Source organism: Nocardia aegles, from assembly GCF_052545135.1.
Genome location: NZ_JBQWRI010000004.1, coordinates 395,349 through 453,019 on the forward strand (window position 1 = coordinate 395,349; position 57,671 = coordinate 453,019).

Consider the following 57,671-nt stretch of genomic DNA (forward strand, 5'->3'; position numbering starts at 1 on the left):
CGCTGGACGTGTTCGCCGTGCGCTGGGTGGCGCTCTGCTCCCCAGCGGCCCCGTGCGCCGCGTCGTCGGCCGGTTGCCCGGTTCCGGCCGACCGGCCACCGGAGACGCCCGCGGTGCCCGGTACGTCGTCGGTCCTGTTGTCCGTGGGTTCGCGCTCGTTCATGGCTGTCTCCTGTGCTGGGCCTCGCGGTGCGGAGCGGGTGTCTCGGATGCCGTCGCGGCCCGGATACCCTGCGGATCGGCGGACAAACCGGACCTCGTCGGCCGCCACTCCAGCTCGAATCTCAGGCGTCCAGCATGGACTCGTCCCATTCGCGGTCCAGATCGGGGTCGGCGGCCGACATCACCTCGTCCAACCGCAGCCCCACCTCGCCGATGTTCGGCTCGGTCATCATGTTCAGGTGATCGCCGGGCACGTCGATCATCGTGAACCGGCGCGCCGCGTACTGTTTCCAGCCGTTGTCGGCGCTGTCGAACATGCTGCCCACGGTCTTGTGCGCCAGGTCGACGCCCGGCGGCAGGCCCTCGATGGCGTGCAACAGCGTGATGTCGCGCTCGTACGGCTCGAGCTCGTAGTCCAGCATGGCCGAGTAGTTGGCGAAGAACACCTCGTAGAGACGCCGGATCGTCTGTGGCGAACTGTCGTCGGGCAGGATGCCCGATCGCACCGACTCCGCCAGCATCGCCGCGAACAGGTCCTCGGAATTGTGCACGTCGGGCTCGAAATCGACCAGGGCGGAATTGCTTCCCCGCGCGTACCACAGCAGCTCGAGGAAGAACCACCGGATGAGCTTCTCCTCCGGAATCGGAGTGCGGGTCTGCGCGCGCAGCGCCATCGTGTCCAGCAGCGTCACACTGGCGACCTCGTGCTCGGGTAGCCGGCGGGCCATCTCCAAGGCCACGTAGCCGCCGAACGACCATCCCGCCAAGTGATACGGCCCCGTCGGATGCACCCTCCGCACCGCTTGCAGATACGACTCCGTCATCGCGGGAATGCTCTTCTCCGGGGCGCTGCCGGTATCCGCGCCCGCCGCCTGCAATCCGTATACCGGGCGATCCGGATCCAGATAACGCGCCAGGGCCAAGTAGCACAGCACGTTTCCGCCGATCGGGTGCACCAGGAACAACGGCGGCTTGCCGCCGCCGACGCTGATCGGCACCAGCGGATCGAACGTGCGCCGCACCTGACCCGACCGCACCAGCGTGGCGATCCCGGCGGCGGTGGGCGCGCCGATGAACGCGTCCAGCGGCACCTCGACGCCCCAGCGGCGCGACAGCGCCATCACCACGCGCATCGCCCCGATGGACGTACCGCCCGCAGCGAAGAAGTCGTCGTCCACGCCGATCGCCCGCAGTCCCGCGTACTCGGCCAGCAGTTCGACCGCCGACCGCTCGTACTCATCGGCGGGTTCCCGCCGTGGCGACACCGATTCGGTGGCATCCTCCCCGTAGGCGCGCAGCGTCGCGTCGTCGCGCTTGCCGCTGGGCGTGCGGGGCAGTTCGTCGAGCCAGGCGAACCTGGACGGAACCATGTGCGCGGGGAGCATCGAGCGCAGGTCGTGTCGCAACGCGGCGAGGTCGGTCTGCTCGGGCGCGCCGACCAGGAACGCGATCAGCGAGCCGTCGATGCCGCCGAAACCGCGGGCCACCACGGCGGCCTCGGTGATGCCGGGGAACTTCTCGACCAAGCTCAGGATGCACAACTCGACTTCGGCCGGCTCCACCCGGAACCCGCGAATCTTCACCTGACTGTCGCTGCGGCCCAGGCAGACGAGGTCGCCGGAGAACAGCCGGACACCGAGGTCGCCGGTGCGGTACCGGATTCCGCCCGCGTGCGTGGCGACGAACCGCTGGGCGGTCAGCGCGGGCCTGCCCTCGTAGCCGCGGGCGATGCTGCGGCCGCCGAGATAGATCTCGCCGATCACGCCGTCCGGCACCGGCCGCAGTGCGCTGTCGAGCAGTTCGACGGTGTCACCGTCGACGGCGCGGCCGATGGGCGGCAGCGCGGGGAACTCGTCGGCCGGACCCGTCAGCGTGAACTTCGTCGCGACGTGGGATTCGGTGGGACCGTATTGATTCTCCAGCACCAGGCCGGGAACCACCTTGCACAGGGCGCGGATCTCGTCGGTGATGCGCAGCTGCTCGCCGGAGGAGATCAGCACCTTCAGTTCGGTCGGGAACATCCGGTGGTTCACAGCCGCCTCGGCGAACGCCTGCAAGGCGACGTACGGCAGGAAGAGCCGTTCGATGCCCTCCTCCACCACCGTGTTCAGCAGTTGCTCGACGTTCGATCGCAGATCGGCCGAACTCACCCGCAGCGTGGACCCGGCCGCGAGGGTGGTGAAGATCTCCTGGAACGACACATCGAAACTCAACGGCGCCAACTGCAGGGTGCTGCGCAGGCCGGTGCCGGTGGCCGCGCGGTTCTGCCAATCCACCAGGGAGGTCAGGCCGCGGTGCGGCATCGCGACACCCTTGGGCTCACCGGTCGACCCGGAGGTGAACAGCACGTAGGCCACCGCGTCGGGCGAGACGTGGTCGGGCAGCGTGACTTCCGCGTCGGGCGCGGAGTCGTCGAAGAGTGTGGCGGTGTCCAGCACCAAGTCGGCGTCGTCGACGATGTCGCGATAGGCGGCGTCGGCGATCACGCGGTGCGGGCGGGCGCGGTCGATCATCAGATTGAGCCTGGCTCGCGGATAACTGACATCCAGCGGAACACACGCGGCCCCGATCCTGGTCAGGGCGAGCACCAGCAGCACCAGTTGCGGGCGACGGCCCATCAGGATGCCGACCCGGTCGCCCGGCGACACCCCGAGTCCGACCAGGCGCCGGGCCAACCGGTCGGAGCGTTCGATCAGCTGGTCGTAGGTGACGGATTCGTCGTCGCCGGCCAGGGCGATGCGGGCGGGGTCGAGCGCGGCCGCTTCGGCCACCAGCGTGCCCACGTCGCGTGCGGTCGCGGGGCCGACACCACGGTCGATCGCCGCGTCGGGATCGGCGACGATACCGGCCAGCATGCGCAACTGCGTGAGCGCCACGGTCTCGCACTGCTCGGCGGTCAGGGTGTGGTCGCCGTCCACCCGCAACCACATCCGGCCGTCGCGCGGGTCCGTGGCGGCGGTGACCAGCAGTTGGAAGTTGGTCTCCTCGCGGGTGTCGAAGTCCAGCAGGCGCACGCCGTCCAGCATGAGCATGGGCTGGAAGACGTGGTAGTTGACGAAGTTGAACGCCGTCTCGAAAACCGGCCCGCCATCGGCGAGGATCGACCGCAGCGGGTAGCGGCGGAACGGGTAGGCCTCGCGTTCGCGACGCGCCAGCTGCTGCACCGCCGCGCGCCAGGTGGTCGCGGTGCCGTCCAATCGGATCGGCAGCGTATTGAGGAACAGCCCCGCCACTCGTTCGGCGCCGGCCCGGTCCGGGCGACCGTGGCTCACCACGCCGGTGGTGACGTCCGGGCGGCCGGTCAGCGCCCGCAACGCCAGGCAGTGCGCGGCCAGATACACCGATTTCTCCGGCACCTGGTGCCGCGTGGCGAACGCGGAGACCCGTTCGGCCAGTCTGCGCGGCACCAGCGCCCGCGCTCGCGGCACACCCGCCACCACCGGCTGGTGCGCCCCGAGCGCGGTGAGCGCGGTGGGTTCGGCGCCTTTCAGGGTGGTCAGCCAATACTCGCGGGCCGCGGCGTCGCGCGCCGCGCCCTGCTCGGCCCGCGCGTACTCCGCGAGCACGGTGGCCGGATGCGCCGTGGCCTCGACCTGGTCGCGGGTCATGCCGATGTGGTTCAGGTAATCCAGCAGCAGTTCCAGCACCGACGTGGCGACACTCCAGCCGTCCAGGATGGCGTGGTGGAAGCTCAGCACCAAGTCCACCGTGCCCACCGGCTCCCGCGGACCGGGGCGGACGAAGACCCGGATGGCGAACAGCGGAGCGACCGAGATGTCGTAGTGGGCGTGAGCGCGTTCCTGGAGATAGCTCTCGATCAGCTCCTCGACGTCCGCCTCGTCCAGATCGCCGAGGTCGACGATCTGGAATTCGTAGCTGGGCGCGGCGTGCACGATCTGCAGCGGAACCGAATACCTGCTCAGGTCGAACGACGAGCGCAGCGCGGGTTGCCGCCGCACCAGCCGGTCCACCGCCTCCCTGAATTGCGGGGCGGCCCACGGTACTTCGAGCCGGTAGCGGAACACGTCCTTGTAGGTGACCGAGTCGGCGCGCTCGATGCTGTGATACAGCATGCCCAGTTGCAGGGCCGTGGCCGGAAACGCGTCCTCGGCCTGCTGTAGTGCGGCGCGGTCGATCAGCGGCACCGTCTCCAGGGGCGCGGCGACGCGGCCGCGCTCGTCGTGGCGGTCGTCGCGCACGACGCGGGCCAGCTCGGCGATGGTCGGCGCCTGGTAGAAGGCGTCCACGTCGAAGTAGAGCCCGGCGCGTTCGGCGGCGGTGCGCACCGACAGCGCGAGGATGGAATCGCCGCCGTGGGTGAAGAAGTTGTCGTGCACGCCGATCGACTCGACGCCCAGTACACTGCGCCAGACCTGCGCGAGCCCGATCTCGATATCGGTGCGCGGCTCGGCGCCCGCGGCCGGATCGGCGCCGTCGCCGAGAACGAGTTGCTCGGCCAGGGCGCGCCGGTCCAGTTTCCCGTTGCGGGTCAGCGGGATCCGGTCCACCCGGAGCAGCCGGGACGGCACCATGTAGCGGGGCAGCCTGCCCGCGAGCTGCTCGGCGATCTCCTCCCCGGAGACATCGGCGCCGACGAAGTAGCCGACCAGTTGCACGCCGTGCGCCTCCGAGACCTCGTCCACCACGGCCGCCGCGCGCACCCCGGCGCAGCCGAGCAGGGCGTTCTGCACCTCGCCGAGGGTGATGCGGTTGCCGCGGATCTTCACCTGATCGTCGAAGCGGCCCAGGTATTCGAGGTTGCCGTCCGGCAGCCAGCGCACCAAGTCACCGGTGCGGTACCGGCGGCGCCCCGGCACTGCGCGATCATCGACGAACGCCGCGGCGGTCAGCTCGGGCCTGCCGCGATAGCCGCGGGCCACGCCGACACCCGCGATGTTCAGCTCGCCCGGCACGCCGACCGGCACCCGGCGGCCGATGTGATCGAGCACGAGCAGGTCGATGTTGTCGATGGGGCGGCCGATCGGCACCACATCGAGCGGCTCGTCCGCGGGGCAGTCGAAGTAGGAGACGTCGACGGTGGCTTCGGTCGGGCCGTAGAGATTCACCAGCTGCGGCGCTGCGGCTCCGGCGGCGGTGAAGGCGGCGTGGAACCGGCGCACCAGCGCCGGGGGTAGCGCCTCGCCGCTGGCGAAGACCCGCCGCACGCTGCCGATCCGTGCGACCGCCGCCGGGTCGGCCGCGAGTTCGTCGACGAACGCGGCCAGCATGGAGGGCACGAAGTGCAGCACGGTCACGCCGTGCGCGGCGATCGCGTCGGCGATGCGGCGCGGATCGCGCTCCCCGCCCGGCTCCAGCAGCGCCAGCCGGGCGCCGGTGATCGCCCACCAGAACAGTTCCCACACCGACACGTCGAAGGTGACCGGCGTCTTCTGCAAGATCACGTCCGACTCGTGCAGGGGGTAGCGCCGTTGCATCCAGGTCAGGCGGTTCACCACCGACCGGTGCTCGATCATCACCCCCTTCGGCACGCCCGTGGACCCGGAGGTGTAGATGAGGTAGCCGAGATCGGCTGGATGCGAGACGCTTTCCACCCCGCGCGCCGGGTCGGTGTCGGCCACCGTGAGCCTCGTGACGTCCAACCTGTCGAAGACCGCGCCATGTTCCGGCCCCGCCACCACGAAGCGCGCCCCGCAGTCGGCGAGCACGGTCTCGATCCGAGCGGCCGGGAAGTCGGGATCGAGTGGCACATAGGCGCAACCCGCCCGCAACACGCCGAAGATCGCGACGAGCATCTCCGTCGAGCGGGGCAGTACCACCGGGACGCACTCGTTGCCGGTCGCGCCGAGTGCCTGCAACCGGGCGGCGAACCCCTCGGCCAGCGTCAACAATTCGGCGTAGCGCAGTGGCTGCTCCCCGGACCCGGCGACCGGTTCGAGCGCGATCCGGTCCGGATGCCGCGCGGCCACGTCGGCGACCAGCCGGTCGATCGTCGTGTACGGGAAGTCCGCCCGCGGACCGGATTCGAACGCGGCGACGGCCGCCTGGTCCCGCCTCGACATCAACGGCAAGGCCGAAATCGGCGCCTCGGGCCGGTCCAGCGCCGCCACCACCAGCGCGCCGACGCCACGCACGACCGATTCGAGCGGGAAGTTCTCGTCGAAGACGTCCTTGTCGTAGTAGAGCTGGAGGTTCAGCGAGCCGTCGCGCGCGTGCTCGACGCCGAGGATGTTCAGCGCCTCGAGCACGGTGCCCGGATTGACGATGTCGAGGGTGCCGAGGATCTTGTCGAGGTGATCCGACGGCGGCATCTTGATATAGGAGTACGCCACGTCGAACAGCGGCGGCGCCGTCGGATCGCTGTTGAGGGCGCGCGCCAGGTCGCCGTACGGAAAACGTTCGTACCGCTTGAGTTCCCGGATCTGCGCGGCCACCTCCGTGGCGACCGCCGACAGCGGCTGGGCGGGATCGACCCGGATGCGCAGGGGGACCACGTTCGTCCGGTGCCCGGCGGTGCGGAAGGTCTCCGCGCTGTGCCGGTTGAGCATCGGGACGCCGATCACCACCTCCTCGGAGCGGTGAATGGTGGTCAGGTAGGCGGCCAGCGCCGAAACGGTGAACGCGAAGACGGAGAAGCCGGTGGCTCGGATGCGGTCCAGGAAGGCGGGTTCCACCACCACGCGTCGACGCCCCCGGTTGACGTCAGGGGTGCTCGAACGCCCGGAGAACAGCGCCGGAACCACTCCCTCGAAGCGGCGCACCAGCGCGTCCCGATCCGCCGCCCACTGTGGCGAGGACAGATACTCGTCGTGTTCGGCGGCGATCTTGCGATAGGTCGCCGCGCTGCGGTCGGTCTGCTCGGTGACCGGGTCCGGCTCGGCGAGCTGCTCGAGCGAGAGGTCGGTGCGGCTGTAGTTGTCCACCAGCGCGCTCCACAGCGCGTTCACGCCCCAGCCGTCGATCATCGCGTGGTGCATCGCGACGTAGAGATGGAAGTGGTCCGGTCCGTCGACCAGCGCGGCGATCCGGAACGGCTGCCGTGGCGGGGACGGCGTCACGTTGGCCCGGTTCACCCAGTCGCGGCGCGCCGCGGCCGGGTCCGACGCCCAGCTGAGATCGACGAACTCGACCTCGGGCAGCTCGTCGGACACCCACTGCCAGAACCGGCCCTCGGAGAACTCGAACCGCAGGCGCAGCGCCTCGTCGGCGAGCAACGCCCGGCGCACCACGGCCCGCAACCGATCCATGTCGAACGGCTCGCCCATGAACGCGCAATAGGCGTTTCGGGTGACCGGCACCGGGGCATACCGGTAGGCGACCGACAACACATCACGCTGGTACGCGCTGACCGGCCAGGCTTCGGGCGGTCTCTCGGAAGTAGCACTCGGTTCGAATGTCACAGTCACTCCTATCGCGACAGTCGCGGCACCGGCCGTGCGCGGATCTATCCAAGCCCACCCTGATCGCTGACACGCAAAGCTGCTACCACACTTATCCAGTTATCGATATCGCGAATCACGGCATCGGCACTTCCGATGCCGCGACTCCGCTGTTGTTATCGCGGTGTATGCGGGCCGGTCAGCAGGCCGACAGCAGCGCGCGCACGCTTTCGTCGGCCAGACGATCGGCTCGGTCGCGCGATACCGCGGGCTCGACGTAGCCGATGTTGAGAGACAGCTCGTTGTGCGTCGCGTTGGCGGTGGCCATGATGAAGCCGCTGACGGACATACCGGAGACGAACTGCGCGCCTTCCAGCTGCCAGGAGCCGATTTTGTCCGGGAAGGGGTAGTCACCCAGGTAGGTCATACAGAGATGACCCGGGCCGCGGGTGTCCATGAGTTTCACCGTGGACGCACTGGCGGCCACCGACTTCGGCGCGGCCACCTTCAGCAGGTTCAACGCGGACAGGTGATCGCGCCGGTCCAACCGCGCGCCGTACTCGCGCTCGATCTCGGCGGCGATCTCCCACAGCGAGGCCCACGGCGCGTACTTCGCCGGCGTGGCGATCATGCCCTGATAGGTGCCGACCTCGGTGTCGCTCGCGGCGCCGTCGAGATGGTCACGGAAGTTGACCGAGCTGCCGACGGTGTACCAGGCGGCCTTCTCGGTGCCCGCCTCCCTGGCCGCGGCGATCAGCAGCGCGGCGGAGAGGGCCGCCTGCAGGCCGACGCCGTGGCGAGTGCAGCCCGCGGTGAGCGCGTCCAACCGGTCGCCGTCGAGGCTGCGGTGCACCACCCGGCTGCGCCGCTGCGCGGGTGGCGCCAGCGTGGTCGGCTCCAGCCTGCGCGGCTTGCGCAACTGCGACTTCTGGTCGCGCAGGAGCGAACCGGCGGTGCGCAGCGCACCGCCCGCGCCGTGGAAGCGCGCGGGGAAAAGTTCCTCCGGGCCCGGTCGGACCGGCGCGGGCGAGAATTCGCCCCCTTCCCCGGCGGCCACCTGGAGCACCTGCTTGGCGACCGACAGCGCGCTCTCACCGTCGGCGATGGCGTAGTGCAGCGTGACGATCAGCTCGTTGGTGCCGTCGGTCTCCTTGATCAGCACCGCCCTGGCCAGCGGGCCGGTGCGCCAGTCGAACGGCTCGCGCAGCTCCACCTCGTCGGCCTCGGTCAACCAGTTGGTGCTGTCCTCGGATTCGATCACCCGCAGCGGAATCGGGGCCTGCACCGGCACGAAACGCGGTGCGGTGCCATCCGGTTCAGCGGCGACGGCGACCCGCAGAAGCGGATGCCTGCGCTGCACCTCGTCCAGGCCCGCGCGGATCTGCTCGACCCCCACGTGGCCCCGGATCCGCACCCGCGACAGGATGTGCAGCGGCGCCAGCTGATCGGCGATCCAGTGCCAGCGCTCGACCGGCGAGAGCGGGCGCGGCAGCCGCGCGGTCGGCCCGTCCGGCGCCGGGAAGGACATCGGCTTGCCGAGCTCACGCAGGAAGAATTCGGTGGGCGCGTGCCGGAAGTAGGTGTCGCGCACGCGCACCAGGCGCGGGTCGGTGGTCTGCTCGATCTTGGCCAGCGACGCCGATCCGTTGACGAACATGGCGGTGCGGTCGGCGCGCAACTTCTCGTAACGACGCAGGCCCGCGACCGGATCCAGGGAGTTGCGCAGCACACTGGCCAGCACCACCGCGTCCTCGATCGCGGAGTTGGCGCCCTGGCCGAGGCTGGGCAGCATCGGGTGCGCCGCGTCGCCGAGCAGCGTCACCCGGCCGCGGCCCCATCCGGCCAGCGGGGGGCGGTCCTGCGCGGGCACGGCCAGGATCGCCGCGTCGTCGGTCTGCTCGATGCAGGCGCGCACCTCCGGCGCCCAGTCGGCGTACAAGCGCAGCAGGTCTTCCTTGCCGCCCTGCCAGTTCGCGGCCTCGTCGGCGGGCAGCGTCTTGGTGCCCCACCAGTACACCCGGCCGTGACCGATGTCGTGGATGCCGAAACGCATTCCGGTGCCCCAGAAGTGCGCCGACAACCCGCGCGCGACATTGGGGTGCTCGAACGGGATGCAGGCCAGCCAGCAGACGAAATTGCCGGGACGCGGCTCGGTGCGGCCGTGCAGCTGGGCGCGCACCACCGAGTGGATGCCGTCGGCGCCGACGAGCAGATCACCCTCGGCGACCCGGCCGTCGGCGAACTCGACGCGCACGTGCTCACCGTCGTCGACGAACCGGGTGGCTTGCGCGCCGACGAAAGTCGGTGTGTCGCCGATCGCGCTCAGCAGCACGTCGTGCAGGTCGGTGCGGTGCAGCGCCACGGCGGGAGCGCCGAGCTGGGCGTCGAGCCGATGCACCGGGAGCACCCGGATCGGGCTGCCGTCGGGGTTGCAGAAACGAAAGGTCTCGACTCGGCCGCCGCGTTCGAGCAGCTGCTCGTCGATGCCGAGGTCCAGGGCGCGCAGTGCGTTGATGCCGTTGGCCTGCACCGAAAGTCCGAAACCCTGGGCCCGCAGTTCCGGGCCCGCTTCGTACAGTTCGACGCCGAAGCCCGCATGCCGCAGGGCGGCCGCCGCGGTGAGTCCTCCGATCCCCGCCCCGAGAACGACAACCTTGATCGGACTGCTCATCGAACCTGCACTCTCATCGAACCACTCGACGGCACAGCTACTTCCCGCCGCTTCGCGGCCCGTGGGCCACACTGCCCCCGCGGAACCGTCCCGCTGAGCAGCACTGACCGAGGCCACTGCGTCGACCCCGGCCAGGCGGACAGCTGGACGCCTGTGCCTGACCGTCCGGAAGCCTACCGCTACTCGCCGCACCAGGCCGAGTTGAAGTGAGATTCACCGCATCGCGCGATTGTGAAACGCAAATGTGTTGCAATGATGCATAATTCGCCCGCCGCGCACCGCGTTCGCCCTCGATTCCGGCTCCTCGTCCGCCTCAGAGGTAGGAGGTGTCGTTCACCAGACGCACCGAAGAGCCGCCGTCGAGATAGAACTCTGCTATCGACAGCGACGCCAGATCCAGATGCAATCGATACAGCAGCGCGGGGCCGGCATCGAGGGCCAGCCGCAGCAGCGTCTTGATCGGGGTCACATGACTGACCACGACCACATTGGCGCCGGGATACCGCTCGAGCAGGTCACGCAGAGCCGCGTCCACCCGCGCGCGGACCTCCTCGAAATTCTCCCCACCGGGTGCCGCGACGGTGGGATCACCGATCCAGCGGGCGTGCAGGTCCGGGTCGCGCTGCGCGGCCTCCGCGAAGGTCAGCCCCTCCCACGCGCCGAAGTCGGTCTCGATCAACCCCTCGTGGAGCTCGACCGGCACCCCCAGCGCGGCGGCGGCCGCCTCGGCGGTTTCCCTGGCCCGGCCGAGCGGAGAACTGACCACAGCGGCGATGCCGCCTTTGGCGGCCAGCATCTTCGCGGCCCGTGCGGCCTGCTCGCGGCCCAGCGGTGTGAGCGGCGGGTTGCCGCGACCGGAATAGCGGCGTTGCAGCGACAACTCGGTTTGACCGTGGCGAAGTAGCAGCAAACGCGTGGGCCGACCGGTGGCACGCGTCCAGCCGGGGCCGTGCTGCGCCGGCTTCGATTGTTCGGCGTTCGCGTCCCTGACCTCGTCGATCCAACTCGGCAGATCGCGCTCGGTGGCCGCGAGGGCCGGATCGGCGGCCTCGGTCGACCGGGTGTCCGCCGCCGGGACACCGCCCTCGCCGCCGTCGGCTCCGGCATCCATGGCTTCGTTCGCGAGCCGGTCGGCATGTGAGTTCTGCGCGCGCGGGATCCAGCCGTAGCTCACCCGGGCGAACCCGGCCGCGATCCTGCGAGCCTGGTCGGCGAGCGGAATCAAGGCCGCGTGCTTGATCTTCCAGCGACCGGACATCTGTTCGACGACCAGCTTGGAATCCATGCGCACCACGACCGACTCGGCGCCCAGTTCCGCGGCCGCCGCCAACCCCGCGATCAATCCGCGATATTCGGCGACGTTGTTGGTGGCGATGCCGAGGAATTCCCAGCGCTCGGCGAGCACCCGGACGTGATCGGCGTCGTAGACGACCGCGCCGTACCCGGCCGGCCCGGGATTGCCCCGCGAACCGCCGTCGGCTTCGACGATCACCTCCGGGAAACTCATCGCACTTCCCGGGCAACCGGTCGCGGCGAGCTCACAGCCCCGATTCCTTGGTCCGGACCAGCACCGCGCCACACTCCGGGCAGCGCACCACCACGTCGGGGGCGGTCTTGGCGATACGGGCGATCTCGCCGCGATCGAGTTCGATGCGGCACGCGCCGCAGCGGCGCGCCTGCAACAGGGCGGCGCCGACGCCGTGCTGTTCCCGCTGACGGTCGTAGACGGCCAGCAGTTCGCCGGGCAGCTTCGCGACCACGCCCGCGCGATCGTTCTCGCAGCGGGTCTGTGCCACGTCCAGGTCCGCGAGCGCCTCGTCGCGCTGTCGCCTGGCGGCGGCGAGTTCGTCGTCGGTCTTGCTCAACCGCGCGCCCGCGTGCTCGTGATCGGCGGCCGAGGCCTCACGCCGCTCCATCACCTCGAGCAGCTCGTCCTCCAGCACGGAGCGGCGGCGCTCCAGACTGCCCAGCTCGTGCTGGATCTCCGAAAGCTGTTTGGCGTTCACCGTTCCCGCGGTGAGCAGACCTTTGTCGCGCTCCTCGCGCTTGCGCACCGCCTCGACCTCGCCCTCCAGCTTGCGAATGTCGCGATCGAGGTCGTCGAGCACGATCTCGACGGCCACCGCGGCATCGGAGTGCGCGTTGCGCTCGGCCTCCAGCCGCGTCACCTCCTGCTGCTCGGGCAGCACCGTGCGCCGGTGCGCGATCCGGGTCAGCTCGGCGTCGACGGCGGCGAGCCGCAGCAACTCGGCCTGGATCGGGGGTTCGACATTCAACGCGGACAAACTCCTGACGGGTGGACGGGACTGGTGTTCAACCGTACCCCGCCGGATCGGCGGACCGGCGTCAGCCGCCGACGGTGCGGGTTTTGATGGCGTCGCGGGAGATGTAGACGTCGTATTCGCCGGGCACCGCGATCACCGCGTTGCCGTATGCGGAGCGCACGAAGGGGTGGGTCCACCACCGGCCCTCGCGCATGTCGGCGAAGAAGTCGCGGTCGCCGTCGTTGAGGAAGATCTGGTTCTGCTGGGTCGCGACGCCGTCGAGGCGCTGGCCGTACAGGCGGCTGATCCGATAGCCGGAGTGGAAGCCCAGCGCGTTGACCCACGGCTGCAACTCGACGATGCCCGCTTGCAGCACCCACATATCGCCTTCGACCCGGTGGGTGAGGCGCTGTTCGGAGTGGTGGTCGTCGCCGTACAGGGTGAGGTCGACGTCGAGCAGGTGTTGCTGTCCCGCCACCGGCTTGGCCACCACGTGCGCCGCTTTGATCTCGCCGGTCAATCCGAGATAGGTCTGCAGCAGGGTCGCGATCCACAGCAGCACGGCGGCGACCAGCAGCAGCGCGAGCCCGCCCGTTCCGCGCACGAGCAGCGGCCGCATCCCCACCCGGCGGACTGCGATCAGACCGGAGATGATCAGCGCCACACCGACGACCAGCAGCAGGATCAGCCCGATCTGCACGAGCCCGACATCCACCGGGAAGTTCATGCGGTAGTTGTACCCCGCGCGAACTACTCGATTCACCCGAAACGCCCGATCCGTTCCGGCGCGCAACGGACACGCCCCGACACGCCGTCGCCAGTGTGTCGCCGGGACAACGACTTCGGACGCTCAGCCGGGCGCGCGTACCGTCCACGGGTCGGTACGCAACGTGGAAACCCTGGTCTCCACGCCGGGCAGGGTGGTTCGCACGACCGCTTCCGCCTGCGCGCACCAAGGGAATTCGGTCGCCCAGTGCGCGGCGTCGACCACGGCGGGACCGCCTTTGCGCAGGTGTTCGTCGACCGGGTGGTGGCGCAGGTCGGAGGTGAGATACACATCGACGCCCAGCCCGGTGGCCCTGCTCAGGTAGGAGTCGCCCGCGCCACCGCACACCGCGACCATATAGACGGTGCGGTCCGGGTCGCCCGCGGCGCGCACGCCCCACACGGTGGGCGGGAGGGCGCGGGCCACCCGATCGGCGAAGGCGCGCAACGATTCCGGTTGCGGCAGGGTGCCGACCCGGCCGATGCCGAGCGAGGAGGGCAGCTGGGCGCGTTCGCCGATGTGGTATGCCGGGTCGTCGCCGGGATGCGCGGCCCGCAGCGCGGCGAGCACGGCCGAGCGCGCGGCGGACGGGGCGGCCACTTCGACCAGGTCCTCCTCGACGTACCGCAGTTCGGTCAGCGAGCCACGATCCGGGGCTGCTGCTGCGATCGGACGGAATTGTCCTGTCGCGGGCACTCGCAGCGCACGGTCGCAGCAGTGCCCACTCGCGCCCGCACCGGCGGCGAAAAGCGCGGCGAGCACCGCGTCGGTGTGCGTGCGCGGCACCTGGATCACCCAGTTATCCACGGCCGCTTCCGGTTTCGCGTCCAGTGGGCCGGTCACCGTGAGACCGATGGCCGCGGCGAGCGCATCGGAGACGCCGGGATCCGCGGAGTCGGCGTTCGTATGCGCGGTGAACAGTGCGCAGCCGGACCGGATCAGCCGGTGCAGCAGCGCGCCTTTCGGCGTGCTCGCCGCGACGGTGTCGACCCCGCGCAGCAGCAGCGGGTGGTGCACCACCAGCGCTTGCGCGCGCCAGTCGATCGCCTCCTCGACGACCGCGGCGGTCGCGTCGACCGCGAACAGCACCCGGGTCAGCTCTTCGGCCGGGTCACCGCAGACCAGGCCGACCGAGTCCCACGGCTCGGCCAGCGCGGGCGGGTAGGCCGCGTCGAGCGCCCCGATGAGATCCGCGAGCGTGGTCATCGTCCACCTTCCTTCGCTTCGGTCCTGCACTGTGCATTACTGGGTTCGCTGCCGGACGTGCCGGCACGGCTTCGCGCGCTCGCCTGATCGCGGTCGTCGCCTGGCGCTCACCGGAGATCCGCCGAGCGGATAGCGGCGACCAACCGATCCACCTCCGCCGTACCACGGACCGCGACGCGCAGGTGGTCCGGGCCCAGGCCGGGGAACGTGTCCGCGCGCCGGACCGCGATTCCCACGGCGGCCAGGTGTTTACGCAGCAATTCGCCATCCGGGACCCGCAATAACAAGAACGGTCCCGCGGCCGGGGTGTGGACCGCCACGCCGAGGCCGGTCAGGCGCTCGACCATCGCGGCACGGTGCACGGCGAGCGTTTCGGCACGGCGCTCGGACTCGGCCACGGCGGCCGGGCTCGCGGTGGCGGTGATCGCCTCCAGTTGCAGGGTGCCCAGCGGCCAGTGCGGGCGCCCGTGGCCGAGACGCGCCAGCACCTCGGGCGCGCCGAGGAAGTAGCCGCAGCGCAGCCCCGCCAGCGCCCACGTCTTGGTGAGGCTGCGCAGGACGAGCAGGTCGGGCGCGGGGTCGGCGGCGAGGGACTCCGGTTCACCGGCCACCGCGTCGGCGAAGGCCTCGTCGACCACGACGACGCGCCCCGGCCTGCGCAAGGCGCGGATGGCGGCGGCCGGGTGGAGTACCGAGGTCGGGTTGGTGGGGTTCCCGAGCACCACCAGGTCGGCCTCGGCAGGCACCGCGGCGGGATCGAGCCGATAGGGCGGTGTCAGCACCACCCGGGTGACGGGGACACCCGCCTCCCGCAGCGCGAGTTCCGGCTCGGTGAACGACGGATGCAACACCGCGGCCGACCGCGGCGCGAGGCGGGGCAGCATGGCGAAGCCTTCCGCAGCGCCGGCCAGCAACAACACCTCCCCTGGGACGCGGCCGTGTCGGGCCGCCACCGCGCGGCGAGCCGCCTCGGCATCCTCGGCGCTCGGATAACGCCCCAGATCGGACAGGCGCGCGGCCAAGCGCCGCCGCAGCCATTCCGGGGGTGCGGCGCCCTGGACGTTCACCGCGAAATCGAGCATGCCCGCACGGGCGTCCACGTCGCCGTGGTGACGCAGTTTCGCGCGATCGACGGTGTCCTCGGCCACGAGATCACACCCTACGTGGCGGTCGTTCGGCCGGACCGGCCAGAATGGCAGGCGTGGGCCAGTTGCACGTCTCGTTCGTCTGTACCGGCAACATCTGCCGCTCTCCGATGGCGGAGAAGATCTTCGCCTCGCACCTGTACCGGGCCGGGCTGGCCCACCGGGTGCGGGTGAGCAGCGCGGGCACCGGTTCCTGGCACGTGGGCGACGACGCGGACCCGCGCACCAGTGCCACCCTGCGCAAATACGGCTACCCGACCGGGCATGTCGCCGCCGTGTTCGGCGCCGAGCACAGCGACGCCGACCTGGTGATCGCCTTGGACCGCTCCCACCAGCGGGACTTGGCCCGCCTCGGCATCCCGGCCGAGCGGCTGCGGCTGCTGCGCGCCTTCGACCCGGATGCCGACGGTCAGGACGTGGCCGACCCCTACTACGGCGACGCGGCGGACTTCGAACTCGTGCGTGCCCAGATCGAGGCCGCCGTCCCCGGCCTGCTCGACTGGGTGCGCGGCGAACTGGCCGCCGCCGATCCGCCCGATCCGCGCCTCGTCGCCGACGAGCGACCGTGATGCGCAGGCTCGCCTTCCTGTTGCGCCCCAGTTGGCTGATCCTGGCGGTGCTGGTCGCCGCGTTCGCCTACCTGTGCTTCACCGTGCTCGCGCCGTGGCAGCTCGGCAAGAACACGGCCACGTCGCATCGCAACCAATTGATCGCCGATTCGGTGCGGGCCGAGCCCGTCGATGTCGGCACGGTGCTCGCCGGCACCGGAAGCGAGCACACCGAGTGGCGGCGCGTCACCGCGTCCGGCAGTTACGTGCCGGACTCGACGGTGCTGGTGCGGCTGCGCCACCTCGACGGCGCTCCGGGATACGCGGTGCTCTCGACATTCCGCTTGGCCGACGGTCGCGTGCTGCTCGTCGATCGCGGGCTGGTGTCGGCGGTCGACGGGACGCGCCCGCCGCAGATCCCCGAGCCCCCCGCCGGGACGCAACGCATCGAGGCCAGGATCCGCATGTCCGAAGGCGTCACGCCCGGCAAGGACCCGAGCGTCCAGGACGGCTTCCGCCAGGTGTATTCCATCGACACCACCCAGGAGACGGCGGTCCTGCGGCAGTCCCTGACGCCGGTGCCCACCGGGGGCGAGCGTGGCGGCTATTTGCAGCTGAGCGAGAACCAGCCGGGCGCGTTCACTCCCACGCCGCTCCCCCAACTCGACGCGGGTCCCTATCTTTCCTACGGCCTGCAATGGCTGGCATTCGGCATCATGGCGCCGCTCGGCCTCGGCTATTTCGTCTACGCGGAAATCCGGGAGAGAAGAAAAGAGAAGGGCGCCGCCGCCGAACCACCCCGCGCGACGTCTCCCGCCGTCCCGCGGCGTGAGCCGACCGCCGCGACCGCACCGACTACGCCCACCGCACCGACCACGGAAGCCCGCCTCGCCGACCGCTACGGCCGCGGTCGCGGTTGACCCGTGCGGCGGGCAGTTCCCGCACCCCACGGCGACTCCACGCCGGGCGGGCCGCTGAGGCTGTTCCGGGTGCCGGACGACCGCCACGGCGGCCTGGTGGGGCGAACCGGTCAGCGCCTGGTCGCGGCCACAGCGGCGGCGAGCAGGGTGGCGGTGAGCTGCACGGCCTCGGAGAGCCGAACGGCGCGGCGCAGGTCGTGCACGGTCGGAGCCGGGCCGTCACCGAGGGTCGGGCGCATCTCCACGCCGTGCGGGTACTCGGTGCGGCCACCCAGCCGGACGCCCAGTGCCCCGGCCATCGACGCCTCGGCCACGCCCGCGTTGGGGCTGGGATGCGCGGCGGCGTCCCGGCGCCACGCGGCCAGGGCGGCGGCGGGTCTGCCTCCGATCGTGGGGGCGAGCACGGCGGTGAGCACACCGGTGACCCGCGCCGGGATCAGGTTGGCCGCGTCGTCGACGCGCGCCGCCGCCCAGCCGAACCGCCGGTAGCGGTCGTTGCGGTAGCCGATCATCGCGTCCAGCGTGTTGACCGCGCGATACCCGAGCAGACCCGGAATGCCCGCCACCGCTCCCCACACCAGCGGGGCGACGGCCGCGTCGGAGGTGTTCTCGGCGATGGACTCCAGAGCCGCACGGGCGAGACCGTCCCCGTCGAGTGCCCGCGGGTCGCGGCCGCACAACGAGGGCAGCAGCGCGCGAGCGCCTTCGAGATCGCCGCCCGCCAGGTGGTGGGCCATCCGCCGCCCGGTGCGCGCCAGACTTCGGCCTCCGAGCACGGTCCAGGTCGCGGCGGCGGTCGCGGCCACGCCGCCGCGGCGCACGGCCACGCCGAGTCCGACCACCGCGCCGACAGCCAGCGCCTCGTGCACCAGCCCGGCTGCGCGCCGGTCGGCATAGGTCACCGCCTCCAGGGCCGCCACCGCCGAACCGAATCCGGCCACCGGGTGCCATCTGCGCGGATCACCGAACGCTCGATCGAGCGCGAATCCGAGCAACAACCCGAGCGCGGTGGCGGTCCCCTTCTGCACCCGGCGACCCTATCGGGCGGGCGCCGACCTACCCGCACGGCCCGCCCGTGTCACACTCCGCGCCACTGGGTCGTCGACCCGGTGACGCATCCATGGGCGCGCCCCGGCGGGGGCCGAACGACGAACGGCGAACAGACGTGACTTCCGAGCAGCCTTCTCCCGAGCACCTCGACCAGGCCGAGCTGGCTCGGCGGTTCGAGGAGCACCGCCCGTATCTGCGCAGGCTCGCCTACAGCACCTTGGGCAGTCTCAGCGACGCCGACGACGTCGTGCAGGAGGCCTGGCTGCGGTTGCAGCGGCACTACGAGACGGGCGCCGCCGGTGCGATCGACAACCTGCGGGCATGGCTGTCCACCGTCACCGGCCGGCTCGCCCTCGACCACCTCGGCTCCGCCCGTGTGCGCCGCGAACAGTACGTCGGCGAATGGCTGCCCGAGCCGGAGGTGACCAGCTGGGACGATCCCGCCGACCGGATCGCCCAGGACGAGCGGGTCACCACCGCGCTGCTGGTCGTGCTCGAGTCGCTCTCGCCTGCCGAACGCACCGCGTTCGTGCTCCAGGACGTCTTCGGTATGAGCGGCCCCGAGGTCGCCGAGGTGGTCGGCCGCACCCCGGCCGCGGTCCGCCAGCTGGCTTCCCGGGCACGCAAACACGTCGAGCAGGGCACCCCGCGCTTCCCCGCGTCCCCCGACGAGCAGAAGAAGGTGGTGTCGGCCTTCGCGCTGGCCTGGCGTTCCGGCGACCTCGGCGCCCTGCTCGGCGTCCTCGACACGAACGTCAGCCTCACCGCCGACGGCGGCGGCAAGGTGCCCGCGATCCGGCGGCCGGCGCACGGCGCCGAGCTCGTGGCCCGACTGCTGCTCGGCTGGTACCACGCGCCGTCCGCGGTGGGCGGCTGGGGCCGCGCGGTACTGGTCAACGGCCGGCCCGGACTGGTGGTCTTCGACGGCACCCATACGGGCGTCTTCTCCTTCACCGTCGACGACGGTCGCATCGTCGCGATCGACGTGGTCCGCAACCCGGACAAGCTGCGCGACCTACCCACCACCGGCGCACCCGACTGGTATCTGGGCGGGGGCCGCACCGAGCGGGAGTAGTCAGCCCGCGACGCCGAGGGGCCGCGAATACCCGTGCGCGGCCGCGACTTCCGCTGACAGCAGCCGCCCGGCGTCCGCGGTGAGCCCGTGCGCGAGATCGGGGTGCCTGGCGCACGCCTCCCGCCAGCCGAGTTCGGCGATCGCCCGCACGTAGGGCAGGGTCGCGTTGGTGAGCGCGATCGTCGAGGTGTGCGGCACCGCGCCCGGCATGTTGGCGACGCAGTAGAACAGTGCGTCCGCCACCCGGAAGGTCGGATTCGCGTGCGTCGTCGGGTGTGCCGAGGCGAAGCAGCCACCCTGGTCGATGGAGATGTCCACCAGCACCGCGCCGGGGCGCATACCGCCGACCAGTTCGTCGGAGACCAGCTCCGGCGCACGCGCGCCGGGAACCAGCACCGCGCCGATCACCAGATCGGCCGACAGCACCGCGCGCCTGACCTCCGTGGCGTTCGACGCGACGGTGGCGATCCGCCCGTCGAAGCGGGCGTCGAGTTCCCGCAACCGAGTGAGATTGGTGTCCAGCACGCTGACGCGCGCGCCCATTCCGACGGCGACCGCCGCCGCGTTCGACCCCGCGACACCGCCGCCGAGCACCACGACTTCGGCCGGGCGCACGCCGGGGACGCCGCCGGGCAGCAGTCCGGCGCCACCGAGCGGCGCCATCAGGTGATACGCGCCGACCTGGGCGCCGAGCTTGCCCGCGATCTCGCTCATCGGAGCCAGCAGGGGCAGCGACCCGTCGGCGGCGCGCACCATCTCGTAGGCGATGGCCGTGATGCCCGAGCGCAGCACCGCGTCGGTGCAGTCGCGCGACGCGGCCAAGTGCAGGAAGGTGAACAGCACCTGCCCACGGCGCATTCGCGCGTACTCCTGCGCGATCGGCTCCTTCACCTTCAGCACCAGTTCGGCTTCCCGCCACACCTGGTCGGCGTCCGGGACCAGGCGGGCCCCTACCGCGGCGTAGTCGGCGTCGGGGAATCCCGATCCGACGCCCGCGCCCGCCTGCACCAGTACGTCGTGTCCCTGCCCGGCCAGTTCCCCGGCGCCCGCAGGCGTCAGGGCTACCCGGAACTCTTGATCCTTTACCTCCCGTGGAACTCCGATCCTCATACCGCCATCGTCGCCCCGGGCCGGGGTCGGCGCCACGACCGACGCGCCGAGCGCGCACGACGACCACCCGCCCGCCGTACTGCCGGCGAGTTTCTCGGCACGTTGTCCAGTTACGCGCGGACGGCCCGTCTCACACGGTGGTGGCGCGGCCCAGCGGTGGTATCCGCAACTGCTCGGCACGGCCGCCGTAACGGAAGACATGGCCCAGATAGTCGAGCGTCTCGCTGAAGTGCGCCCAGCCTTCGGCGTGGACCGGGACGAGCACCGCGTCACCGAGCGCTTCGGCCGCCTGCAGCGCGGTGCGCGCGTTCAGGGTGACGTCGGTGTCGCCGAAGCGGCCGACGTTCGCGGCGCCCACGTTGAGCACGGCGATGTCGATGCGGCCGATCCGCTCGACGATCTGCCGCACGCTAAGTTCGTCGCCATGCGGATTCAGCTGGGCGAGCATGCGCCGGAGATCGATGAGAGCGCGTGGATCGCGCCCAACGCCACCGTGATCGGCCGCGTGCGGCTCGGCGCCGAGGTCAGCGTCTGGTACAGCGCCGTGCTGCGCGGCGACCTGGAGACCATCGCGGTCGGCGCGCGCAGCAATATCCAGGACGGCTGCGTGCTGCACGCCGATCCCGGCTTTCCGCTGACCGTCGGCGTGGGGGTCTCGGTAGGGCACAACGCGATTCTGCACGGGTGCACGGTCGGCGACGACGTGCTGGTCGGCATGGGCGCCACCATCCTCAACGGCGCCGTGATCGGGCCCGGCAGCCTGATCGCGGCCAACGCGCTGATCCCGGAAGGCGCGCGGATCCCGCCCGGTTCGCTCGTGGCGGGCGTACCGGGCAAGGTGCGCCGGGAACTCGGCGCCGAGGAGCAAGATGGCATTCGCCTGAATGCGACTGTCTACTTAGCAAATACAACCCGACATCGCACAGCGAATGAGGTGTGAGACAGGCCACACCATTCAAGTGCCCCTCAGGGATCGCTGATAGCATTCAGCAGCGTGCCCGGCGACCCGGGCTCTCCTGTCGACACGGTTGTCGTGCGACTCCAGCGCAGTGGTTAACCCACCCGGGTCGGTGGGTGGGCGAGCGTGCAGGCAGGAGGTATCACGGTGTCGTACGTGCAGTCGGGTGGGCACGGGCCCAGGGGCCGGATCAGCGTCGCCGACATCGCGGCCCAGCCCGGCGGAGTCGAAGCACTCCAGCGCCGGGTTCATGAATTACGTTCGCGCGGTGTGGATTTCGCCGCGAACGCGATCGAGAAGGAAATGGCCGAGCTGGATCTGCCGCGCCGATGACTCCGACGTCACGGTCACCGCGGATCACTATGCCGCGGTGACCGTGGCGAATCCGGCCGTGGCGAATCCGGCCGTGACGAATCCGGCCGCGACGTGCCGATCCAGTGCCGTCGACGCCGGACTCATGCCGGTTGCCGGCCGGTCGATCCGGCGCAGGCGCACAGTCCCTCGGTGCGATGCGGCGCAAGGTTTCGCGACATCGTCCGCCCGGTCGCCAGTGCCACCGCCAGACGCCCGAGCCCGCCCCGGAGAGCGCCCCGCCGCGCTCGGCCGATGAAATAATGGACGTTCCCGTCCGCACCGTCACGATGCCGCGCCCACCCGGCCACGGCCCGGCGACCGCGCCGAACCCACTGGAGTTCCGATGCCAACCATCTCGCCCATGTTGCAGCGCATCCTCGCGAAGCCGGTCGCCGACGGCGAAAAGCTCCTGGAAAGCGCGCTCTCGGCATTTCTGGACTTCGGCATCAAGCGGACCAGCATGGGCGAGATCGCTCGCCGCGCCGGTATCAGTCCGGCCACGCTGTACCGGCGCTACGAATCCAAGAACGACCTCGTCGAGGCGGTCAGCGTCCGGGAGGCCCAGCGCTTCGTCGCCGCGATCGAAAAGCAGGTGCGCACCGTCTCGGGCAACGACGATCAGCTGGTCGAGATCTTCGTCGCGTTCATCAGCGCCATCGCGGGCAACGAACTGCTGCGCCGGCTGCTGCGGACCGAGCCCGACCTGATCCTCCCCCGGTTGACCACCGAGGCCGGACCGATCCTCGCCGTCGGCCGCGACTACCTGGCCGAGAAGCTGCGCGAGCTGCGGGATGCCGGTGACACGCACGACGTCGACGCCGATCTGGTCGCCGAGATCATGGCCCGGCTCGCGCTGTCGCTCGCGCTCACCCCCGACGGCCTGATCCCGGTCAGCGATCAGCACGCGGCGCGCGAGTTCGCCCGCCGCACGCTGCTGCCGATGGTCGGTGTCCGGGCGAGCGCCTGATGAGTGCGGTCGGACGCAGTCCGTCTTCAGCCCGCGTATGGCCGCAGCGAAGGCGGAGGTACGCGTAATCCGACGCCGAACGCGGCGGCCACCCGCTCGTCCAGTTCCGCCTGCGCCGCCGGATCCGCCGCCCGGCCCGCCACCAACTCGCGCACCAGCTCGATGACACCCGCCGACCGCGCCGCCGCCGGATCGGGCACCGGCAGCCGTGACACGTACTGGGTGATCCACCGCCGCCTGCCCGAGTACAGCCGATTGCCGCAGACCAGGTCGTAGAACCGCAATCCGAGCGCCGAATTGGCCACGCCCATCAGCAGATATGCCAAACGCGTCGCCTCGGCGGGCGCGGCGGCCAGATCGGGCAGCGAGATCCAGTAACAGTCGCCGTTGACCACCGCGCCCGAACCGTCCAGCGCGAAACGCGGACGGTCACTGATATCCGGGAAGACCAGCTTCGGCTGCCGCCACAGGTGCGGGCGCTGCGGAACCCAGATCTCGTACCAGTCGCGGCCGCTGTCGACGACATAGCGGCGCCCGGCCAGCGTCTGGTGATGTGACCGCAGATACGCGGCAGCGCCGGGGTATTCGCCCAGATCGATCGGCGTGCGGCGGGTACGGGCCAGATCGTAGGGATACAGCACGCGAACGTCGCGGGCGCGCGTGGCCCGCCACGGCGCGAGGTCGTGATGGGTGATCAGATCCAGCAGCAGTTCGCCTTCCGGACACGGGTCGGCCTGCGCCCAGCGGTCGGAGATGAACACGTGGTCGGCGGTTGTCTTGATGCCGACCCGGATGCGCGCCAGGTCACCGAAACTGCGCCAGGTCGCCCCCGCTATCCGCGCCAGCCAGGAATCGATCGCCTCGTGCGACATCCGCCACGCGGCCTCGGGGTCGGGCACCATGCCCCGGCGCGTCCTTCGTTCCACCGCGGTGTAGCTCTCGGGGCGACCCCGACCGGCTCCGGAAGCCCCCGGCGGCCCGCACCCCGTCGCCAACTTGCCGACCTCCACGGCGAAGGTCCGGCCGTTGTACTGGACGATCGAGCCGCCCGGGTCGAGCAGCGCATCGAACAACGTCTTCGCACCGGGTGTTTCGCCGCCGGCCTCGTAGGCGGAAACGTAGCGGCAGCCGTCGCCGTGGCCGGCGCGGCGCGCGATGGTGATCGCGGGCAGCACGGCCGCGGTGAACAGTTTGGTGTCCCCCAGGTCGTACAGCTCGACCGGGGTCAGATCGGTCAGCAGCAGCCGCCGGATGTTCGCGCCCGCCTTGGTGGTCAGGAATCTATTGGCACACAGCAGGCCGAGCACCCCTCCCGTGGCCAGCAGCCGGGGCAACGTCGCCACGAACGGATGGGTCAGGTCGATCCGCCCGCGCAGACCGAACCGCTTGCTCAGCAGCTGCGCGGTCGCGCCACCCAACTGCTGGGTGCGCACATACGGCGGGTTGGTGATCACCGCGTCGAACGAGCCGTCCGCCAGCCGCGCCTCGACCGCGAGGAAGTCGGCCTTGCGCCAGTGCGCGGCGATCCCCGCCGCGTGGGCGCGCTCCCGGGCGACCGCGAGCGCGCCTGCGTCCAGGTCGTAGCCGGTCGACACCAGACGGATGCCGGGAAATCGGGCCGCGGCCTCCTGGTGCAACGCGAACAGCAATTCGCCGTCGCCGCAGGCGGGATCGAGCACGCGCAGGACGCCCGCGCCCGACGGCTGGACATGGCGCAGCAGCCGTTGTGCGAGGAACTCGGCCAGCACGGGCGGTGTGTAATGCCTGCCGTGCCTTTTGCGGTCCCGCGCGGCGGGAGCGTCGGACGCCATATCGGGATTCTGCCTCGCGCGTCCGCGTCAGTTGCGCGCAACGCGGGCAACAACTGTGCGCCGCGCGCGCGTCGCGGTCGACTCGCCCGGTCCCGGTTCCGGGGTGACCTCGAGCGCGGTGATTTCCTTCCGCACAACTCGTATTCGAGCCCGTCGAGGGTGACGCGGTACTCGCCGGACACGCCAGCGGGCCCCGGGAAGTGCCGGGACCCGCTCGGGGCGTGGATCAGAGCGGAATGTTCTTGTGGTGGCTGGCGCGGGCCGGGGCTGCGGCGAGTGCCGCGGCGATGATGCTGCGGGTCTTGGCCGGGTCGATGACCTGGTCGACGACACCGATGGCCACGGCGCGCTCCACACCACCCGCGATGCGTTCGTGCTCGGCGGTGAGCCGCTCGTGCAGCGCCTCGCGCTCCTCCTCCGGCGCGGCCGCGAGAGCCTTCTTGTGCAGGATGCCGACCGCGGCCTTGGCACCCATGACGGCCACCTCGGAACCCGGCCAGGCGTAGACCGCCGTCGCGCCGAGCGAGCGGGCGTTCATCGCGATGTAGGCGCCGCCGTAGATCTTCCTGGTGACCAGCGTGACCCACGGAACCCGCGCCTCGGCGAACGCGTGCAGCAGCTTCGCGCCGCGCCGCACGACGCCTTCCCACTCCTGGCTGACACCCGGCAGGTAACCCGGAACGTCGGTGACCACGATCAGCGGAATACCGAACGCGTCGCACAGCCGCACGAAACGCGCCGCCTTCTCCGCGCTCTCGGAGTTCAGGCAGCCGCCGAGACGGATCGGGTTGTTCGCCAGCACGCCGACGGTGCGGCCGCCGAGACGGCCCAGGCCGGTGACGATGCTGCGGGCGTAGCGCCCCTGCAATTCCTCGAAGGAAGACTCGCCGTCGACGTTGTCGAGCAGCTCGTTGATGATCGGCTTCACGTCGTAGGCGCGCTTGGCCGACTCCGGCAGCATCGCCTTCAGATCCACGTCGCCGTGCTCGGCCGCGACCAGATCGAATTCGCCCTGCTCGGCGAACATCGATACCAGGCGGCGAGCGCGGTGCAGCGCGTCGGATTCGTCGTCGGCCACGATGTGGGTGACGCCGGACTTCTTGCCGTGCGTCTCCGGCCCGCCCAAGGTGGCCATGTCCACCTGCTCGCCGGTCACGCTGCGCACCACGTCCGGTCCGGTCACGAAGACGCGGCCCTCCGGAGCCATGATCACGATGTCGGTCAGCGCCGGGCCGTAGGCGGCGCCGCCGGCCGCGAAGCCGAGCACCACGGAGATCTGCGGGACCAGGCCGGAGGCGCGGACCATGGCCTCGAAGACCTGGCCGACCGCGTGCAGCGCCTCGACGCCCTCGGCCAGGCGAGCGCCGCCGGAGTGCCACAGGCCGACCACCGGCACACCGGAGTCGATGGCGGTATCGATGGCGTCGACGATGTGCTTGCAGCCCGCTACGCCCATCGCGCCGCCCATGACGGTGGCGTCGGAGCAGTAGGCCACAGTGCGGACGCCGTCCACCTCCCCGATGGCGGCGAGCACGCCGGACTTGTCCCGCGGGTGTAGCGGAAGAATGGTGCCGGGATCGAAGAAACGCTGGAGCCGGCCGAGCGGATCGCGCGGGTCGGTCGCCGTCTCTTGATGCAGCGCGGGAGCGATGATAGTCATCGCGTTGTCTCCTGACCTCGATGGGTGTGCCGCTGCCGCGGCTGCGTAGGTCGAAACGCGGCGGGGCCGAGCCAAAGATGGCCGGCCCCGCCGGAATCGTCGTGCAGTCGATCGCGCGGCTATGCCCGACCGAAGGCGAGCGCTACGTTGTGCCCACCGAATCCGAAGGAGTTGTTGATCGCGTACTCGATCTCCTGACGGCGGGCTTCGCCCTTCACCACGTCGAGATCGATCTCCGGGTCCTGGTTGTCCAGGTTCAGCGTCGGCGGAACGATGCCGTCGCGGATGGCGAGCACGGTGAGCACGGACTCCAGGGCGCCGACGGCGCCGATCGAGTGGCCGAGCGCCGACTTGGGCGCGTACACCGAGGCGTGGTTGCCCACGGCTTTGTTGATCGCGTTCGCCTCGGCGGTGTCGCCGATCGGCGTCGCGGTCGCGTGCGCGTTGATGTGCGTGATGTCCTTCTTGGTCAGACCCGCGGACTGCATCGCCCTGGTCATCGCCCGCGCGGCGCCGTCACCCGTGGGATCGGGGGCGACGAGGTGGAAGCCGTCGGAGGTGATGCCCGCGCCGAGCAGGCGCGCGTGGATGGTCGCGCCCCTGGCCTTCGCGTGCTCTTCGGTCTCGATGACCATCAGCGCGCCCGCCTCGCCGAAGACGAAGCCGTCGCGATCGGAATCGAAGGGACGCGAGGCGCCCTTCGGGTCGTCGTTGCGGGTGCTCATGGCGCGCATCATGGTGAACGCCGCGATCGGCACCGCGTCGATGAAGCCCTCGACGCCACCGGTGACGACCATGTCCGCGTCACCCATGACGATCATCCGCCAGGCATTGGCGATGGCCTCGGAGCCGGACGAGCACGCCGAGACCGGAGTGACCACTCCCGCCTTGGCCTTCAATTCGAGGCCGACAACGGCCGACGGGCCGTTCGGCATGACCATCTGCACAGCCAACGGCGAAATCTTGCGGTAGCCGCCGTTCTTCAGCTTGTCCACGGAATCGATGAGGGCGTCGCCGCCTCCCAACCCGGTGCCGATGGCCACACCCAGCCGCTCGGGGTCGACTTCCGGGCTGCCCGCGTTCCGCCAGACCTCGCGACCGAGCACGGTCGCGAGCTGCTCGACGTAGGCCATGCGCCGACACTCGACACGAGACAGCAGGGTGTCGGGCCGGACCTTCAGGTGACCGCCGATGCGGACCGGAAGGTCGTATTCCTCGACGAAGGAATCCTCGAGAACGTCGATGCCGCTCTCGCCGTTGAGGAGTCCCTTCCACGTCGCATCGACGTCACCCGCGATCGACGTGGTCGCCGCAAGGCTGGTTACGACGACGTTGGGGAAGTTCCCGTTCAAGGTGGAAGGAGTGGTCACAGTGTCGGCCCTACTCGGCGTTGTCGAACTTGGCCTTGAGCTCGGCCGCCGCCTCGGCGTTCTCGGCCTCGAGCTTCTGGATGTAGGTGACGGCGTCGCCGACCGTCTTCAGGCTGGCCAGATCCTCGTCGGGGATCTTCACGCCGTACTTGTCCTCGGTCTGAACCGCGATCTCGACCATGGACAGCGAGTCGATGTCCAGGTCATCGACGAAGGACTTCTCGAGCGTCACCTCGGAGGGCTCGATGCCGGTCACCTCTTCGATGATCTTGCCGAGTTCCTCGACGATTTGTTCCTGGGTCAGAGCGGCCACGTCGTGGCTCCCTTCTTGATACTTTGTAGGGCTCTACTGGTTTTTTTCGGATCGAGCGCGGTAATGGTTACCGCTTCTCGGTCACGACCTCGCATCGAGCGATGCGTGGTCGCGGAGGAAAGCTAGCCGGACACGGTCGGCTCAGCCAACGCGGGGAGGTCTTGCGGGGTTTTCAGGGCCAGTGTGGGCGTGCCCTTCAGTTCCCGTTTGGCAATGCCGACGAGGGTGCCCGCCGGCGGCAGTTCCGCCACCGCCGAAACGGCGGCCTGCCGGACGGTCTCGGTGCACAGATCCCAGCGAACGGGCCGGGTGACCTGCGCGGCGAGCTTGTCGATCGCGTCCTGTCCGGACGTGACCGGCTTGCCGTCGAAGTTCGACAGCAAGGTCCTGGTCGGCTCGTTCGGCGTGATCTTCGCTATGGCATCGGTCACAGCGTCCTGCGCCGGCGCCATGAACGCCGTGTGGAACGCGCCCGCGACGGGCAGCGCCCGAACCCTGGCCTTCTCCGGCGGGTTCGCGGCGAGCTCGGCGAGAGCGTCCAACCGGCCCGCGGCCACGATCTGACCCACCGCGTTGCGGTTGGCCGGCACGAGGTCGAGTTCGGTCAGCCGTTCGAGCACGGCGGCTTCGTCGCCGCCGAGTACCGCGGACATGCCGGTCGGCTCCAGTGCGCACGCCTTGGCCATCTCCGCTCCGCGGATGGCGGCCAACCGGACCGCGTCGTCGGCGGAGATGACCCCGGCGACCGCGGCGGCGGCGAGTTCACCGACCGAATGTCCGGCGACGATGGTAGCGGCGGGAAGCTCGTCCTGCGCGATCTCCGTGTACGCGAGCAGCGCCGCGGCGACCACCAGTGGCTGGGTCACGGCGGTGTCGGTGATCTCCTCGGCCGTCGCGGTGGTACCGAGACGGACCAGGTCCAGGCCCGAAGCCTTGGACCACAGCGTCAGGCGCTCAGCCGCGCCGGGAAGGTCGAGCCAGGGCGCGAGCATGCCGGGTGTCTGAGAGCCCTGTCCAGGGGCGAACAACGCGATCACGTCTCTAAGAAAACACTGTGAGGCGGGCCGCACGAGATGTCGACGCGAATGAAGGTTCGGAAGCGGTTTTGTGGGGGTCCCACAAAAGAGCACGTGGGCTGTCCGAATCGACCGATTCCAGCGATGCGTTACAAGCCCTCGGGACCCAACGCGATCGAAGTGACTTCTGGGACAGAAGTTGACGATTCGTTACGAGTTCGTGTCAGACGACCCACTGTCGCGGCGATTCGGAGCACATACGCGTCCCGCGGGTTCATCGGATCACGGCCGGTGATCTCGGCGATCCGCTTGAGGCGATACCGAACCGTATTTGGATGGACGTACAGCTGACGCGCGCACGTCTCGACAGCGCCACCGCAATCCAGATAGGCATCGAGAGTGTCGGCCAGTGACGACCCTGCCGCGGCCAACGGTAGGACAAGGTACTCGTTCAGCGCGTCGATCGCAGCTCGATCACCCAACAGAGCGCGTTCCGGGAGCAATTCCGCCGCGTGCACCGGCCGCGGCGCCCCGCGCCAGCCCACCACGGCCTCCATCCCGGCCAGGGCTTCCACCGCGCTGGCGTGGGCCGCGCCCAGCGTGCGGGTGGTCGGGCCGATCACCACCGGACCGTCGGAGAACACTTCGGTGAGCAGATCGGCCAGGAAGGGGGAGATATGGCCGGTCTCCCCCAGATGCCCGGAGACCACCATCACCAGCCTGGTGCCCTGCACCACCGCGAGCGCGGCCCGCCCGTGCCGCGCCGCGATGGAATGCACCGACCCCACCGACGAGACGCCCTGCTCGCCGGGCGGCGTGCCCACCAGCACCGTCGCGGGTGCGGTGGCGTCCCAGTTCAGCGTCGCGGCCCGGGAGAGCATGTCCGGGCCGGTATCGCCGCGCACCACGGCGTCGACGACGAGCGCCTCCAACCGGGTGTCCCACGCGCCGCGCGACTCGGCGGCGCTGGCGTACACCGAGGCGGCGGCGAAACCGAGCTCACGCCCGTACCGCAGCACCGCCTCGGTCAGGGCGACCAGCTGCCGGTCGTTGCGCGCGAGAGCGGGCAACCACTGCTCGAAGAACTCCATGGCGACGCGAACCATGTCCACCGTCTGGCGCAGCGTCAACCGCCGCGCGAGATCCTGTGGGATCACTTGGAAGGCGTCCAGGCTGAACCGGATGTCGCTGTCGGGGTCCTGTAGCCATTCCAGGAAGTTCACCACCGCGGTCTGCACCAGCATCTGCACGCCGGCCCGCTGCGCGGCGTCCAGATCGGCGAAGAACGGCAACCGATCCTGCATCGACCCCACCGCCTCGGTGGAGAGGCGGCCGGAGAACTGCTTCACGCGTTTGAGCAGCGTGTCCGGAAGGGGGTCGCGGGTCTGCCGGTTCGGGGAGAGCGCGCCCGTCGGCAGATACACCTCGTGCTCGGCAGAGCCCTCGGAGATCCGTCGCGGCCGCGGCGGTTTACGGTCCACCATCCAATATTCCGCTACGCGAGGTCTTCGTCCGAACTCACCGCCGCCTTCGGCGCGGCGTCCACGTCGGCGATGCCGTACTTCGCCGCCGCCTCCACCGCCTTACCGGGGTCGATCTTGCCGGTCCGTCCGAGACCGGCCAGCGCGGCGACCACGATGGACTGCGCGTCGACGTTGAACACCCGCCGCGCGGCCGGGCGGGTGTCGGAGAAGCCGAAACCGTCCGTGCCGAGCGTGGTGAAGTCGCCGGGCACCCACTTGCGGACCTGGTCGGGCACCGCGCGCATCCAGTCGGTCGCGGCCACGTACGGACCATCGACCCGCGACAGTGCCTCGGTGACGTACGGGACGCCGTGGTCGTTGCCCGGGTCGCGCAGTGCGGCGATCTCCTTGTCCAGCGCCTCCTTGCGCAGCTCGCCCCACGAGGTCACCGACCACACGTCCGCCTGCACGCCCCATTCCTGCGCGAGCAGCGCCTGCGCACGCAGACCGTCCGGCACGGTGACGCCCGAGACCAGGATCTGGGCGCGCACCGCGCCCTCACCCCCGCGCTTGTACAGGTAGAGCCCCTTGAGCAGACCGGCGACATCGAGGTCCTCCGGCTCGGCCGGCTGCGGGTACGGCTCGTTGTACAGGGTGATGTAGTAGAAGACGTCCTCGCCACCGAACTCGGTGGGGCTGCCGTGCGGATGGGTGCCCGGCAGCGGCGCGGAGCCCTGCGGAGCGGCGCCGCCGCCGTACATGCGGCGCAGACCGTCGCGCACGATGTGGGCGATCTCGAACGCGAACGCCGGGTCGTAGGTCACCACCGCCGGGTTGGTCGAAGCCAGCAGCAGCGAGTGCCCGTCGTTGTGCTGCAGGCCCTCACCGGTCAGCGTGGTGCGTCCCGCGGTCGCACCGAGCACGAAGCCGCGGGCGAGCTGGTCGGCTGCCGCCCACAGTCCGTCACCGGTGCGCTGGAAGCCGAACATCGAGTAGAAGATGTACAGCGGGATCATCGGCTCGCCGTGCGTGGCGTAGGAGGTACCCGCCGCGGTGAACGACGCCGTCGACCCGGCCTCGTTGATGCCCTCGTGCAGGATCTGCCCGACGGTGCTCTCTTTGTAGGCGAGCATCAATTCCGCGTCGACGGACGTGTACAGCTGCCCGTTGCGGTTGTAGATCTTCAACGAAGGGAACCACGAGTCCATACCGAAGGTGCGGGCCTCGTCGGGGATGATCGGGACGATCCGCTTGCCGATCTCCTTGTCCCGCAGCAGCTCCTTCATCAGCCGGACCAGGGCCATCGTGGTGGCGACGTTCTGCTTGCCGGAACCCTTGCGGACCGAGCGGTAGGCCTCGTCGCCGGGCAGCTTCAACGGCTTGGCCGCGGCACGCCGCTCGGGCAGGAACCCGCCGAGCGCCTTGCGCCGGTCGAGCAGGTACTGGATCTCGCGGGCCTCCATACCGGGGTGGTAGTACGGGGGCAGATACGGGTCCTTCTCCAGCTCGGCGTCGCTGATCGGAATCCGCTGCAGGTCGCGGAAGTCCTTGAGGTCCTGCAGGGTCAGCTTCTTCATCTGGTGGGTGGCGTTGCGGCCCTCGAAGTGCTTGCCGAGGGTGTAACCCTTGATGGTCTTGGCCAGGATCACCGTCGGCTGGCCCTTGTGCGCCATCGCGGCGGCGTAGGCGGCGTACACCTTGCGGTAGTCGTGGCCGCCGCGCTTGAGGTTCCAGATCTCCTGGTCGGACAGGTCCTGCACCAGCGCCTTGGTGCGCGGGTCACGCCCGAAGAAGTGGTCGCGGACGTACGCGCCGTCGTTGGCCTTGTAGGTCTGGTAGTCACCGTCGGGGGTGCTGTTCATCAGGTTCACCAGCGCGCCGTCGCGGTCGGCGCCCAGCAGCGCGTCCCACTCCCGGCCCCAGATCACCTTGATGACGTTCCAGCCCGCGCCCCGGAAGAACGACTCCAGTTCCTGGATGATCTTGCCGTTGCCACGCACCGGGCCGTCCAGGCGCTGCAGGTTGCAGTTGACGACGAAGGTCAGGTTGTCCAGACCCTCCATGGCCGCGACATGCGCGAGACCGCGCGACTCCGGCTCGTCCATCTCGCCGTCGCCGAGGAACGCCCACACATGCTGGTCGGAAGTGTCCTTGATGCCGCGATCGTGCAGGTAGTGATTGAATCGCGCCTGGTAGATGGCGTTCATCGGGCCCAGGCCCATGGACACCGTGGGGAACTCCCAGAAGTTGTTCAGCAGTCGCGGATGCGGATAGGACGGCAGGCCGTGGCCAGGGCCGCCGTTGCTGTACTCCTGGCGGAACCCGTCGAGCTGATCGGTCGACAACCTGCCCTCCAGGAACGCGCGAGCGTAGATGCCCGGCGAGGCGTGGCCCTGGATGAAGATCGAGTCACCGCCGCCCGGATGGTCCTTGCCGCGGAAGAAGTGGTTGAAGCCGACTTCGTAGAGCGCCGCCGAGGACGCGTAGGTCGAGATGTGGCCGCCGACGCCGATGCCGGGACGCTGGGCGCGATGCACCATGATCGCGGCGTTCCAGCGGATCCAGGCGCGGAAGCGGCGTTCCACCTCTTCGTCGCCGGGGAACCACGGCTCGTTCTCGGTGGGAATGGTGTTGACGTAGTCGGTGGAGGTCAAGGACGGGATGGCGACCCGACGTTCACCGGCCCGCTCCAACAGACGGAGCATGAGGTAACGCGCGCGACCGGGGCCCTCCCGGTCGAGCATCTCATCGAACGACTCGAGCCATTCGCTGGTTTCCTCCGGGTCGATGTCCGGTAGGTAGGACGCCACCCCTTCGCGGATCACCCGCACCCGTCCGGCCGGCTGCGGCGCGTGCGACCCGTTCGGATCGTGGCTCGCGGCGGGCGCGGGAGCGGAGCTGGTACCGGCGGATTTCGCCGGTGCGGCAGAGTGGATCAGGTCGGTCAAATCTGCTCCTCGTACAGGGGTGGACATGCTGATGGCGTCGGTATCCCCGGGCTGGTTCGCCGGTTGGCGGACCACCCGTTCACGAAAGGTTCGGGCGCACCATCCATCCTTGCCGATGACGCGTCCCAAATCATCATGTCAGCCGGAAATCCAGTACCGTTCGACAGGCAAGCCGAGCATGTCGGGCGGGGCAGCCCTGAGGAGCGGGAGGACGATGAAGCTGCTGAACCCACGCGGGTTCGCAATGGTGTGCGCCACCGGTGCGGTCGCTGTCGGATTGGTCGTCGCGGGGTGCGCCAACCGGGTGGAAGGCGTGGCGGGTCCGAACGCGAGCGATCTGGCGGCATACCGGACCGAGGCGGCGTCCTCGTCGGCGGCGGCGACCTCATCCCGGCGGGCCGCGGCCCAGGCCAAAGCCATCGCGGACAACTGCGGCCAGTTCCCCACCACCACCGGAGCGGGCGTCACCAAGTACAACGAATTCGTCGACGCGCACGATGCGAACGCACCGGACTACCTGGCCAAACGCGACTCGGCGGCCCAGACCCTGGAGGACGCCGCGAACAAGGTGGAAAGCGGCGTGAAATCCGCCAAGGATGCGCTACCGGCGAACCTGGCGACCCAGTTCACCGAATACGTCAACGCCGCCCGCGCGCTGGCGGCCGAGACGCGCAAGATGACCTACACCGCCCCGGTCGCGGCCCTCAACGACGCCAGCAAGCGGGTCAACGACGCGCGCAACGCCGTCCGCGACTCGTGCCCGAAGCGCTGAGACAGCCTTTGACACACTATCGCAACGCGACATTCGGTAGCTATTTCGCCGGATCGGCTTGCGCTGAAGCCCGGAACCATGTTCGCTTGCAACTATCTATTGTCGGGAGTTGAGGAGGACACCACCGTGGTCGCCGCGGCGGACGCGCAGAACTACGCTCAGAAGCTTGGCATTTCACACGGCTTGGTTGTCCAGGAATTGGGCTGGGACGAGGACGTCGACGACGACCTGAGGGCCGATGTCGAGGACGCGATCGGCGGTGAACTCGTCGACGAGGACTCCGACGAGGTGATCGACGTCGTGCTGCTGTGGTGGCGCGACGGGGACGGGGATCTGGTCGACGCGCTGATGGACGCCATCGCTCCCCTCGCTGACGACGGTTTCGTCTGGGTGCTCACGCCCAAGACCGGACAACCCGGCCATGTCGAGCCGAGCGAAATCGCCGAATCCGCGCCGACCGCCGGTCTGACCCAGACCTCGGCGATCAGCCTCGGCTCGTGGACCGGCAGCAGACTCGTGCAACCGAAGGCTCCCTCGAAACAGCGCTGAGCCGCCGCGCTATGGTTTCCACCAGGGCGGTGTCGCATGCCCGCCCGGTGGAAACCCGACACGATGGAGGATTCGCTATGCCGCTCGAGGTTGGCAGTGTCGCGCCGGATTTCACGCTGAAGGACCAGAACAACCAGGAAGTCACCTTGTCGGACTACCGGGGGAAGAAGAACGTCCTGATCGTGTTCTACCCGCTCGCCTTCACCGGCATCTGCCAGGGTGAGCTGTGCAAGGTGCGCGACGAGCTGCCCAAGTTCCAGAACGACAACGCCGAGATCCTCGCGATCTCGGTCGGCCCGCCGCCCACGCACAAGATCTGGGCCGCCGAACAGGGCTACACCTTCCCGCTGCTGTCGGACTTCTGGCCGCACGGCGCGGTGGCCCAGACCTACGGCGTCTTCAACGAGAAATCGGGCTACCCGAACCGCGGCACGTTCGTCGTCGACCGCGAGGGCTACATCCGCTTCGCCGAGATGAACGGCCCCGGAGAGGCCCGTGACCAGGCGGCTTGGGAGAAAGCGCTCGCCGCGCTAGATTCATAAGCCGCCGGTAACGGCCCGGGCGTATAGCTCAGCGGTAGAGCTCTGGTTTTACACACCAGCGGTCGGGGGTTCGATCCCCTCTGCGCCCACCGAGAAGTTGCAGATCTGGCTACAAGGCCTGGGGCCACAGATGTGGTCCCGCCGACCGCGGGTTAGAAGCGGCAAGGGCGGAACGCCAGAGGTCGGGTCAGTCGTCGTAGTGCCCGCCAACCTGCACAATCCTGCGCGGACTTCAGCAGTTGCACGCCGCCGTGAGTCTGGAGCACGTACAACGTTTCCATCAGCGAGTTCCAATCGGACTCGGCTACCAGCACGGCGTTTTCCCCCGACTTGGTGACCACCAGCTGGCGGATCGGTCATCGCCCGCTACCGGTCATCTCTCCCTCGCTCGCCGCAACGCGATCCGGTGTCGACCGGTCGGGTGCGCGGGCGGCTCGGTCGCCGGCGCCGAGGAGGCCGGCGGCGATGCCGTTGAGCACGTGGGAGAGCCCGTACCGGAAGCGTTCCTCGGGCGGCAGATGCGGTACCCGCGCCTGCTCGATCGAGCGCGTGAACATCGGGTGGTGCCCGGCGGCGACGATCTGGGCGACATAGGGCCCGACGTAGCCACTCATCCATTGGGCCATGTCCATGCCGGTGCGGCGGGCCTGTTCCAGCCATCCGATTTCGCGATGGACGGCGCTGTGGGTGTAGTCGCTCAGCATCCCGACCAGATTCGCGATCTCATCGATGTCCAGTCCGAAGCCGTCGAGCGCCGACATGGCGAACTCCTGCACGCGCAAAGAGTTCGGGCCCAAGGTCGGACGCCTGTTGGCCAGGGCGATCTGCCAGGGATGACGTAAGCCGACCGCACGTGTTTGCTCGGCGACGAGCGACAGGTCCGTCCGCCAGTCTCCGCACGTGTTGGCGGGAAGGGCGATCTCGCCCACGACCGCATCGATCATGAGGTCGATCACGTCGTCTCTACTGGCGACGTATCGGTACAGCGACATCGCCCCGGTGCCGAGTTCCGCGGCGATCCGTCGCATGGTCACCGCATCCAGGCCCTCCTCGTCGGCGACGCGCACCGCCGCCTGGGTGATCTGGGCTCGGCTGTAACCAGGGCGGCGCCCACGCCCCGAGCGTTCCAGCGCCTCCGGGCGCATCCAGATCGTGGTGTTGTCCCGGCTCGACATGAACCTCCTCTTCTCGCGTACATCGTACTTGTATTATGGCCATCAATTCGAGTACGTTGTACTCGAATTAAGTTGCGCAGACGATAGGACCGGGAATGAATGCTCGACCGGCATTGAGCGACTCCGAGCGTGAGTCCAGAGCTCACCGGGTGGCGGCCGAATTCGCCGCCGGGTTACAGCGAGCCGGCGTCGCGGGCGACGCCGACGGATACGATTCCGCCTTCGCGGCGGATGTCTTGTGGGGCAGCCCGTTCGGGGCGAGCGTGACAGGCTGGGCCGAGCTGAACGCGCTGCATCACCGCCTGATGGCAGCCAGGGTGGCCCCGCCGTCACGATTCGAGGTGGTCGCCACCCTGGCTCCCACGCCCGATGTGGTGATTACACAGATCCGCAGGCAGGCGACCGACAGCGACGGGTTCTCCGAAATGGCGATGTACGTGCTGGTCGAACGCGATGGCCAGTGGTGGCTGGCGGCGGCGCAGAACACCCCCGCCGGAGTGTCACCGCTGCGCAATGCAGATACCGACCCCGCGCAGCGCGACCAGTAAGGATCGATCACCATGCCACTGCACGGCGAATACCGACGCGGCACCGCGGGGTGGGCCGCAGACCAGGCCGAACGAATCATGAAATCCGGTGGGACGGAGGGCACGACGATCATGGACATGCCCGTGGTCCTCCTGACCACCATCGGCAACAAGACCGGCAAACTCCGAAAGACGCCTTTGATGCGAGTAGCGCACGACGGCGAATACGCCGTGGTCGCGTCGCTGGCCGGAGCGCCCACCCACCCGGTCTGGTACTACAACATCCTCGCCGACCCACATGTCGAGTTGCAGGACGCCACCGTCAGCAACGACTACACCGCACGCGAAGTCTTCGGCGAAGAGAAGGCGCTGTGGTGGGAGCGCGCTGTCGCCGCCTACCCGCCCTACGCCGACTACCAGCGCAAAACCACCCGCGACATCCCGGTTCTGGTCCTGACCCCACGCTGACCAGCCTCCGAGTCCGAGCACCGGATGACCGGTCCATGCATCGACGTAGAATCATCGCTACACGTCCACCCCTCGAGGAGGTCGGCGATGACCGACAGTCCACGATCGGTCGCCGCAATCGACCGAGCGCTCCCATCAGGCGAGGACGAGGAGCGATTCGCCGGTTACGGCGTGATGGGGCTGCCCTTCGCCGGCGGCCACTATTTGGCCCTGCGACATTTTCCGGCCAGCTCGGTCGGCGCGGGGTACGACGCGGTGTGGCATCGAGACCCCGCCGGTAGTTGGGTGATCTACAGCAGTGTCGCCCCGGCGGCCAGTTGCGCTCGCTACTACAGCTCGGCGATCGACGACGCTCGGGTCGAATCCATCTCGGTGGATTGGACGGGTCCGTACGCGTTCACGGTGCGCGTGGGCGACCGGATTGTGTGGGATGTCGCGCTGGGGCGGTCGGCGGCGACAGCGGCGATGACCGGTCTCGGCCGCAGGCTGCCCGCCGCGCTATGGCGACGCCCCGCCGTCCTGTCGCTGATGTCGCGGGTCGCGGGTCCGGCGCTGGGCGTCGGCCGGGTGCGGCTGCGCGGCACTTCGCCGAATGGTCAATGGTTCCGGGCAAACCCGCGAATGTTGTGGACGGTCGAGAACAGCAGTGCCCGGATCGATGGGATCGATATCGGTCCTCCGGGGCCGCTGACCGAGCAGACCGGGTTGGGTGAGTTCTGGCTGCCACAGCGCGGGATGTTCGCCGTGGGCGAGACCTATTTCGAACCGTACGATCCGCAACGCCACCGGCAGGCACCACCCGAGTCATGACGGCAGCCCGGCTGTCGTCCCTGCTCATCGGTCGGTTCGACGGATTCCGACCCGAGGGTTGATGTTCTCCGGCGCACCCCCCGAGCAAAGTAGGTGGTGTCCACGTTCGGGAATCCCGCGCGGACGAGATTCACCCCCATGGCCGACCATCGGGACAGACCGTTTCATGGGTACGTCCTACACCTGATACGGACACCCAATTCCAGCTTCACGGTATCCGAGGGAGGATGAAATGAAGTACGTGGTTTCGTGGACTTACCGTTGGACCGGGTCCGCACCGGAGAACGAGGCGAGCATGCGGCGTGCATTGGATGTGTTCGCGAATTGGAAACCACTCAGCACCATGACGTACCACCAATTCGTCGGCAGACTCGACGGCAGCGGTGGATTCGCGGTGGTCGAGACCGACAATCCGATGGACTTGGCCGACGCTCCGAACAAATTCGCCTTCATCGCGGATTATCAGATCTACCCCGTCGTCGACATCACCGAAGCCGCGCAGGGAGCCCGGGAAGCGGCGGAGTTCAGGGCATCCATCGCCTGAATGGATCGCCCGACCGGGGTATGGCCCTCGGTGGCTTGGGCGGATGGTTGCGGTGGCTCGCCGGTACGCGGACGAGTGAGGCGCAGTCTCAGTCGGATGTCGCCTTGATGGCCGTACCCATGATCAGCGGTCGAATAATCGGGGGCTCTCCCCGCCACGACGCTTCCTGTACGTCTTCGAGCTTCAGCCCGGACGCCCGGAGGAGTTCGAGGGTGGCCCGGTTGCAGTGGCAGCCCTCCGCGAATCGGCGCCACGGGCCGGCGAGGCGGTCTTGCCAGGTGGCAAGCCGGGGCGACGCCGAGCGCACGTGCTCGATGAACAGCAGTCGGCCACCGGGGCGCAGCACCCGCTGGATCTCCCGCAACACCGGATCAGGGTCGTCGACAGTACACAACACGAGCGTCGAGACGACCGTATCCACGGTTTCATCCGCGAACGGCAGTTGTTCCGCCGATGCGTCGAGGACACGTGCCCGATGTCGACTGCGACGCAGCCGCCGCGCCAGCCGCGTGCGCATCGCGGCTTCCGGTTCGGTCAAGATCAGCTCGTCGAGGTCGTCCGGGTAGTACTCCACGTTGAGACCGGTTCCGCTGCCGAGTTCGACCGTCCGCCCGCTGGCACGGCTGAGCAGATCCCGTCGGCGAGCACCCATACCCGCCTTCTCGCCCAGCCACAGCAGCGGGTCGTACAGCGAGGCGAAAACCCGGGCCCACGGATCCGAGCCCTTCACCGCTGCCTCCGGCACGGCGCCACTGCTCACAAACTAGACGGTACGCCTGACCGGCATCATCGCCAATACCGCCAATATCCGACGTGGACGCTTCCGCACCGGACAGCGCCCGCGACGGGTCGACCGCACACTGCCGTCGACCGCAGCGCGGAGTTGGTGTCGGACCATGTCGAGCGGTCCCTCGCCGCCTGATGGGTGTGACGTAGTCCGTCCTCAGTCCGCGCGTGGCCGCAGCGAAGGCGGAGGGCCGCGATCTCGTCTCCGCCATGGAGGCGGGCATCGCCAAGGGTGACCACCACCTGTCGGTCACCATGTTCGCCGTGCTTGCCCACCGAGCCGAGTGAACCGCCCGGCCCTCGTCTTCGCCGCCCGCATCCGGCCGGCCGGCACCAGCGCCCGCCACGCCCGCCGATCGGCCTCCGGACACCAGGGGTGTCTCTCTTACCCCACATCCCGGCGCAGCCAGGTGACCTCCGCGCCGGATTCCGTTCCGTAACGGTAGATCTCGAGGTCCTCGTCCCAGGCGGTACCGAGGGCACGGTCGATTTCGGCGACCAGGTCGTAGGCGGAGTACTTGCCGAGATCGCGGGTGGCTTGGAGCATGGCGCGCAGGCGCATCTCGCCGAGCACGACGTCACCGTTGGCGCTCGTGGAGCCGTGCCACAGGCCGAGGCCGGGGACGAAGCTGTAGCGCTCGCCGTCCACGCCGTCGCTGGGGTCCTCGGTCACCTCGAAGCGCAGAACCGGCCAGGAGCGCAACGATTGGGCGATCTTCGACGCGGTGCCGACGGGGCCGATCCACTCACTGGTGGCGCGCAGTTGGCCGTCGGCCGGTTGGGCGGTCCAGCGCAGTTTCGCCGGCGCGCCGAGGGCCGCGGTGAGCGCCCACTCGACATGCGGGCACAGCGCGGCAGGCGACGAGTGGATGTAGACCACACCCGCCGTCGCGTCCGCGAACTGACTCGATGCGCGCACCACCAACACCTCCAGCTTCGACGAGGAACGTCTTCCCCAACGATTCGTCGAACTGGCGTTGCCCGAGTGTACTGGAGTGCCCGAAGTTACAGGTGTTACTTCATGATCGTGTTGCGCGTGGCGGTCGCTTCCGCGATGACGGCATCGCTGAGCGGTGGCCAGGCCGCACGTGCCCAGTCGCCGAAATTCTCGTCGCTCAAGGCGAGACACGCCAAACCCGTTCTCGGGTCAACCCATAAAAATGTCCCGGATTGGCCGAAATGTCCATAGGTTTGTGGCGAATTCGTGTCACCGGTCCAGTGCGGAGTCTTGCTGTCGCGGATCTCGAAGCCCAGGCCCCAGTCGTTGGGGCGCTGCGAACCGTAGCCGGGCAGGACGCCGTTCATGCCGGGGAACTGGACCGAGGTGGCCTCGGCGTGCGTCTGCGCCGAGATCAGCTGGGGGCGCAGCAATTCGGCGGCGAAACGGGCCAAATCCGCCGCGCTGGAGCGCGCCGCGTGCCCAGCCGGTCCGGCCAGCACCGACGCGGTCATGCCCAGCGGCTCGAACACGGCGTCGCGCAGATACTCGTCGAACGCGATTCCGGTCTGCGCGGTGACGAACTCGGCGAGCACCTCGAAACCAGCGCTGGAGTAGATCCGCCGGGTTCCGGGCGCGGCCTGGACGTCGGTGGTGTCGAACGCGAGCCCGGAGGTGTGCGCCAGCAGATGACGCACCGTGGCGCCGGGCGGGCCCGCGGGCTGGTCGAGTTCGATCGCCCCCTCCTCCACCGCGACCAGCACCGCGTACGCCACCAACGGCTTGGTCACCGACGCGAGCGGGAACACCCGCTGCACATCGCCTTCGCTCTCGACACCGCCGTCGGCGGTGACCACCGCGGCCGCCGCGTGCCGGACCGGCCATTCCCGAATCTGTTCGAGTGAACGCACCCTGCGAGCCTACGAGAACCGGGTAGCTACCATCGATTCGCCATGAGTGAAACGCCCACTGTTCACGGTGACGTCGCATCCGGTTTCGAACCGGTCGCCGACGCCTTCCGCCGCAATTTCGAACGTCACGGCGAAATCGGCGCCGCCGTCGCCGTCTACGCGGGTGAGCGTCCGGTAGTGGACCTCTGGGCCGGGTTCCGCGATCGCGGGCGCACACTGCCGTGGCAGCGGGACACGATCGTGCCGGTGTTCTCCTCGACCAAGGGCATGGCGGCGTTCACCGTCGCCGCCACGGTGGCGAAGGGCCTGCTGGACTACGAGCAGCCGGTGTCGAAGTACTGGCCGGAATTCGCCGCCCACGGCAAGGACACGGTCACCGTGCGCCAGCTGATCGACCATCAGGCGGGGTTATCCGGCCTGAGCGAAATCGTGCGACTGCCCCAGATCGCCGACCTGGACGGCCTCGCGCCCATTCTGGCGGCGCAGAAACCGGCGTGGCGGCCCGGAACCAGGCACGGCTATCACGCCATCACCCTCGGCCTGTATCAGGGTGAACTGCTGCGCCGCGTCGACCAGCGCCGTCGCACGCTCGGGCGGATCTTCGCCGAGGACATCGCCGCACCGCTCGGCGCCGATTTCTTCATCGGTCTGCCCGCCGAGCAGAGCATGGACCGCATCGCCACGATGTCGGCCACCCGGGGCCTGGACGTGCTGCGCTACGAACGCGATCTCCCACTGCGCATCGGCGCCGAGATCTATGCCAAACGGGGACTGTCCTACGCGGCGCTGACCAACCCGCGCTGCGGGGCTCCGGCGCGAGCGACCCGGCGCGAGTTCCTCGAAGTGGAACTGCCGGGGTCCAACGGAGTGGGCAACGCCCGCGCGCTGGCCAAGGTCTACGGCGCGGCCGCCGGTCGCACCGGCGCGCTGCCGATCGACGACGCCTTGCTCGACCGGCTGGCCACGGCCGAGACCGCCGAGGACGTCCCCGCCGAGGACCTGGTGCTGCACACCAAGAGCCGCTACCACCTCGGCTTCCGTAAGTCGCACGGTACCTTCCGCTTCGGCTCCGACACACGCGCCTACGGCACCACGGGACTCGGCGGCTCGTTCGGCTTCGCCGATCCCGCGACGGGTCTCGGTTTCGGGTACACGATGAACCGGCTGGGTCTGGCCGTCCTCGACGACGTCCGCAGCCGCAATCTGCGCGAAGCCCTGCTGCGCTGCCGGATCTGAGGATCCGGCAGCGCGCCGCGTCTCCTACGATCCCGGGTCCGGCGCACCGGGCTGCCCACCTACGGAGTTCGCGCCGACCGGTGAACGACCGTGGAATCGAGGGACCTCCCAGCGGTGCGGCGCTCTACCAGTCGGCTTCGGTGTACTTGATGATCCCGCGGATGTTCTTGCCGTCCAGCATGTCCTGGTAGCCCTGGTTGATCTCCTCCAGCGAGTAGCTGCGAGTGACCATGTCATCCAGGTTGAGCCGGCCGGACTTGTACAGCGACAGCAGGCGCGGCGCGTCCTGGCGGGCGTTGCCCCCGCCGAAGATGCAGCCCTTCACCGTCTTCTGCAGCATCGACAGCAGGAAGCTGTTCAGCTTGACGTCGTTCTCGTCCATCCGGCCCATCGAGGTGACCACCAGGGTGCCCGCCTTCGAGGTGAGGATCAGGCCCTCCTCGATGTACTCGCCGTGCATTTCACCCATGGTCAGGATGACCTTTTCGGCCATCCGGCCCTCGGTGGCCTCCAGCAACGGCGTGATCGCGGCGGCCATGCTCTCGTAGGTGTGCGTGGCGCCGAACTTCTGTGCCTGCTCCCGCTTCCACGGATTCGGGTCGATCGCCACTACCTTCGACGCGCCCGACAGCACGGCGCCCTGCACGGCGCTCATGCCGACGCCGCCGATGCCCGCGATCACCACGGTCTCGCCCGGAGCGACCCGGGCGACGCGGGTGGCCGAGCCGAAGCCGGTGGGGACGCCGCAACCGACCAGGCAGGCCACCTCGAACGGGATGCTCGGATCGACCTTCACCACGGAGGTGTGGTGCACCGTCATGTACGGCGCGAAGGTGCCCAGCAGGCACATCGGGACGACGTTCTCGCCGCGAGCCCGGATCCGGTAGGTGCCGTCGCTGATCGCCTGTCCCAGCAGCAGACCCGCGCCGAGGTCGCACAGCGCCATATGTCCTGCCACGCAGGCCGGACAGCGACCGCAGGCGGGGATGAACGACAGGATCACATGGTCGCCGACCTGGAGATCGGCCGGGCAGTTCGGGCCCAGCTCGGTGATCACGCCCGCGCCCTCGTGCCCGCCCATGACGGGAAAGGACGGCATCGGGGTCGCGCCGGTGACGATGTGGTGATCGGAGTGGCACATACCGGCGGTTTCCATCCGGATCTGCACCTCACCGGCGACCGGGTCACCGACCTCGATCTCCTCCACCGACCACGGCTGGTCGATCCCCCACAGGATCGCGCCCTTCGTCTTCATCCTGCCGACCCTCTCGTATGCACCCGCCACAGGTGACTGCACCCACAGTACGAGAAAAATGTAACGCGTTCTAGTAAAGCCCGAGATATTCGTCGATATAGCGTGACCTAATCACCGAACGCGTTTCAGTTCCGCGTCGCGTCAGCCCACATTCCGACAGTCACTCCATCAGCCGCCGCGCCCGCTCGAAGAGTTCCAGCGTGATCGCGTGCAGGAAGTCACCGACCTGCTCGGGGGTCTTCCCGGCGAACGCGCGGGCATGCGTGCCCTCCAGGACGATGCCGAGCTTGAAGCAGGCCAGCACGGTGTACCAGGGCATCGCGGTCAGGTCGCGTTCGGAGAACCGCGCGTAGTGCGCGATCATCTCCTCGGCCGTCGGCAGCCCGCCGACCGCGCCGAGCTTGCCCACCAGGGCCGCCCCGGTGGTGCCCGGCTCCGGGCGGGTGGCGATCTGCCAGCCCAGATCCAGCAGCGGGTCACCGATGGTGGACATCTCCCAGTCGACCATCGCCGCCACCTGCGGGCCGTCGAAGCAGAACAGCATGTTCGCCAGATGGCAGTCACCGTGCAGGATGCCCGGGGTCCACTGGGCGGGGCGATTGCGGTCCAGCCACTCGCCCACGGCCGCCACACCGGGGATCTCCGGGCCGGGGTAGCCCTCGTTGGCCGAATACGACTCGAGTTCACCCATCCAGCGCGGCACCTGGCGTTCCAGGAAACCTTCCGGCTTGCCGTAGTCGGCCAACCCGAGCGCCTGGTAGTCCAGCCCACCCAGGCGCGCGATGGCTTCGACCGCGGACAAACCCATCTGCCTGCGGATCTCCGGATCGCCCGCATGCAGTTCGGGCAGTTCGTTCTGCGGGTTGAAACCGTGGATCGGCTCCATCAGGTAGAAGGCCGCGCCGAGCACCGATTCGTCGGCGCAGGCCGCGATCACCCGGGGCGCGCGGATCTCGGTGCCGCCCAGCGCGCCGAGCAGCCTGGCCTCGCGCCGGATCACGTCGTTGCTCTTGGGGCGCAGATGCTTCGGGCCGCGGCGCAGCACGTAGGTCCGTCCGCCGCGGGCGAAGCGGAGCATGATGTTCTGCGTTCCGCCGCCCAGCGGGGTCACGTCCTCGAATCCACCCCCGGGCAGACCCCGCTCGTCCATCCACCGTCCGACGACGGCGAAGTCCACGACGGCGGGATCCACCTCGACCGGTTGCGCACCAGACATGCCCCACATTGTGCACCACCCGCCGACCCGAACTGAAGGCAGACGACAACAGTTAGCTGCGACCGGCGCGGCGTAGGGTTTCGAGCACCATGCGCACGCTGTTGATCGACAACTACGACTCGTTCACCTACAACCTGTATCAGCTGATCAGCGAGGTGAACCGGGTCGAGCCGACAGTCGTGCGCAACGACGAGGCGCGCACGGTCGCCGAACTCGGCCTGGACCGCTACGACAACATCGTCGTCTCGCCAGGGCCGGGGCGGCCGGACGTGGCCCGCGACATGGGGATCTCCGCGGCGGTGATCCGCGACAGCGACCTGCCGCTGCTCGGGGTGTGCCTGGGCCATCAGGGGATCGTGGTCGCGGCGGGCGGCGAGGTCGCCGAGGCGCCCGCCGCTCGGCACGGATATCTCGATCGCATCGAGCACGACGACCGCGACCTGTTCGCGGGCGTTCCGCAGGGCTTCACCGCCGTGCGCTATCACTCGCTGTGTGCGCTGCGGCCGCTGCCGGACGATCTGGAGGTCACCGCCCTGTCCGGCGACGGCGTCGTCATGGGCGTTCGGCACCGCACGCGACCGCAGTGGGGCGTGCAGTTCCATCCGGAATCGATCGCCAGTGAGTTCGGCGCGGCTCTGCTGCGCAACTTCGCGAAACTCACCGCAGCGCACAAGAGTGCCTTCCCCGCGCCGCGCCCGTCGATCGACGCCGGGCGCGCATTCGCCGCGGAGCCGGTCGCTGTGGGCGTCCCGCTTCCCGCCACCCGCGCCGCGGACTCGCCCGTGCCGCTGGCAGCCGAGCAGTTCCCCGCCGCGGCGGCCGAACTCGAACGTCCCGACCGCGCGGCACGAGCCGATGCGCCGGCGCCGCGCGGCTTCCGGCTCCAGCGGGCCGTCCTCGAACGGCCGATCGATACCGAGAGCGCGTTCGTGCAGTTGTACGGCAACTCCCCCACCGCGTTCTGGCTGGACAGCGAACACGTCGAACCCGGGGCCGACCGGTTCTCCTTCCTGGGCGACGCGAGCGGTCCGCTGGCCGAGGTGCTGCGCTACCGCGTGGGTGACGGCGAGGTGACCGTCGAGTCGTCCGACGGACATCGGCGCACCGCACCCGGCGGCATTCTCGAGTTCCTGGCCGCCGAGATGCGCGCGCGCACCCTCGAACTGCCCGACCTGCCCTTCGATTTCGTCGGCGGCTATGTCGGCTATCTCGGCTACGAGATCAAAGCCGACTGCGGCGGGAACGCGGCGCATCGCGCGCCGGCCCCGGACGCGCAGTGGATCTTCGCCGACCGGATGGTGGTGGTCGACCACGTCGGCGGGCGGACGCATCTGCTGGCGCTGAGCGACGACCTGGAGACCGCCCGGGCCGCCGCCGACTGGCTGCGCGACACCCGCGAAACCCTCGACGCCCTTCCGACCTGGACGAATCCGCCGCCACTCGAGCTGCCGCCGGACGGTGACGCCGCCGCGCCGCTGCTCACCCGCGGCCGGGAGCGCTATCTCGCCGACATCGCGGTCTGCCGGCAACAGCTGCACGCAGGGGAGTCCTACGAGATCACCTTGACCGACAGCGCCACCATTCCCGCCGCGGCGGCCGACGGCCTCGACTTCTACCGCACGCTGCGCCGGTGCAACCCCGCCCCGTATGCCGCCTACCTGCGCTTCGACGATCTCGACATCGCCTGCTCGTCACCGGAGCGCTTCCTCAAGATCGACCGCCGCCGCATCGTGGAGAGCAAGCCGATCAAGGGGACCGCGCCGCGCGGCGCGACACCGGAGCAGGACGAGCGCCTGCGCCGCGAGCTGGCCGACAGCCCGAAGACCAGGGCGGAGAACCTCATGATCGTCGATCTGCTGCGCAACGATCTGGGCCGGGTCTGCGAGATCGGCAGTGTGTACGTCCCGAAACTGATGGCCACCGAGCAGTACGCGACCGTGCATCAACTGGTGTCGACCGTGCGTGGCAAGCTGCGACCGGAGGTCGGCGTGGTCGAGTGCCTGCGGGCCTGCTTTCCCGGCGGCTCGATGACCGGCGCGCCGAAGCTGCGCACCATGGAGATCATCGATGCGCTGGAAACCGAGGCGCGCGGCGTCTATTCGGGCACCATCGGTTTCCTCGGACTCGGCGGCACCGCGGACCTGAACATCGTGATCCGCACCGCCGTGCGCTACGGCGGGCGCTGGCGGATCGGGGCGGGCGGGGCCATCGTGCTCGACTCCGACCCGGCCGACGAGTACCACGAGGTCCTGCTCAAAGCGGCGGCCACGCTGCGCGCCGCCGCCGACCACGCGCACCGCTGAGCGCCGGTTTACCGACTATTTGCGCCGCTTGCCGGACTTGCGCCGGGGCGGCTCCGCGGCGGGCTCTTCCGGCGCGATCAGGCCGGTGAGCTTGCCGAGCAAGGCGATGCCGGGCAGCCTCGCCAACCGGCCGAGCACGTCCTCACCGAGCGAGACCATCGCCTCCAGCCGGGGCAGCAGGCGGTCATAGGCGGCGAAGGCCGGATCGGCCAGGGCCAAGGTGCGGTCGAGCCGATCGATGGTGGAGTTGAGCCGCTCGATCGCGGTCGACAGACTCTCGATCAAGCCGGGCAGTTGCGCGGCCAACTGCGCGGACGCGGGTGGCAGCCGCACCGCCGTGTCGAACGCCGACGTCGCGGTCAACTGGGCGGCTTCCAGCGCCTGGCCCGCGGCCGTCTGCGCCGCCTCGACCGCCGCCTGCGCGGCGGCCACGACGTCGGCGGGGCCGGGTACACGCCCTCCGGGCAGCTTCGGGGTCGGCGGTCTACGACCCGGGCGTCTCGGGTTCGTCATGGGAACACTGTGCCGCACGCCCCGCCGAAGGACCGGCCCTCGCGCGTTCGGCGTGTCGGAGGGTCGTGGCATAGTTCGAACACCATGAAACTCAGCAAGGGCGCGAACGCAGCGGTACCGACATCCCTTCTAGCCGTGGTTGTTTCATGGCGATCGGAGCACACGGTGGACGCGCACGCCGTGCTGCTGGACGCGTCCGGCTCGGTGCGCTCGGACCGTGACCTGGTGTTCTACAACGCGCCGCGCCACGTTTCCCAGGCGGTCACGCTCGACCAAGAGCCCGCGCCGGGTACCGCGCGGCTGAGCGTGTCGCTGCCGCGCACCGAAGCCGACGTCGACCGTATCGTCGTCTCCGGCTCGGTGGAGGAGGGCACGTTCGCCGACATCCACGGGCTCGCCGTCACCGTGCACTCGGTCGACGGGGCGGTCGCGACGTTCGAGATCGACGGCTCGGACGCGGTGTCCGCGCTGATGTTCGGCGAGTTCTACCGCCACGACGGGCACTGGCGGTTCCGCGCGGTCGGCCAAGGCTGGTCCAGCGGCCTGGCCGGATTGGTCAGCGAGTTCGGCGTCCAGGTCGACGATCCCTCCGCACCCGCCCGCACCACCCATCCCACCAACCCGTTCCGGGTACGTCGCCCGGCGACCGATCCGTCCGCGCGCGAACCGCTTTCCCCGTCCGGAGCGGAACCCGCCGCCGAACGGTCCGCACGGCAAGGCCCGACCGCGACCCGGCGCTTCGCTCACGGATCGTTGCCCGCAGGCCACCCTGCGCGAAACGGAGAATCCCCGGCCGAAACCGAGCGAACGGACATCGCCGCCAACGCACCGGTCCAACGCGAACCCCTGCGCACCGACGTGCTCGACCGCGCGGATCTGTCTCCCCTGCGACAGCCACATACCCACCGCACGGTCGACCTCCACCGGCCCAGCCGCGACACCGCACCGCTCGCCGCGCCGCCCCCGCACCCGGAACTCGCGGACTGGCACCCGGATCCGGACAACCCGCAGGTCATGCGCTGGTGGGACGGCACCGCATGGACCGAGGACCGGCGGCTACGACCGCCGCCCGGCGACCGCCATTGCGCTCGCTGCGCAAACCCGCTGCGCCGCAAGTTCTTCGGCGGGCTCGCGCCGTGCGGGCGATGCGCCCAGGAGATCGAGGAGTACCTCCTCCACTGGCACACTCGGGCGTGGCGGGTGCTCACCGGCCACGGGCCGCGCGGCCCCGAATGGGCGCAGCTGTGGGCGTCGTTGCGCTACCAGCGCATCGACGCCGAAGCGGGCCGCGCGGCCTTGCGCGACGCGGCGCTCAGCTACGTGGAGCGGCTGGTCACCTTCGCCTTCGCCGACGGTGAAGTCCGGCACGCGGAACTGGAGCTGTTCGAGCACGCGGTCACCGAACTCGCGCTCGGCGGACCCCTCATCGAGGACCTGCGCAGGCGAATGCATCGCGGGAACACCCTCTACCGACTGCGCACGGGCGATCTGCCGATCGTCCGCACACCCGGCCTGCACTTGGACTCCGAGGAGAAGGTGCACCTCGACCTGCCCGCGACCCATGTGCGTCAGCTCGCCCGCGGCCCCAAGCTCACCGAGGGCAGACTGATCGGCAGCAACAAGAAGCTGCGTTTCGTCGGCGCCGACACCGGCATCGAGATGCCGTGGTCACGCGTGGTCTCCGTGCGCGCGGAACAGGGGACGGTGGTGGTGGCGGCCACTTCCGCGCGCGGCGGCGCGACCTTCGCCGTCGACGATCCGGACTACGTCTCGGCCGCGCTGGAAGGAGCGTTGCGCGTCGCCAAACGTCTGGTCCTCACCCCCGGCCAGCGCGACACCCGCAGCATCCCGCAGGAGGTGAAGGCGGAGGTGTGGCTGCGCGACGGCGGTCGCTGCGTCGAATGCGGCGACGGCCACTACTTGGAGTTCGACCACATCATCCCGCTCAGCCGCGGCGGCGCGACCAGCGCCGCCAACCTCCAGATCCTGTGCCGCGCGTGCAACCGGGCCAAAGGGGCCCGCATCTAGCCCGTCTCACTCGCCGAGCAGGCCCGCGGTGCGGCCCAGGTCGGCGAGCATCGCGTCGAACAGAATCTCCGGATTGTCCAGCGGTATCGGGTAGTTCCCGAACACCTCGAGCGTGACGTGGCCGTAGAGCCGCGCCCAGATCTGGATCATCAAGTACGTCACCCCGAGGTCCAGTTTCTCGGCGGGGAACTTCTGGCCCGATTCCGACAGCGCCGCCAGCAGTTCGGTCTGGAAATGCACCAGATCCTCGCGCAACTGCGGCGGGATGACGTCGGTCGAAGGCGTGACGATGTCGTAGTTCGCCAGCACTCGGCCCGCCGCGGCCAGGAAGACCCGGCCGAAGGGCTCGTCGAAGCGGCGCAGCGCGCGGGCCCGGCCCGCGCCGGGCGAGGCGAACACCAGGGTGAACTCCCTGGTGTGCGTCAGCGCCCAGCGCCGGAAGCCACGGCAGATGGCGAAGAACTGCACGGCGCCGTCATCGGGCAGCGTGGCGATCTCGGTGGTCAACTCCTCGGCCAGGTCGGCGCAGAAGTCCAGCCGCAGCCGCTCCAGCAGGTCTTCGAGCGAGTCGTAGTACCGGTACAGCGCAGGGGCGGTGACACCGAGTTCGCGCGCGATGGCGCGCAGGGTGACAGCATCGGGCCCGCGCTCGACCAGCAGCGCGCCGGCCACCCGCCGGATGTCGGTGTCGGTCACCACCGGCGCGCGGCCCCGTGGTTTGGACTGTTGCACCGATCGATTCAAGCGTATTCGACTTCCCAGCGTTTGATCCCGTTCAGCCAGCCCGACCGCAACCGCACCGGCTCGGCCACCTGGCGCAGGTCGGGCATCGTGTCGGCGATGGCGTTGAACATCAGATCGATCTGCAACCGGGCCAGGTTCGCGCCCACGCAGTAGTGCGTGCCGGTGCCGCCGAAGCCCACGTGCGGGTTCGGATCGCGCAGCACGTCGAAGGTGAACGGATCGTCGAACGCTTCCTCGTCGAAATTGGCCGAGCTGTAGAACAATCCGAGCCGCCGGCCCTTCTCGATCTCCTGGCCGCCGAGCACGGTGTCCTGGGTCGCGGTGCGCTGGAAGGCGGTGACCGGTGTGGCCCACCGGACGATCTCGTCGGGCGCCGTGCGCGGACGCTGCTGCCGGTAGATCTCCCACTGCTCGGGGTGGTCCACGAACGCCTTCATGCCGTGGGTGATCGAGTTGCGCGTGGTCTCGTTGCCCGCCACCGACAGCAGGATGACGAAGAACGCGAACTCGTCCGAGGCGAGATGCGCACCGTCGATGTCGGCGTTCACCAGCTGGGTGACGATGTCCTCGGCCGGGCAGGCGCGCCGCTGCTCGGCCATGTTCCAGGCGTAACCCATGACCTCGGCGGTGGCGGCGTGGTGGTCGCCGTCGAACTCTGGGTCGTCGTAGGAGATCATCTGGTTGGACCAGTCGAAGATCTTCTTGCGGTCCTGCTGCGGGATGCCGATCAGCTCGGCGATGGCCTGCAACGGCAGTTCACAGGCGACCTGTTCGACGAAGTCGCCGCTGCCGGACTTCTTGGCCTCGTGCACGATCCGTGCGGCGCGTTCGGTCAGCGCGGCGCGCAGGCTCTCCACCGCCCGCGGGGTGAAGCCCTTGGCGATGACGCGGCGGGTCTTGGTGTGCTTGGGCGGGTCTTGGTTGAGCAACAGCATGTCGCCGAGCATGTCGATCTGCTCGCGCGTGGTCTCGTCGTCGAACCGGATGATCGCGGTGTTCTCGTGCGAGGAGAAGACCTCGGGGTTCTTGGAGATCTCCTTGATGTGCGCGAGCTTGGAGACGACCCAGTAGCCGCCGTCGTCGAAACCGCCGGCCCGATCGGATTGAGCGCACCACCACACCGGGGCGGTGCGGCGCAGTTCGGCGAATTCCTCGATGGGCAGGCGGGTGGCGAGCAGGTCGGGGTCGGTGAAGTCGAACCCCGTCGGGATCGAGGGCGTGGTCACGGCTGACTCCTACGGCGGTCTGGGCGCTGAACCGGCGAACGCGGTCAACAGTGATGCAACCACAGAACCAGGGTTTGTGAACAGCGTTTAGTAAAACACGTTTACTTTTAGCCTGGGCCCGCGCGTTGCGATCAGCGGCGGCGACCCCGCTCCACGACGACCGCCGTCGGCGCGAAGAACGCCGGGCGCGCCGCGAACGGTCAGAGCACCGGCACCAGCGGCGGCGGACGCCAGCGCCCCTGGAGGGCCTCCGCCTTCGGCGCGTACAAGCGCAGAGTCAGCGAGAATTGTCCCGATTCCGGGATGGGCAGCCAGTTCCCGGCCGCCACGGCCGGCCCCGGATCGACGTACTGCAACGCGATGTCAGCGGACCCGTCGGGGTTGATCGTGACCGGATCCGGATAGCCGACCGCGTAGATCCCCGCCGGATTGTGCACCAGATAGCTGTCGGCGTCATAGGCGGTCAGCGACCAGAAGTCGTCGACGGGCGGCAACTGGCCCGGCGCGAAGTGCAGCCGGAATCGGCCCGCGGCGCCGCCGGCATCCGCCGACGCGAACAGCGTCGGATAGAACGAGTTCTCGCTCATCAGGCTCGCGCCGAGCGCCACCCGCGCGATGACGGCGCGCAGCAGATAGTTGGTGCCGAACCGGCCCACCTCGGGGTCGACGAGCCAACCGTTCTCGTTGGCCGTCCGCGCGCCGAGAGACACCGGGATCTGCTGCTGAGCAGTCTTCACAGCCGCGGTGAGTTCGGTCTCGGAGAGACCCTCGACCGCGCCACCCGGCCGGATCCCGATCTTCTCGAAGCGCCGCATCGCGGGCTCGTCCCCGGACGCGGGCGGGTTGGTCGACAGCAGCGCGCACATCCGGTCGAAGAACATCCGCGGGTCCATCCCGGCGACCCATTCGGGCGGCGCCTGCACACTAGAATGCCTGGTCCCGGGGGGCGCGGGCGGCTCGGTGCCCGCCACCCAGGCACTCAGCGGCAGCAGCCGCAATCCCTCTTGCAGGGGGCGCACCGCCCGGAGATCGCGCTCACCGTAGACCTGGATCCCGACGTTCAGCCAGACCGTCGGCGTCGGCATCGGCAACGGCGTGAGACCTTCCGGCAGCGCACCCGACCACCCCGGACCGGTCACCGCATACGTATACGGCGGCCCGGCCGACTTCGCCGCAGGTCGACGACTGCTCGATTTGTGCACGATGTTCGACCAGGCATCCATCACCTCGGCCAGCCAGATCCGGCCGTCGTCCATGGCGGGCACGCTCAGCACCATGGGCTCGCTCGCCACATCGAGCCACGCGGTCGAATGCAGCGTGTCCCGGTCGAGCCGGACCACATCGCGCTGCGCCGGAGTGGGCAACGCGGCGGCATGCTGGAAACGATTGATCGGCGTGGCCGTCTCCGCCGCCACCCGGGTGACGTCCAGCAACACCAGCGGGTAGCCGAATACGTAGGCGTCTTTGGCGATCGTGGCGGCGTCACCGGGGACGGAATCCGGTGCGGAACCCTGCCCGGGTAGGCCACATGCCGCCGAACCGAGCGCGACCATCGACGACGCCGCCATGCCGAGCACCGTGCGCCGCGACACCGTGAGCTTGCCCTCGGTCCTCTCCGCCATGATCCGCTCCGTCCCCGATCCTATCGGCACCGCGGGATCCGCACCGGGAGTATGACCGCACTCCGCAGCGAAATCGCAGTTCACCGGGGCGGCTGTGGGACAGGGGACCGACCGCGCGACTGCGGACGATCGCCGCGCCCCGCCCGCGCTCAGAACGACAGGACGGCGTTCATGATGGTGCCCGCGCTGGTGGCGACGACCCCGCCGAGCATCGCGCCCGCGATCATCTTCGGCGACTGCAATCCGCCGCCGCTCCACTTCTCCCAGGCGAATCTGCCGCCCGCGTAGATGATGCTGACGATGCCGGACGCGAGCGCGAACCAGGTGAGATACCGGACGAACTGTAAGAGCTTGTCCGCCAAGGGCGGCGCCTCCGGGGTCGGGTTGCCGATCTGCGCCAACGTCGTGAACGAATCGCCGACCGACGCCAGAATGATGCTCACCGTTTGCTCCCTCTACGCTCGAATACAACCCTGCCGCCGACCAGCCACTATGCGAAAGTCGTTCGACCACCGATGAATTCGGCCGCACACCAGGATACGGGCACAGACACCACCGTGGTGTGCGCACGGCGCGGAACCTCCGCATCCAGCGGCGAGACCGGCAGCACGTTTCCGGGGTCCGGCTACCCGGTCGAGGGCGCGGGAAACACGAACTTCCCTGCGCTGCACGGACCTGACTGCATCGCGGCGAGCGAACGGATACGATCTTCTCAGCGAATCACTTGCCCCTGTCCCGAATCCAGAATGAGCGAACGACGATGATCCTGGCCGCCGCTTACGACACCCTGGCGCAGATCGGCAACCCCACTCCAGAAGCACCGCCGATCTCCGACAAGTTCCTCCAACTGGTCCGCTACCTGACGTGGTTCGTGCTCCTGTCGGGCATCTGCGGCATCATCTACGCCGGTGGCCGCTTCGCCTGGGAGAAGTGGACCGGCGGCGGGCTCGAGTCCCCGAAGATGGTGGCCGGAGCCATGATCGGCGGGGTGGTCGCCACCAGCGCGGGCACCATCATGAACGCCGTCATCGGCTGACCCGCCAGGCAGCCGAATCGTAAACCGCTATAGCTTCTCGCTATCGCCAGAGGTCAGTGCAGGATGCCAGCGACTCGTACAGCGCGCGGCCGGTCCGGGAACTCCCCGAGTAACCGGGCGTAGAGCTGCGCGTCGTCGACTCGGACGATGGCGTCAGCGGACCGGAATCAACCGGGTCGGGTGATCTCGAGCCCTGCTCACTCGCGTGCCGTCGTGCCAGACTGGGCCGGTGAGCGAACGCAGCGAAAGCGACACATCGGACGAACCCACACCCCGTGATCGCGGTGATGTCATCGGTGTGGGCCTGCTGTGGCTGGCCAAGTGGGCGCTGTGCGTCGTCGCGATCGCGGCGGGCGCGTGGGTGCTCGGCTACCTGGTCGCCCGGCTGTGGGTGGTGATCCTGCCGGTGGCGCTGGCGATCGTGATCGCCACCGTGCTGTGGCCGCCGGTACGCTGGCTCACCGCCCGCGGCTTGCCGCCTGCCGCGGCGGCCTCGATCGCGGTGCTCGGTTTCCTCGCTGTGCTGGCCGGGGTCATCGCGCTGATCGTGCCCTCGGTGGTGGACCAGGTCCCGGAACTGGCCGACAAAGCGAGCGCGGGCGTCAACCAGGTGCGCGACTGGTTGCAGGGGCCGCCGTTGCGAGTTCGCGAAGAGCAGTTGAATTCGGCGGTCGACGCGATCGTGTCGCGCTTGCAGTCGAGTTCAGCGCAGATCGCGACCGGCGTGTTCAGCGGCGTGACCACCGCGACGTCGGCGCTGATCACCCTGTTCCTGGTGCTTGTGCTGAGCTTCTTCTTCGTCAAGGACGGGCCGCGTTTCCTGCCCTGGCTGCACAGCGTCTCCGGCAGCCGCGGCGGCAGGCACCTGGAGGAGGTGCTCAGCCGGATCTGGGTCGTGCTCGGCGGGTTCATCCGGACCCAGGCGCTGGTCAGCCTGGTCGACGCGGTGCTCATCGGCGCCGGTCTGGTCATCCTCGGGGTGCCGCTGGCGCTGGTTCTCGCGGTGATCACCTTCCTGGGCGGATTCGTCCCCATGGTCGGCGCGTTCGTCGCCGGCGCCCTCGCGGTGCTGGTCGCGCTGGTGGGCAACGGCTTCGTCACCGCGTTGATCGTGCTCGGCATCGTGGTCGCCGTGCAGCAGTTGGAGGGCAACGTGCTGCAACCGGTGTTGCAGAGCCGCAGCATGCGCCTGCACGCGGTCATCGTGCTGCTGGCGGTCACCGCGGGCGGCTCGCTGTACGGGATCGTCGGCGCGTTCCTGGCCGTGCCCGTTGTCGCGATGGTCGCGGTCGTCCTGCGTTATGTCGGCGAGCAGATCGACGCGGCCACCGCGCCGCCCCCGCAACCGGAGAGCGAGCCCGCGGACTGACGCGGCACCGGCACGGCCACGCACCATCGTTGCGCTCAGCCCGAACGTAACCATCGCCGTTACCCCCCGCGGTTCCTAGCGTCAGTGGGCATGACAACTGATGTGGGCACCCCGCTCAACGACATCGCCGACGCCCCGGCGAACGGGCGTACCCCGGTCGGCACCACGCTGATCGCCGATTAGCCGCCGTCCCAACCAGATCGATCACTCACCAGAAGGAGGACCTTCCCGATGACCGAACCAGACCTGTCCCAGAACTGGAGCTTCGAGACGAAGCAGATCCACGTCGGACAGATTCCGGACGGCACGACCAACGCCCGCGCCCTGCCGATCTACCAGACCACCTCCTACACCTTCCGCGACACCGCGCACGCGGCGGCGCTGTTCGGTCTGGCCGAGCCCGGCAACATCTACACCAGGATCATGAACCCGACCCAGGACGCGGTGGAGCAGCGCATCGCCGCCCTGGAAGGCGGCGTGGCCGCCCTGCTGCTGGCCTCCGGGCAGGCTGCGGAGACCTTCGCGATCCTCAACATCGCCGGAGCCGGCGACCACATCGTCTCCAGCCCGCGCCTCTACGGCGGCACCTACAACCTCTTCCACTACTCGCTGCCCAAGCTCGGCATCGAGGTCTCCTTCGTCGAGGACCCCGACGACCTCGAGCAGTGGAAAGCCGCCATTCGCCCGAACACCAAGGCGCTGTACGGCGAAACGATCTCCAACCCGCAGAACCACATCCTCGACATCCCGGGGATCGCGGGCATCGCGCACGACAACGGTGTGCCGCTGATCGTGGACAACACCGTCGCCACGCCCTACCTGATCCAGCCGCTGGCCCACGGCGCCGACATCGTCGTGCACTCGGCCACCAAGTACCTCGGCGGACACGGCGCGGCCATCGCGGGCGTGATCGTGGACGGTGGCACGTTCGACTGGACCGGCGGCCGATTCCCCGGCTTCACCGAACCCGACCCGAGTTACCACGGTGTCGTGTACGCCGAACTGGGTGCGCCCGCCTATGCGCTCAAGGCGCGCGTGCAACTGCTGCGCGACCTCGGCTCCGCGGTATCGCCGTTCAACGCGTTCCTGATCAGCCAGGGCCTGGAGACGCTGAGCCTGCGGGTGGAGCGGCACGTGCGGAACGCGCAGGCCGTGGCCGAATTCCTCACCACCCGTTCGGAAGTCACCTCGGTCTCCTACGCGGGCCTGCCGTCGTCGCCGTGGTACGAGCGGGGCCGAGCGCTCGCGCCGAAGGGCGCCGGCGCGGTGATCGGCTTCGAGCTGGCCGGCGGAGTGGACGCGGGCAAGCGGTTCGTCGAGGCGCTGCGCCTGCACAGTCACGTCGCCAACATCGGTGACGTGCGCTCGCTGGTGATCCACCCCGCCTCCACCACGCACTCGCAGCTCACACCGGAAGAGCAGCTGGCCGCGGGCGTCACGCCCGGCTTGGTCCGGCTCGCGGTCGGCATCGAGGGAATCGACGACATCATCGCCGATCTGCGTACCGGATTCGACGCGGCGTCCTGACGCGTTGCGCCCCGGCGGGATCGGGTGGCTCCTGGTCGCGGGCCGCGTGCGGCCCGGCTGTGCCCACCCGCCCGTCGCGGGTGGGCACGGCGTCGAACGCGTCGCGGTCGCGGTGTGCCCCTCGTAGAACACCCGCGGCAGCGGCTCGTTCGCGACGGCGTACCGCCGGGGCCCCGGTGGGCGCCCGGTCGGGCCGCGATATGGATCCGAACCCGCCCGGCGGGGTAGCGCCCCGTTTCGAGGGCGATTTCCCTGATTTCCGTTGGAAAATGCCACCACGGCGCGGTTGCTATCGGTTGACCACGGGGGCAAAGCCATTCGGTTACGGCACGTGGATTCGATTGGCGGAAGCGTGGTTCGCCGCAATCGAAAACAAAATCGGACTTCCGCGCATCCATAAGGCTTTCTGAATCGAACTAGAAGGGTAGGTACATGTCCTCGTCAGAATGAGGTGGGTAAGT

The 57,671-nt window shown here is 69.4% G+C and carries 48 protein-coding genes and 1 tRNA gene (1 of these 49 only partly in view); 20 read left to right on the plus strand and 29 right to left on the minus strand.

All coding sequences use genetic code 11. The annotated features are described in order from the left end of the window. The 8 genes from ACT89H_RS15330 to cobC all read right to left on the minus strand — a co-directional run. Positions 1–163 carry the 5' portion of a hypothetical protein gene (locus ACT89H_RS15330; protein ID WP_445109255.1) on the minus strand. 503 nt of this gene lie to the left of the window's left edge, so 163 of the gene's 666 nt are visible here — the first part of the coding sequence; its start codon is at positions 161–163; the stop codon falls past the left edge of the window. Positions 164–284: 121 nt separating this feature from the next. Further along, positions 285–7,520, minus strand: a complete 7,236-nt coding sequence (locus ACT89H_RS15335) for a non-ribosomal peptide synthetase (RefSeq protein WP_445109256.1) — start codon at positions 7,518–7,520, stop codon at positions 285–287. A 178-nt stretch (positions 7,521–7,698) separates the two neighbouring features. Then, positions 7,699–10,170, minus strand: a complete 2,472-nt coding sequence (locus tag ACT89H_RS15340) for an FAD-dependent monooxygenase (protein ID WP_445109257.1) — start codon at positions 10,168–10,170, stop codon at positions 7,699–7,701. Between the two features lie 313 nt (positions 10,171–10,483). Continuing rightward, positions 10,484–11,677, minus strand: coding sequence for a bifunctional RNase H/acid phosphatase (locus tag ACT89H_RS15345; protein WP_445109258.1), 1,194 nt, complete (start codon positions 11,675–11,677; stop codon positions 10,484–10,486). Between the two features lie 31 nt (positions 11,678–11,708). Beyond that, complete coding sequence (locus tag ACT89H_RS15350) at positions 11,709–12,446, minus strand: zinc ribbon domain-containing protein (RefSeq protein WP_445109259.1); 738 nt, start codon at positions 12,444–12,446, stop codon at positions 11,709–11,711. 70 nt (positions 12,447–12,516) lie between these two features. Then, complete coding sequence (locus tag ACT89H_RS15355) at positions 12,517–13,161, minus strand: hypothetical protein (protein ID WP_445109260.1); 645 nt, start codon at positions 13,159–13,161, stop codon at positions 12,517–12,519. Positions 13,162–13,284: 123 nt separating this feature from the next. Continuing rightward, positions 13,285–14,406: a Nif3-like dinuclear metal center hexameric protein gene (locus ACT89H_RS15360; RefSeq protein ID WP_445109261.1), complete on the minus strand. Its 1,122-nt coding sequence runs from the start codon at positions 14,404–14,406 to the stop codon at positions 13,285–13,287. Positions 14,407–14,513: 107 nt separating this feature from the next. Further along, on the minus strand, positions 14,514–15,554 hold the full coding sequence (gene cobC, locus ACT89H_RS15365; RefSeq protein WP_445109262.1) for an Rv2231c family histidinol phosphate aminotransferase CobC: 1,041 nt from the start codon (positions 15,552–15,554) through the stop codon (positions 14,514–14,516). Positions 15,555–15,598: 44 nt separating this feature from the next. On the opposite strand from cobC, the gene ACT89H_RS15370 reads away from it, so the two are divergent. Both ACT89H_RS15370 and ACT89H_RS15375 read left to right on the plus strand, forming a co-directional pair. Next, the gene (locus tag ACT89H_RS15370; protein WP_445109263.1) at positions 15,599–16,120 is read left to right on the plus strand and encodes a low molecular weight protein-tyrosine-phosphatase; all 522 of its coding nucleotides are present in this window, start codon (positions 15,599–15,601) and stop codon (positions 16,118–16,120) included. Continuing rightward, positions 16,120–17,019, plus strand: a complete 900-nt coding sequence (locus ACT89H_RS15375) for an SURF1 family cytochrome oxidase biogenesis protein (RefSeq protein WP_445109348.1) — start codon at positions 16,120–16,122, stop codon at positions 17,017–17,019. Before ACT89H_RS15370 ends, ACT89H_RS15375 begins: the two co-directional genes overlap by 1 nt. A 110-nt stretch (positions 17,020–17,129) precedes the next feature. Here ACT89H_RS15375 and ACT89H_RS15380 read toward each other — a convergent pair whose 3' ends face one another. After that, positions 17,130–18,047 (minus strand): cobalamin biosynthesis protein, encoded by a 918-nt coding sequence (locus tag ACT89H_RS15380; RefSeq protein ID WP_445109264.1) that lies wholly within the window; start codon positions 18,045–18,047, stop codon positions 17,130–17,132. Positions 18,048–18,184: 137 nt separating this feature from the next. On the opposite strand from ACT89H_RS15380, the gene sigJ reads away from it, so the two are divergent. Continuing rightward, positions 18,185–19,144 (plus strand): RNA polymerase sigma factor SigJ, encoded by a 960-nt coding sequence (gene sigJ / locus ACT89H_RS15385; protein ID WP_445109265.1) that lies wholly within the window; start codon positions 18,185–18,187, stop codon positions 19,142–19,144. Here sigJ and ald read toward each other — a convergent pair whose 3' ends face one another. Next, a complete protein-coding gene (gene ald, locus ACT89H_RS15390; protein WP_445109266.1) occupies positions 19,145–20,254 on the minus strand; it encodes an alanine dehydrogenase in 1,110 nt (369 codons plus the stop codon). It lies immediately after the preceding gene. Positions 20,255–20,384: 130 nt separating this feature from the next. After that, a complete protein-coding gene (locus tag ACT89H_RS15395) occupies positions 20,385–20,702 on the minus strand; it encodes a hypothetical protein (protein WP_445109267.1) in 318 nt (105 codons plus the stop codon). Between ACT89H_RS15395 and ACT89H_RS15400 the strand changes: the two genes are divergently transcribed. The 3 genes from ACT89H_RS15400 to ACT89H_RS15410 all read left to right on the plus strand — a co-directional run bounded on the left by ACT89H_RS15400 (position 20,679) and on the right by ACT89H_RS15410 (position 22,533). Continuing rightward, positions 20,679–21,194: a gamma carbonic anhydrase family protein gene (locus tag ACT89H_RS15400; protein ID WP_445109268.1), complete on the plus strand. Its 516-nt coding sequence runs from the start codon at positions 20,679–20,681 to the stop codon at positions 21,192–21,194. The genes ACT89H_RS15395 and ACT89H_RS15400 overlap by 24 nt on opposite strands. A gap of 165 nt (positions 21,195–21,359) precedes the next feature. Then, positions 21,360–21,545, plus strand: a complete 186-nt coding sequence (locus tag ACT89H_RS15405) for a hypothetical protein (protein ID WP_445109269.1) — start codon at positions 21,360–21,362, stop codon at positions 21,543–21,545. A gap of 364 nt (positions 21,546–21,909) precedes the next feature. Beyond that, positions 21,910–22,533: a TetR/AcrR family transcriptional regulator gene (locus tag ACT89H_RS15410; RefSeq protein ID WP_445109270.1), complete on the plus strand. Its 624-nt coding sequence runs from the start codon at positions 21,910–21,912 to the stop codon at positions 22,531–22,533. A gap of 26 nt (positions 22,534–22,559) precedes the next feature. Here the strand turns inward: ACT89H_RS15410 and ACT89H_RS15415 are convergent, their stop codons facing one another. The 7 genes from ACT89H_RS15415 to aceE all read right to left on the minus strand — a co-directional run bounded on the left by ACT89H_RS15415 (position 22,560) and on the right by aceE (position 33,141). Then, on the minus strand, positions 22,560–24,344 hold the full coding sequence (locus ACT89H_RS15415) for an Eco57I restriction-modification methylase domain-containing protein (protein WP_445109271.1): 1,785 nt from the start codon (positions 24,342–24,344) through the stop codon (positions 22,560–22,562). Between the two features lie 226 nt (positions 24,345–24,570). Next, positions 24,571–26,004, minus strand: coding sequence for an acyl-CoA carboxylase subunit beta (locus ACT89H_RS15420; protein WP_445109272.1), 1,434 nt, complete (start codon positions 26,002–26,004; stop codon positions 24,571–24,573). Between the two features lie 119 nt (positions 26,005–26,123). Continuing rightward, complete coding sequence (locus tag ACT89H_RS15425; protein ID WP_445109273.1) at positions 26,124–27,374, minus strand: KasA/KasB family beta-ketoacyl-ACP synthase; 1,251 nt, start codon at positions 27,372–27,374, stop codon at positions 26,124–26,126. Between the two features lie 10 nt (positions 27,375–27,384). Next, positions 27,385–27,687, minus strand: coding sequence for a meromycolate extension acyl carrier protein AcpM (gene acpM, locus ACT89H_RS15430; protein WP_445109274.1), 303 nt, complete (start codon positions 27,685–27,687; stop codon positions 27,385–27,387). Positions 27,688–27,809: 122 nt separating this feature from the next. Further along, positions 27,810–28,724 carry an ACP S-malonyltransferase gene (locus tag ACT89H_RS15435; protein WP_445109275.1) on the minus strand — a complete coding sequence of 305 codons (915 nt, stop codon included), beginning with the start codon at positions 28,722–28,724 and terminating at the stop codon, positions 27,810–27,812. Positions 28,725–28,852: 128 nt separating this feature from the next. Beyond that, entirely contained in the window at positions 28,853–30,187 is a 1,335-nt protein-coding gene (locus ACT89H_RS15440) for a PucR family transcriptional regulator (protein WP_445109276.1), read from the minus strand. A gap of 11 nt (positions 30,188–30,198) precedes the next feature. Next, positions 30,199–33,141, minus strand: a complete 2,943-nt coding sequence (gene aceE, locus ACT89H_RS15445) for a pyruvate dehydrogenase (acetyl-transferring), homodimeric type (protein ID WP_498049532.1) — start codon at positions 33,139–33,141, stop codon at positions 30,199–30,201. A 187-nt stretch (positions 33,142–33,328) separates the two neighbouring features. Here aceE and ACT89H_RS15450 point away from each other — a divergent pair, with 187 nt between their 5' ends. From ACT89H_RS15450 to ACT89H_RS15465, 4 genes are all read left to right on the plus strand, one after another. Continuing rightward, on the plus strand, positions 33,329–33,886 hold the full coding sequence (locus ACT89H_RS15450) for an Rv2240c family protein (RefSeq protein ID WP_445109277.1): 558 nt from the start codon (positions 33,329–33,331) through the stop codon (positions 33,884–33,886). A gap of 126 nt (positions 33,887–34,012) precedes the next feature. Continuing rightward, positions 34,013–34,435: a DUF3052 domain-containing protein gene (locus ACT89H_RS15455; protein ID WP_039796889.1), complete on the plus strand. Its 423-nt coding sequence runs from the start codon at positions 34,013–34,015 to the stop codon at positions 34,433–34,435. Positions 34,436–34,512: 77 nt separating this feature from the next. Continuing rightward, on the plus strand, positions 34,513–34,977 hold the full coding sequence (locus ACT89H_RS15460; RefSeq protein WP_445109278.1) for a peroxiredoxin: 465 nt from the start codon (positions 34,513–34,515) through the stop codon (positions 34,975–34,977). 17 nt (positions 34,978–34,994) lie between these two features. After that, a tRNA-Val gene (locus ACT89H_RS15465) sits at positions 34,995–35,066 on the plus strand. 267 nt (positions 35,067–35,333) lie between these two features. Here the strand turns inward: ACT89H_RS15465 and ACT89H_RS15470 are convergent. Next, positions 35,334–36,152, minus strand: a complete 819-nt coding sequence (locus ACT89H_RS15470) for a TetR/AcrR family transcriptional regulator (RefSeq protein ID WP_445109279.1) — start codon at positions 36,150–36,152, stop codon at positions 35,334–35,336. 95 nt (positions 36,153–36,247) lie between these two features. On the opposite strand from ACT89H_RS15470, the gene ACT89H_RS15475 reads away from it, so the two are divergent. The 4 genes from ACT89H_RS15475 to ACT89H_RS15490 all read left to right on the plus strand — a co-directional run bounded on the left by ACT89H_RS15475 (position 36,248) and on the right by ACT89H_RS15490 (position 38,501). Further along, the gene (locus ACT89H_RS15475; protein WP_445109280.1) at positions 36,248–36,700 is read left to right on the plus strand and encodes a nuclear transport factor 2 family protein; all 453 of its coding nucleotides are present in this window, start codon (positions 36,248–36,250) and stop codon (positions 36,698–36,700) included. Between the two features lie 12 nt (positions 36,701–36,712). Continuing rightward, positions 36,713–37,147, plus strand: a complete 435-nt coding sequence (locus ACT89H_RS15480) for a nitroreductase family deazaflavin-dependent oxidoreductase (protein ID WP_445109281.1) — start codon at positions 36,713–36,715, stop codon at positions 37,145–37,147. An 87-nt stretch (positions 37,148–37,234) separates the two neighbouring features. Then, positions 37,235–37,957, plus strand: coding sequence for a hypothetical protein (locus tag ACT89H_RS15485; RefSeq protein ID WP_445109282.1), 723 nt, complete (start codon positions 37,235–37,237; stop codon positions 37,955–37,957). Between the two features lie 232 nt (positions 37,958–38,189). Continuing rightward, the gene (locus tag ACT89H_RS15490; protein WP_445109283.1) at positions 38,190–38,501 is read left to right on the plus strand and encodes a DUF3303 domain-containing protein; all 312 of its coding nucleotides are present in this window, start codon (positions 38,190–38,192) and stop codon (positions 38,499–38,501) included. Between the two features lie 88 nt (positions 38,502–38,589). On the opposite strand, the gene ACT89H_RS15495 is transcribed toward ACT89H_RS15490, so the two are convergent. The 3 genes from ACT89H_RS15495 to ACT89H_RS15505 form a co-directional block, all read right to left on the minus strand. After that, on the minus strand, positions 38,590–39,261 hold the full coding sequence (locus tag ACT89H_RS15495) for a class I SAM-dependent methyltransferase (protein ID WP_445109284.1): 672 nt from the start codon (positions 39,259–39,261) through the stop codon (positions 38,590–38,592). A gap of 411 nt (positions 39,262–39,672) precedes the next feature. Continuing rightward, positions 39,673–40,206: a DUF3145 domain-containing protein gene (locus ACT89H_RS15500; protein ID WP_445109285.1), complete on the minus strand. Its 534-nt coding sequence runs from the start codon at positions 40,204–40,206 to the stop codon at positions 39,673–39,675. Positions 40,207–40,301: 95 nt separating this feature from the next. Continuing rightward, positions 40,302–41,135, minus strand: a complete 834-nt coding sequence (locus tag ACT89H_RS15505; RefSeq protein WP_445109286.1) for a serine hydrolase domain-containing protein — start codon at positions 41,133–41,135, stop codon at positions 40,302–40,304. A gap of 42 nt (positions 41,136–41,177) precedes the next feature. On the opposite strand from ACT89H_RS15505, the gene ACT89H_RS15510 reads away from it, so the two are divergent. Further along, entirely contained in the window at positions 41,178–42,371 is a 1,194-nt protein-coding gene (locus tag ACT89H_RS15510) for a serine hydrolase domain-containing protein (protein ID WP_445109287.1), read from the plus strand. Between the two features lie 124 nt (positions 42,372–42,495). Here ACT89H_RS15510 and ACT89H_RS15515 read toward each other — a convergent pair whose 3' ends face one another. After that, positions 42,496–43,626 (minus strand): NDMA-dependent alcohol dehydrogenase, encoded by a 1,131-nt coding sequence (locus ACT89H_RS15515; protein ID WP_445109288.1) that lies wholly within the window; start codon positions 43,624–43,626, stop codon positions 42,496–42,498. A gap of 160 nt (positions 43,627–43,786) precedes the next feature. Further along, on the minus strand, positions 43,787–44,851 hold the full coding sequence (locus tag ACT89H_RS15520) for a phosphotransferase family protein (protein WP_445109289.1): 1,065 nt from the start codon (positions 44,849–44,851) through the stop codon (positions 43,787–43,789). An 80-nt stretch (positions 44,852–44,931) separates the two neighbouring features. Between ACT89H_RS15520 and pabB the strand changes: the two genes are divergently transcribed. Further along, positions 44,932–47,145, plus strand: a complete 2,214-nt coding sequence (pabB, locus tag ACT89H_RS15525; RefSeq protein ID WP_445109290.1) for an aminodeoxychorismate synthase component I — start codon at positions 44,932–44,934, stop codon at positions 47,143–47,145. Positions 47,146–47,160: 15 nt separating this feature from the next. On the opposite strand, the gene ACT89H_RS15530 is transcribed toward pabB, so the two are convergent. After that, positions 47,161–47,658, minus strand: a complete 498-nt coding sequence (locus ACT89H_RS15530) for a hypothetical protein (protein ID WP_445109291.1) — start codon at positions 47,656–47,658, stop codon at positions 47,161–47,163. Positions 47,659–47,742: 84 nt separating this feature from the next. On the opposite strand from ACT89H_RS15530, the gene ACT89H_RS15535 reads away from it, so the two are divergent. Beyond that, positions 47,743–49,686, plus strand: a complete 1,944-nt coding sequence (locus ACT89H_RS15535; protein WP_445109292.1) for a TerD family protein — start codon at positions 47,743–47,745, stop codon at positions 49,684–49,686. A 6-nt stretch (positions 49,687–49,692) separates the two neighbouring features. On the opposite strand, the gene ACT89H_RS15540 is transcribed toward ACT89H_RS15535, so the two are convergent. The 4 genes from ACT89H_RS15540 to ACT89H_RS15555 form a co-directional block, all read right to left on the minus strand. After that, positions 49,693–50,418, minus strand: coding sequence for a TetR/AcrR family transcriptional regulator (locus ACT89H_RS15540; RefSeq protein WP_445109293.1), 726 nt, complete (start codon positions 50,416–50,418; stop codon positions 49,693–49,695). Positions 50,419–50,426: 8 nt separating this feature from the next. Further along, on the minus strand, positions 50,427–51,656 hold the full coding sequence (locus ACT89H_RS15545) for a cytochrome P450 (RefSeq protein WP_445109294.1): 1,230 nt from the start codon (positions 51,654–51,656) through the stop codon (positions 50,427–50,429). A gap of 200 nt (positions 51,657–51,856) precedes the next feature. Continuing rightward, a complete protein-coding gene (locus ACT89H_RS15550; RefSeq protein ID WP_445109295.1) occupies positions 51,857–53,278 on the minus strand; it encodes a DUF1254 domain-containing protein in 1,422 nt (473 codons plus the stop codon). Positions 53,279–53,427: 149 nt separating this feature from the next. Next, positions 53,428–53,721 (minus strand): hypothetical protein, encoded by a 294-nt coding sequence (locus ACT89H_RS15555; protein WP_445109296.1) that lies wholly within the window; start codon positions 53,719–53,721, stop codon positions 53,428–53,430. A gap of 317 nt (positions 53,722–54,038) precedes the next feature. On the opposite strand from ACT89H_RS15555, the gene ACT89H_RS15560 reads away from it, so the two are divergent. The 3 genes from ACT89H_RS15560 to ACT89H_RS15570 all read left to right on the plus strand — a co-directional run bounded on the left by ACT89H_RS15560 (position 54,039) and on the right by ACT89H_RS15570 (position 57,210). Next, on the plus strand, positions 54,039–54,314 hold the full coding sequence (locus ACT89H_RS15560; RefSeq protein WP_043722149.1) for a hypothetical protein: 276 nt from the start codon (positions 54,039–54,041) through the stop codon (positions 54,312–54,314). 229 nt (positions 54,315–54,543) lie between these two features. Further along, positions 54,544–55,683: an AI-2E family transporter gene (locus ACT89H_RS15565; RefSeq protein ID WP_445109297.1), complete on the plus strand. Its 1,140-nt coding sequence runs from the start codon at positions 54,544–54,546 to the stop codon at positions 55,681–55,683. Positions 55,684–55,914: 231 nt separating this feature from the next. Beyond that, positions 55,915–57,210 (plus strand): bifunctional o-acetylhomoserine/o-acetylserine sulfhydrylase, encoded by a 1,296-nt coding sequence (locus tag ACT89H_RS15570; RefSeq protein WP_445109298.1) that lies wholly within the window; start codon positions 55,915–55,917, stop codon positions 57,208–57,210. Positions 57,211–57,671: the final 461 nt, after the last annotated feature.

Excerpts from the sequence above, each read along its gene's own strand:
- ACT89H_RS15485 (WP_445109282.1), top strand. The coding sequence starts at position 37,235 with ATGACCGACAGTCCACGATCGGTCGCCGCAATCGACCGAGCGCTCCCA.
- ACT89H_RS15510 (WP_445109287.1), top strand. The coding sequence starts at position 41,178 with ATGAGTGAAACGCCCACTGTTCACGGTGACGTCGCATCCGGTTTCGAA.
- ACT89H_RS15375 (WP_445109348.1), top strand. The coding sequence starts at position 16,120 with ATGCGCAGGCTCGCCTTCCTGTTGCGCCCCAGTTGGCTGATCCTGGCG.
- ACT89H_RS15470 (WP_445109279.1), bottom strand. The coding sequence starts at position 36,152 with ATGTCGAGCCGGGACAACACCACGATCTGGATGCGCCCGGAGGCGCTG.
- ACT89H_RS15400 (WP_445109268.1), top strand. The coding sequence starts at position 20,679 with ATGCGGATTCAGCTGGGCGAGCATGCGCCGGAGATCGATGAGAGCGCG.
- ACT89H_RS15560 (WP_043722149.1), top strand. The coding sequence starts at position 54,039 with ATGATCCTGGCCGCCGCTTACGACACCCTGGCGCAGATCGGCAACCCC.
- ACT89H_RS15360 (WP_445109261.1), bottom strand. The coding sequence starts at position 14,406 with ATGACCACGCTCGCGGATCTCATCGGGGCGCTCGACGCGGCCTACCCG.
- ACT89H_RS15370 (WP_445109263.1), top strand. The coding sequence starts at position 15,599 with ATGGCAGGCGTGGGCCAGTTGCACGTCTCGTTCGTCTGTACCGGCAAC.
- aceE (WP_498049532.1), bottom strand. The coding sequence starts at position 33,141 with ATGTCCACCCCTGTACGAGGAGCAGATTTGACCGACCTGATCCACTCT.
- ACT89H_RS15450 (WP_445109277.1), top strand. The coding sequence starts at position 33,329 with ATGAAGCTGCTGAACCCACGCGGGTTCGCAATGGTGTGCGCCACCGGT.
- ACT89H_RS15530 (WP_445109291.1), bottom strand. The coding sequence starts at position 47,658 with ATGACGAACCCGAGACGCCCGGGTCGTAGACCGCCGACCCCGAAGCTG.
- ACT89H_RS15490 (WP_445109283.1), top strand. The coding sequence starts at position 38,190 with ATGAAGTACGTGGTTTCGTGGACTTACCGTTGGACCGGGTCCGCACCG.
- ACT89H_RS15415 (WP_445109271.1), bottom strand. The coding sequence starts at position 24,344 with ATGGCGTCCGACGCTCCCGCCGCGCGGGACCGCAAAAGGCACGGCAGG.
- ACT89H_RS15480 (WP_445109281.1), top strand. The coding sequence starts at position 36,713 with ATGCCACTGCACGGCGAATACCGACGCGGCACCGCGGGGTGGGCCGCA.
- ACT89H_RS15570 (WP_445109298.1), top strand. The coding sequence starts at position 55,915 with ATGACCGAACCAGACCTGTCCCAGAACTGGAGCTTCGAGACGAAGCAG.
- ACT89H_RS15520 (WP_445109289.1), bottom strand. The coding sequence starts at position 44,851 with ATGTGGGGCATGTCTGGTGCGCAACCGGTCGAGGTGGATCCCGCCGTC.
- ACT89H_RS15395 (WP_445109267.1), bottom strand. The coding sequence starts at position 20,702 with ATGCTCGCCCAGCTGAATCCGCATGGCGACGAACTTAGCGTGCGGCAG.
- ACT89H_RS15420 (WP_445109272.1), bottom strand. The coding sequence starts at position 26,004 with ATGACTATCATCGCTCCCGCGCTGCATCAAGAGACGGCGACCGACCCG.
- ACT89H_RS15355 (WP_445109260.1), bottom strand. The coding sequence starts at position 13,161 with ATGAACTTCCCGGTGGATGTCGGGCTCGTGCAGATCGGGCTGATCCTG.
- ald (WP_445109266.1), bottom strand. The coding sequence starts at position 20,254 with ATGAGGATCGGAGTTCCACGGGAGGTAAAGGATCAAGAGTTCCGGGTA.
- ACT89H_RS15535 (WP_445109292.1), top strand. The coding sequence starts at position 47,743 with ATGAAACTCAGCAAGGGCGCGAACGCAGCGGTACCGACATCCCTTCTA.
- ACT89H_RS15410 (WP_445109270.1), top strand. The coding sequence starts at position 21,910 with ATGCCAACCATCTCGCCCATGTTGCAGCGCATCCTCGCGAAGCCGGTC.
- ACT89H_RS15550 (WP_445109295.1), bottom strand. The coding sequence starts at position 53,278 with ATGGCGGAGAGGACCGAGGGCAAGCTCACGGTGTCGCGGCGCACGGTG.
- ACT89H_RS15340 (WP_445109257.1), bottom strand. The coding sequence starts at position 10,170 with ATGAGCAGTCCGATCAAGGTTGTCGTTCTCGGGGCGGGGATCGGAGGA.
- ACT89H_RS15460 (WP_445109278.1), top strand. The coding sequence starts at position 34,513 with ATGCCGCTCGAGGTTGGCAGTGTCGCGCCGGATTTCACGCTGAAGGAC.
- ACT89H_RS15440 (WP_445109276.1), bottom strand. The coding sequence starts at position 30,187 with ATGGTGGACCGTAAACCGCCGCGGCCGCGACGGATCTCCGAGGGCTCT.
- ACT89H_RS15345 (WP_445109258.1), bottom strand. The coding sequence starts at position 11,677 with ATGAGTTTCCCGGAGGTGATCGTCGAAGCCGACGGCGGTTCGCGGGGC.
- ACT89H_RS15475 (WP_445109280.1), top strand. The coding sequence starts at position 36,248 with ATGAATGCTCGACCGGCATTGAGCGACTCCGAGCGTGAGTCCAGAGCT.
- ACT89H_RS15515 (WP_445109288.1), bottom strand. The coding sequence starts at position 43,626 with ATGAAGACGAAGGGCGCGATCCTGTGGGGGATCGACCAGCCGTGGTCG.
- pabB (WP_445109290.1), top strand. The coding sequence starts at position 44,932 with ATGCGCACGCTGTTGATCGACAACTACGACTCGTTCACCTACAACCTG.